This window comes from Streptomyces sp. PTL18 (assembly GCF_059510295.1).
Genome location: NZ_JCAJZO010000001.1, coordinates 618,720 through 676,390, shown reverse-complemented (window position 1 = coordinate 676,390; position 57,671 = coordinate 618,720). Strand labels below are relative to the sequence as shown.

General features: G+C 71.1%; 49 protein-coding genes and 2 pseudogenes (2 of these 51 cut by a window edge). 36 read left to right on the top strand and 15 right to left on the bottom strand.

Features of this window, described 5'->3' with window-relative positions:
- The 6 genes from AC5WS8_RS03180 to AC5WS8_RS03155 form a co-directional block, all read left to right on the top strand.
- Positions 1-294: the final stretch of an endonuclease V gene (locus tag AC5WS8_RS03180; protein ID WP_496101682.1), read on the top strand. Its footprint begins 405 nt before the window's first position; 294 of the gene's 699 nt are visible here — the last part of the coding sequence; its start codon lies beyond the left edge, outside the window; its stop codon occupies positions 292-294.
- A 62-nt stretch (positions 295-356) separates the two neighbouring features.
- On the top strand, positions 357-521 hold the full coding sequence (gene mmpA / locus AC5WS8_RS03175) for a morphogenic membrane protein MmpA (protein ID WP_496101681.1): 165 nt from the start codon (positions 357-359) through the stop codon (positions 519-521).
- Positions 522-716: 195 nt separating this feature from the next.
- Complete coding sequence (locus AC5WS8_RS03170; RefSeq protein ID WP_496101680.1) at positions 717-1,910, top strand: CaiB/BaiF CoA transferase family protein; 1,194 nt, start codon at positions 717-719, stop codon at positions 1,908-1,910.
- 3 nt (positions 1,911-1,913) lie between these two features.
- Complete coding sequence (locus AC5WS8_RS03165; protein ID WP_496101679.1) at positions 1,914-3,128, top strand: acetyl-CoA C-acetyltransferase; 1,215 nt, start codon at positions 1,914-1,916, stop codon at positions 3,126-3,128.
- 49 nt (positions 3,129-3,177) lie between these two features.
- Entirely contained in the window at positions 3,178-5,358 is a 2,181-nt protein-coding gene (locus AC5WS8_RS03160) for a 3-hydroxyacyl-CoA dehydrogenase NAD-binding domain-containing protein (protein ID WP_496101678.1), read from the top strand.
- Positions 5,359-5,628: 270 nt separating this feature from the next.
- Positions 5,629-7,095, top strand: a complete 1,467-nt coding sequence (locus AC5WS8_RS03155; RefSeq protein ID WP_496101677.1) for an amino acid permease — start codon at positions 5,629-5,631, stop codon at positions 7,093-7,095.
- 112 nt (positions 7,096-7,207) lie between these two features.
- On the opposite strand, the gene AC5WS8_RS03150 is transcribed toward AC5WS8_RS03155, so the two are convergent.
- The gene (locus AC5WS8_RS03150; RefSeq protein ID WP_496101676.1) at positions 7,208-8,692 is read right to left on the bottom strand and encodes a M1 family metallopeptidase; all 1,485 of its coding nucleotides are present in this window, start codon (positions 8,690-8,692) and stop codon (positions 7,208-7,210) included.
- Positions 8,693-8,905: 213 nt separating this feature from the next.
- Here AC5WS8_RS03150 and AC5WS8_RS03145 point away from each other — a divergent pair, with 213 nt between their 5' ends.
- The 3 genes from AC5WS8_RS03145 (at position 8,906) to AC5WS8_RS03135 (ending at position 13,697) form a co-directional block, all read left to right on the top strand.
- Positions 8,906-10,861: a Xaa-Pro dipeptidyl-peptidase gene (locus tag AC5WS8_RS03145; RefSeq protein WP_496101675.1), complete on the top strand. Its 1,956-nt coding sequence runs from the start codon at positions 8,906-8,908 to the stop codon at positions 10,859-10,861.
- Positions 10,862-10,985: 124 nt separating this feature from the next.
- On the top strand, positions 10,986-12,008 hold the full coding sequence (locus AC5WS8_RS03140) for an oxidoreductase (protein ID WP_496101674.1): 1,023 nt from the start codon (positions 10,986-10,988) through the stop codon (positions 12,006-12,008).
- 48 nt (positions 12,009-12,056) lie between these two features.
- Positions 12,057-13,697: an ABC-F family ATP-binding cassette domain-containing protein gene (locus tag AC5WS8_RS03135; protein WP_496101673.1), complete on the top strand. Its 1,641-nt coding sequence runs from the start codon at positions 12,057-12,059 to the stop codon at positions 13,695-13,697.
- 90 nt (positions 13,698-13,787) lie between these two features.
- On the opposite strand, the gene AC5WS8_RS03130 is transcribed toward AC5WS8_RS03135, so the two are convergent.
- From AC5WS8_RS03130 to AC5WS8_RS03120, 3 genes and pseudogenes are all read right to left on the bottom strand, one after another.
- Positions 13,788-16,142, bottom strand: coding sequence for a Tex family protein (locus tag AC5WS8_RS03130; RefSeq protein WP_496101672.1), 2,355 nt, complete (start codon positions 16,140-16,142; stop codon positions 13,788-13,790).
- Positions 16,143-16,272: 130 nt separating this feature from the next.
- Positions 16,273-16,401 (bottom strand): annotated as a pseudogene (locus tag AC5WS8_RS03125) (LPFR motif small protein); the annotation flags it as partial.
- 51 nt (positions 16,402-16,452) lie between these two features.
- Positions 16,453-17,319, bottom strand: coding sequence for an SCO6745 family protein (locus AC5WS8_RS03120; protein WP_496101671.1), 867 nt, complete (start codon positions 17,317-17,319; stop codon positions 16,453-16,455).
- A gap of 113 nt (positions 17,320-17,432) precedes the next feature.
- Between AC5WS8_RS03120 and AC5WS8_RS03115 the strand changes: the two genes are divergently transcribed.
- Both AC5WS8_RS03115 and AC5WS8_RS03110 read left to right on the top strand, forming a co-directional pair.
- Positions 17,433-18,386 carry a GlxA family transcriptional regulator gene (locus AC5WS8_RS03115; protein ID WP_496101670.1) on the top strand — a complete coding sequence of 318 codons (954 nt, stop codon included), beginning with the start codon at positions 17,433-17,435 and terminating at the stop codon, positions 18,384-18,386.
- 10 nt (positions 18,387-18,396) lie between these two features.
- The gene (locus AC5WS8_RS03110) at positions 18,397-19,032 is read left to right on the top strand and encodes a DJ-1/PfpI family protein (RefSeq protein WP_496101669.1); all 636 of its coding nucleotides are present in this window, start codon (positions 18,397-18,399) and stop codon (positions 19,030-19,032) included.
- On the opposite strand, the gene AC5WS8_RS03105 is transcribed toward AC5WS8_RS03110, so the two are convergent.
- Entirely contained in the window at positions 19,019-19,768 is a 750-nt protein-coding gene (locus tag AC5WS8_RS03105) for an enoyl-CoA hydratase/isomerase family protein (RefSeq protein ID WP_496101668.1), read from the bottom strand. The two genes, AC5WS8_RS03110 and AC5WS8_RS03105, sit on opposite strands and share 14 nt — an antisense overlap.
- A gap of 231 nt (positions 19,769-19,999) precedes the next feature.
- On the opposite strand from AC5WS8_RS03105, the gene AC5WS8_RS03100 reads away from it, so the two are divergent.
- On the top strand, positions 20,000-20,509 hold the full coding sequence (locus AC5WS8_RS03100) for an ATP-binding protein (protein WP_496101941.1): 510 nt from the start codon (positions 20,000-20,002) through the stop codon (positions 20,507-20,509).
- Positions 20,510-20,568: 59 nt separating this feature from the next.
- On the opposite strand, the gene idi is transcribed toward AC5WS8_RS03100, so the two are convergent.
- Together idi and AC5WS8_RS03090 are read right to left on the bottom strand one after the other, a co-directional pair.
- Complete coding sequence (idi, locus tag AC5WS8_RS03095; protein WP_496101667.1) at positions 20,569-21,162, bottom strand: isopentenyl-diphosphate Delta-isomerase; 594 nt, start codon at positions 21,160-21,162, stop codon at positions 20,569-20,571.
- Between the two features lie 412 nt (positions 21,163-21,574).
- A pseudogene (locus AC5WS8_RS03090) lies at positions 21,575-21,710 on the bottom strand (NAD-dependent epimerase/dehydratase family protein); the annotation flags it as partial.
- A gap of 292 nt (positions 21,711-22,002) precedes the next feature.
- Between AC5WS8_RS03090 and AC5WS8_RS03085 the strand changes: the two are divergent.
- The 20 genes from AC5WS8_RS03085 to AC5WS8_RS02990 all read left to right on the top strand — a co-directional run bounded on the left by AC5WS8_RS03085 (position 22,003) and on the right by AC5WS8_RS02990 (position 43,203).
- Complete coding sequence (locus tag AC5WS8_RS03085) at positions 22,003-23,811, top strand: DUF5941 domain-containing protein (protein ID WP_496101940.1); 1,809 nt, start codon at positions 22,003-22,005, stop codon at positions 23,809-23,811.
- Positions 23,808-24,560: a phosphocholine cytidylyltransferase family protein gene (locus AC5WS8_RS03080; protein ID WP_496101666.1), complete on the top strand. Its 753-nt coding sequence runs from the start codon at positions 23,808-23,810 to the stop codon at positions 24,558-24,560. The genes AC5WS8_RS03085 and AC5WS8_RS03080 overlap by 4 nt, the downstream gene beginning before the upstream one ends.
- A complete protein-coding gene (locus AC5WS8_RS03075; RefSeq protein WP_496101665.1) occupies positions 24,548-25,609 on the top strand; it encodes an iron-containing alcohol dehydrogenase family protein in 1,062 nt (353 codons plus the stop codon). Before AC5WS8_RS03080 ends, AC5WS8_RS03075 begins: the two co-directional genes overlap by 13 nt.
- Positions 25,587-26,366: a CDP-alcohol phosphatidyltransferase family protein gene (locus AC5WS8_RS03070; protein WP_496101664.1), complete on the top strand. Its 780-nt coding sequence runs from the start codon at positions 25,587-25,589 to the stop codon at positions 26,364-26,366. Before AC5WS8_RS03075 ends, AC5WS8_RS03070 begins: the two co-directional genes overlap by 23 nt.
- Positions 26,367-26,419: 53 nt before the next feature.
- Positions 26,420-27,292: a glycosyltransferase family 2 protein gene (locus tag AC5WS8_RS03065; protein ID WP_496101939.1), complete on the top strand. Its 873-nt coding sequence runs from the start codon at positions 26,420-26,422 to the stop codon at positions 27,290-27,292.
- A 96-nt stretch (positions 27,293-27,388) separates the two neighbouring features.
- A complete protein-coding gene (locus AC5WS8_RS03060) occupies positions 27,389-28,318 on the top strand; it encodes an ABC transporter permease (RefSeq protein ID WP_496101663.1) in 930 nt (309 codons plus the stop codon).
- Complete coding sequence (locus AC5WS8_RS03055; protein ID WP_496101662.1) at positions 28,311-29,099, top strand: ABC transporter ATP-binding protein; 789 nt, start codon at positions 28,311-28,313, stop codon at positions 29,097-29,099. The genes AC5WS8_RS03060 and AC5WS8_RS03055 overlap by 8 nt, the downstream gene beginning before the upstream one ends.
- A 360-nt stretch (positions 29,100-29,459) precedes the next feature.
- Positions 29,460-30,362 (top strand): squalene synthase HpnC, encoded by a 903-nt coding sequence (hpnC, locus tag AC5WS8_RS03050; protein ID WP_496101661.1) that lies wholly within the window; start codon positions 29,460-29,462, stop codon positions 30,360-30,362.
- Positions 30,359-31,309: a presqualene diphosphate synthase HpnD gene (hpnD, locus tag AC5WS8_RS03045; RefSeq protein WP_496101660.1), complete on the top strand. Its 951-nt coding sequence runs from the start codon at positions 30,359-30,361 to the stop codon at positions 31,307-31,309. Before hpnC ends, hpnD begins: the two co-directional genes overlap by 4 nt.
- Positions 31,306-31,449: a DUF6380 family protein gene (locus AC5WS8_RS03040; RefSeq protein ID WP_496101659.1), complete on the top strand. Its 144-nt coding sequence runs from the start codon at positions 31,306-31,308 to the stop codon at positions 31,447-31,449. Before hpnD ends, AC5WS8_RS03040 begins: the two co-directional genes overlap by 4 nt.
- A complete protein-coding gene (gene hpnE, locus AC5WS8_RS03035) occupies positions 31,446-32,891 on the top strand; it encodes a hydroxysqualene dehydroxylase HpnE (protein WP_496101658.1) in 1,446 nt (481 codons plus the stop codon). The genes AC5WS8_RS03040 and hpnE overlap by 4 nt, the downstream gene beginning before the upstream one ends.
- A complete protein-coding gene (locus AC5WS8_RS03030; protein WP_496101657.1) occupies positions 32,888-34,024 on the top strand; it encodes a polyprenyl synthetase family protein in 1,137 nt (378 codons plus the stop codon). The genes hpnE and AC5WS8_RS03030 overlap by 4 nt, the downstream gene beginning before the upstream one ends.
- A gap of 117 nt (positions 34,025-34,141) precedes the next feature.
- Positions 34,142-36,142: a squalene--hopene cyclase gene (gene shc / locus AC5WS8_RS03025; protein WP_496101656.1), complete on the top strand. Its 2,001-nt coding sequence runs from the start codon at positions 34,142-34,144 to the stop codon at positions 36,140-36,142.
- The gene (locus tag AC5WS8_RS03020) at positions 36,142-36,831 is read left to right on the top strand and encodes a phosphorylase family protein (protein ID WP_496101655.1); all 690 of its coding nucleotides are present in this window, start codon (positions 36,142-36,144) and stop codon (positions 36,829-36,831) included. Before shc ends, AC5WS8_RS03020 begins: the two co-directional genes overlap by 1 nt.
- Positions 36,832-36,836: 5 nt before the next feature.
- Positions 36,837-37,859, top strand: a complete 1,023-nt coding sequence (gene hpnH / locus AC5WS8_RS03015; protein WP_496101938.1) for an adenosyl-hopene transferase HpnH — start codon at positions 36,837-36,839, stop codon at positions 37,857-37,859.
- Positions 37,860-37,863: 4 nt separating this feature from the next.
- A complete protein-coding gene (ispG, locus tag AC5WS8_RS03010) occupies positions 37,864-39,021 on the top strand; it encodes a flavodoxin-dependent (E)-4-hydroxy-3-methylbut-2-enyl-diphosphate synthase (RefSeq protein WP_496101654.1) in 1,158 nt (385 codons plus the stop codon).
- Between the two features lie 27 nt (positions 39,022-39,048).
- Positions 39,049-40,980, top strand: a complete 1,932-nt coding sequence (gene dxs / locus AC5WS8_RS03005; RefSeq protein ID WP_496101653.1) for a 1-deoxy-D-xylulose-5-phosphate synthase — start codon at positions 39,049-39,051, stop codon at positions 40,978-40,980.
- On the top strand, positions 40,977-42,374 hold the full coding sequence (locus AC5WS8_RS03000; protein ID WP_496101652.1) for an aspartate aminotransferase family protein: 1,398 nt from the start codon (positions 40,977-40,979) through the stop codon (positions 42,372-42,374). Before dxs ends, AC5WS8_RS03000 begins: the two co-directional genes overlap by 4 nt.
- Before the next feature lie 77 nt (positions 42,375-42,451).
- A complete protein-coding gene (locus AC5WS8_RS02995) occupies positions 42,452-43,087 on the top strand; it encodes a helix-turn-helix domain-containing protein (RefSeq protein ID WP_496101651.1) in 636 nt (211 codons plus the stop codon).
- Entirely contained in the window at positions 43,084-43,203 is a 120-nt protein-coding gene (locus tag AC5WS8_RS02990; protein WP_496101650.1) for a DUF6126 family protein, read from the top strand. The genes AC5WS8_RS02995 and AC5WS8_RS02990 overlap by 4 nt, the downstream gene beginning before the upstream one ends.
- A 21-nt stretch (positions 43,204-43,224) precedes the next feature.
- Here AC5WS8_RS02990 and AC5WS8_RS02985 read toward each other — a convergent pair whose 3' ends face one another.
- Positions 43,225-44,022 carry a tyrosine-protein phosphatase gene (locus tag AC5WS8_RS02985; protein ID WP_496101649.1) on the bottom strand — a complete coding sequence of 266 codons (798 nt, stop codon included), beginning with the start codon at positions 44,020-44,022 and terminating at the stop codon, positions 43,225-43,227.
- Positions 44,023-44,221: 199 nt separating this feature from the next.
- Here AC5WS8_RS02985 and AC5WS8_RS02980 point away from each other — a divergent pair, with 199 nt between their 5' ends.
- Positions 44,222-46,300: an alpha-galactosidase gene (locus AC5WS8_RS02980; protein ID WP_496101648.1), complete on the top strand. Its 2,079-nt coding sequence runs from the start codon at positions 44,222-44,224 to the stop codon at positions 46,298-46,300.
- Positions 46,301-46,497: 197 nt separating this feature from the next.
- The gene (locus AC5WS8_RS02975) at positions 46,498-47,283 is read left to right on the top strand and encodes an SGNH/GDSL hydrolase family protein (protein ID WP_496101647.1); all 786 of its coding nucleotides are present in this window, start codon (positions 46,498-46,500) and stop codon (positions 47,281-47,283) included.
- Positions 47,284-47,437: 154 nt separating this feature from the next.
- On the opposite strand, the gene AC5WS8_RS02970 is transcribed toward AC5WS8_RS02975, so the two are convergent.
- Positions 47,438-48,013, bottom strand: a complete 576-nt coding sequence (locus AC5WS8_RS02970) for a carboxymuconolactone decarboxylase family protein (protein ID WP_496101646.1) — start codon at positions 48,011-48,013, stop codon at positions 47,438-47,440.
- A 208-nt stretch (positions 48,014-48,221) separates the two neighbouring features.
- Here AC5WS8_RS02970 and AC5WS8_RS02965 point away from each other — a divergent pair, with 208 nt between their 5' ends.
- Positions 48,222-49,406, top strand: a complete 1,185-nt coding sequence (locus AC5WS8_RS02965) for an MBL fold metallo-hydrolase (RefSeq protein ID WP_496101645.1) — start codon at positions 48,222-48,224, stop codon at positions 49,404-49,406.
- A 770-nt stretch (positions 49,407-50,176) separates the two neighbouring features.
- Positions 50,177-51,601, top strand: coding sequence for a non-reducing end alpha-L-arabinofuranosidase family hydrolase (locus AC5WS8_RS02960; protein ID WP_496101644.1), 1,425 nt, complete (start codon positions 50,177-50,179; stop codon positions 51,599-51,601).
- 302 nt (positions 51,602-51,903) lie between these two features.
- Here AC5WS8_RS02960 and AC5WS8_RS02955 read toward each other — a convergent pair whose 3' ends face one another.
- From AC5WS8_RS02955 to AC5WS8_RS02930, 6 genes are all read right to left on the bottom strand, one after another.
- Positions 51,904-52,893, bottom strand: a complete 990-nt coding sequence (locus AC5WS8_RS02955) for a zinc-dependent alcohol dehydrogenase family protein (protein ID WP_496101643.1) — start codon at positions 52,891-52,893, stop codon at positions 51,904-51,906.
- On the bottom strand, positions 52,890-53,774 hold the full coding sequence (locus AC5WS8_RS02950; RefSeq protein ID WP_496101642.1) for a carbohydrate ABC transporter permease: 885 nt from the start codon (positions 53,772-53,774) through the stop codon (positions 52,890-52,892). Before AC5WS8_RS02950 ends, AC5WS8_RS02955 begins: the two co-directional genes overlap by 4 nt.
- On the bottom strand, positions 53,771-54,730 hold the full coding sequence (locus AC5WS8_RS02945; protein WP_496101641.1) for a carbohydrate ABC transporter permease: 960 nt from the start codon (positions 54,728-54,730) through the stop codon (positions 53,771-53,773). Before AC5WS8_RS02945 ends, AC5WS8_RS02950 begins: the two co-directional genes overlap by 4 nt.
- Before the next feature lie 116 nt (positions 54,731-54,846).
- Positions 54,847-56,202, bottom strand: coding sequence for an ABC transporter substrate-binding protein (locus tag AC5WS8_RS02940; protein WP_496101640.1), 1,356 nt, complete (start codon positions 56,200-56,202; stop codon positions 54,847-54,849).
- An 83-nt stretch (positions 56,203-56,285) separates the two neighbouring features.
- Positions 56,286-57,047 (bottom strand): DeoR/GlpR family DNA-binding transcription regulator, encoded by a 762-nt coding sequence (locus AC5WS8_RS02935; RefSeq protein ID WP_496101639.1) that lies wholly within the window; start codon positions 57,045-57,047, stop codon positions 56,286-56,288.
- A gap of 438 nt (positions 57,048-57,485) precedes the next feature.
- Positions 57,486-57,671, bottom strand: partial view of an SDR family oxidoreductase gene (locus AC5WS8_RS02930; protein WP_496101638.1) — the 3' end only. It continues 726 nt past the right edge of the window; 186 of the gene's 912 nt are visible here — the last part of the coding sequence; the start codon falls outside the window, past its right edge — the gene reads right to left on this strand; its stop codon occupies positions 57,486-57,488.

The following is a 57,671-nucleotide window of genomic DNA, read 5'->3' as shown; positions in this document are numbered from 1 at the left end:
CTGCCCACGATCGGCGTCGCCAAGAACCCGTTCACCTTCACCTACGAGGAGCCGGCCACCGAGCGCGGCAGCAGGAGCCCGCTCCTCGCGGGCGCCGAAGAGGTCGGCAGCGCCCTGCGCACCCAAAGGGGCGTCAAGCCGGTGTTCGTCTCGGTGGGGCATCGCGTCGACCTCGCCACCGCCTGCGCGCACGCCCTCGCGCTCGCCCCGGCGTGCCGCATCCCCGAGTCCACGCGACGCGCCGACAGACTGTGCCGGCGCACCCTGGAGGAGGCCCGTCGGGCCTCCTCCTGAGTACGGCGCCCGAGGCAGCGGACGGATGTGTCCGCACGGCCCTGAACGGCGGGGTGGGCGACATGACGACGCACCGCGCACCCACGAGCGTGGGCTCCCCCGCCCAGCCCGTCGGGCGGACGGCGACGGCCGCTCCGCTGCCCGCCGGGCTCGCCGTCCTGGCCGTCCTCGCCGGGCTCGGCTGGATCGTCGGGACGGTCCTCGGGGTCCTGCAGTGGCGCTCCTGACGCCCGGCCGGTGGTCGTTCCCTCCCGCGCCGTTGTCCGTGGCCGGGTCTAGCGTGGGGTGAGAAGGTGCGCACGGAGAGTGTGGGGGTCGGGCCCGTACTTGACTAAGCGCTTGCTCGATCGGATAGTGCCCGTACTGGAACGCGTTCTCGACATCACGATGCCGCATCGGTGGGTCACGGAGCTGGGGGCCGGATGGCAGTGGCAAGGACGCCGGGGCAGGGCCCCCTGGCCGGCGTGCGCATCGTCGAGCTGGCCGGCATCGGGCCCGGCCCGTTCGCTGGCATGCTCCTCGCCGACCTCGGCGCCGACGTCGTCCGCGTGGACCGGCCGCACGGCTCCGGGCTCGCCGTCGACCCCGAGTACGACGTCACGAACCGCAACAAGCGCTCGGTGATCGTCGATCTGAAGGCCGAGGACGGCCCGGCCCGCGTCCTGGACCTGGCCGAGCGCGCCGACATCCTCATCGAGGGCTACCGCCCGGGCGTCGCGGAACGCCTCGGCGTCGGCCCGGAGACCTGCCAGGCCCGCAATCCCCGGCTCGTCTACGGCCGGATGACCGGCTGGGGCCAGGAGGGCCCGCTCGCCCCGCGCGCCGGACACGACATCGCCTACATCGCGCTCACCGGCACGCTCGGCATGATCGGTGCCCCGGACGCGCCGCCCGCGATCCCCGCGAACCTCGTCGGCGACTACGCGGGCGGCGCGCTCTACCTCGTCGTCGGCGTCCTCGCCGCCCTCCACCACGCCCGCGCGACCGGAACCGGCCAGGTGGTGGACGCGGCCATCGTCGACGGCGCCGCCCATCTGGCGTCGATGATCCACGGCATGCTCGCCGCCGGGGGCTGGCAGGACCGGCGCGGCGCCAATCTGCTCGACGGCGGCTGCCCGTTCTACGGCACGTACGAGACGGCCGACGGCCGGTACATGGCGGTGGGCGCCCTCGAGCAGCAGTTCTACGCGGAGTTCGTGCAGCTGCTGGGCATCGGGGACCAGGCCCCCGCCCGCAAGGACGCCACCTGTTGGGGTGAACTCCGGGAGATGGTCGCGGCCCGTTTCAAGACGCGCACGCGTGACGAGTGGACCGCCGTCTTCGAAGGCTCCGACGCCTGCGTGGCGCCCGTCCTGTCGCTCCGTGAGGCTCCGGCACACCCCCACCTCGCCGCCCGCGGCACCTTCACCGACCACGGCGGCATCACCCAGCCGGCGCCCGCCCCCCGCTTCTCGGTCACCCATACGGCGGTGCACAGCGGCCCCGCCCAGCCCGGTGCCGACACCGAGGACGTCGCCCGGGACTGGGACGTGCCCCGGCTCCTCGCAGCGGCGACCGATGAAGCGTTCGACCCTCCTGGACCACGCCTGCCCGGCCGACCCTCCTCGAAAGGCTGACAGTTGAGCACCGAAGCGTATGTCTACGACGCGATCCGCACCCCGCGTGGGCGCGGCAAGGCAGGCGGCGCCCTGCACGGCACCAAGCCCATCGACCTGGTGGTCGGGCTCATCCACGAGACGCGGCGGCGGTTCCCGGGCCTCGACCCGGCCGCGATCGACGACATCGTGCTCGGTGTGGTGAGCCCGGTCGGCGACCAGGGCTCCGACATCGCCCGGATCGCCGCGATCGCCGCCGGGCTGCCCGACACGGTGGCCGGCGTGCAGGAGAACCGCTTCTGTGCGTCCGGTCTCGAAGCGGTCAACCTGGCCGCCGCGAAGGTCCGCTCGGGCTGGGAGGACCTGGTGCTCGCGGGCGGCGTCGAGTCCATGTCCCGGGTCCCGATGGCCTCGGACGGCGGCGCCTGGTTCGCCGACCCGATGACCAACATGACCGTGGACTTCGTCCCGCAGGGCATCGGCGCCGACCTCATCGCCACCATCGAGGGCTTCACCCGGCGCGACGTCGACGAGTACGCGGCCCTGTCCCAGGAGCGGGCGGCGGCGGCCTGGAAGGACGGCCGCTTCGACCGCTCCGTGGTGCCGGTGAAGGACCGCAGCGGCCTCGTCGTCCTCGACCACGACGAGCACCCGCGGCCCGGCACGACCGCCGACTCGCTCGCCAAGCTGAAGCCGTCGTTCGCAGACATCGGCGAACTGGGCGGCTTCGACGCGGTGGCGCTGCAGAAGTACCACTGGATCGAGCGGATCGACCACGTCCACCACGCGGGCAACTCCTCCGGCATCGTCGACGGCGCGGCCCTGGTCGCCATCGGGTCGAAGGAGGCCGGCGAGCGGTACGGGATGCGGCCCCGGGCCCGGATCGTCTCCGCGGCGGTCTCCGGCTCCGAGCCCACGATCATGCTCACCGGGCCCGCGCCCGCCACCCGCAAGGCCCTCGCCAAGGCCGGGCTGACCATCGACGACATCGACCTGGTCGAGATCAACGAGGCGTTCGCCGCCGTCGTCCTGCGCTTCGCGAAGGACATGGGCCTGCCCCTGGACAAGGTCAACGTCAACGGTGGCGCCATCGCCCTGGGCCACCCGCTCGGCGCGACCGGCGCGATGATCCTCGGCACGCTGGTGGACGAGCTGGAACGGCAGGACAAGCGGTACGGGCTGGCCACGCTGTGCGTAGGCGGCGGCATGGGCATCGCGACGATCGTCGAGCGTGTCTGACCTTCCCCAACGGATCGAACGGATCGAACGGACCTTACGGAGCACCCCGATGAGCACAGAGTCCACCACCATCCGCTGGGAGCAGGACGACACCGGTGTCGTCATCCTCGTCCTCGACGACCCGAACCAGTCCGCGAACACCATGAACCTGGCGTTCAAGGAGTCGATCGCGGCGATCGCCGAGCGCGCCGAGGCCGAGAAGGACTCCATCCGCGGAATCATCTACACCTCCGCCAAGAAGACCTTCTTCGCCGGCGGCGACCTCAAGGACATGATCAAGGCCGGTCCCGAGGACGCCCAGCAGGTCTTCGACACCGGTGTGGCGATCAAGAACTCCCTGCGCCGGATCGAGACCCTCGGCAAGCCGGTCGTCGCCGCTCTCAACGGCGCGGCACTCGGCGGCGGCTACGAGATCGCCCTCGCCTCCCACCACCGCATCGCCCTCGACGCCCCCGGCTCGAAGATCGGCCTGCCCGAGGTCACCCTGGGGCTGCTCCCGGCGGGCGGCGGCGTCACCCGCACCGTGCGCCTGATGGGCATCGCCGACGCTCTGCTGAAGGTGCTGCTCCAGGGCACCCAGTACGCGCCCCGGCGGGCCCTGGAGAACGGCCTCGTCCACGAGGTGGCAGCCACTGCCGAGGAGATGATGGCCAAGGCCCGTGCCTTCATCGACGCCAACCTCGAGTCCCGGCAGCCGTGGGACAGGCCGGGCTACAAGATCCCGGGCGGTACGCCGTCGAACCCGAAGTTCGCCGCGAACCTGCCCGCCTTCCCCGCCAACCTGAGGAAGCAGCTGAACGGCGCCCCCTACCCGGCCCCGCGCAACATCCTCGCGGCGGCCGTCGAGGGCTCCCAGGTCGACTTCGAGACCGCCCTGACCATCGAGGCACGCTACTTCACCGAGCTGGTCACCGGTCAGACCGCGAAGAACATGATCCAGGCGTTCTTCTTCGACCTCCAGGCCGTCAACTCCGGTGCCAACCGCCCCAAGGGCGTCGAACCCCGCCGGGTCCGCAAGGTGGGCGTCCTCGGCGCAGGCATGATGGGTGCGGGCATCGCCTACGCGTGCGCCCGTGCCGGCATCGAGGTCGTCCTGAAGGACGTCTCCCTGGAGGCGGCCGTCAAGGGCCGGGGCTACTCCGAGAAGCTGTGCGCCAAGGCGGTCGCCAAGGGGCGCACGACCCAGGAGAAGGCGGACGCGCTGCTCGCCCGCATCACCCCCACCGCCGAGGCAGGCGACCTCGCAGGCTGCGACGCCGTCATCGAGGCCGTCTTCGAGGACCCGGCGCTCAAGCACAAGGTGTTCCAGGAGATCGAGAACGTCGTCGAGCCCGACGCGCTGCTGTGCTCCAACACCTCCACGCTGCCGATCACCGCGCTCGCCGAGGGTGTGGAGCGGCAGTCCGACTTCGTCGGGCTGCACTTCTTCTCACCGGTCGACAAGATGCCGCTCGTCGAGATCATCAGAGGGGAGCGGACCGGCGAGGAGGCGCTGGCGCGCGCCTTCGACCTCGTCCGGCAGATCAACAAGACGCCGATCGTGGTCAATGACTCGCGCGGTTTCTTCACCTCCCGGGTCATCGGCCATTTCATCAACGAGGGCGTGGCGATGGTCGGCGAGGGCATCGAGCCCGCGTCCGTGGAGCAGGCGGCGGCCCGGGCGGGCTACCCGGCGAAGGTGCTGTCCCTGATGGACGAGCTGACGCTGACCCTGCCGCGCAAGATCCGTAACGAGTCGAAGCGGGCCGTGGAGGAGGCGGGCGGCACCTGGACCGCGCACCCGGCGGAGGCCGTCATCGACCGTATGGTCGATGAGTTCGGCCGTACCGGGCGCAGCGGTGGTGGCGGCTTCTACGAGTACGGCGAGGACGGCAGGCGGGGGCGGTTGTGGCCGGGCCTGCGGGAGCACTTCACCAAGCCCGGGCACCGGATCCCTTTTCGCGACATGCAGGAACGCATGCTGTTCTCGGAGGCGCTGGACACCGTCCGGCTCCTTCAGGAGGGCGTGCTGACCTCCGTCGCCGACGCCAACATCGGCTCGATCTTCGGGATCGGCTTCCCGGGCTGGACCGGCGGCGTCCTGCAGTACATCAACGGCTACGAGGGAGGCCTGCCCGGCTTCGTGGCCCGTGCGCGGGAGCTCGCCGACCGCTATGGCGAGCGGTTCACGCCGCCCGCGCTGCTGGTGCAGAAGGCCGAGCAGGGGGAGCGGTTCGCCGACGCCCGCTGAGACCGCTTTGGGGGCCCGGCGCCAGGAGTCCGCGCCGGGTCCCCGGGGGCGAGCCGGTCCGCCCTACGGCGGCTTCATGACCAGCTTGGGGTGAATGAGTGACGAACATGTGAGAAGTCCCGCTCTGTGACGCGCGCCATCGCATGGGGATCGGCGTCTGGGAGAAGGTGGGCCCTTGGTCTGTGCCGCGTCAGGGGTGGCCGGGCCGGACCCCATCCGGAAGCCCGCGCACCACCCCAGCGCCGGGCGTACCAGAGAGTAGATCCACTCGTGAGCAAGGACGCCGTGAACACGGCCGCGGTCGCATCCGACACCGATGCGACCCGGGCGCCCGCGGACGCGGGCGACGCCGGTTACAGCAAGGACCTCAAGGCCCGCCACATCAACATGATCGCGATCGGCGGGGCGATCGGTACCGGTCTCTTCCTCGGTGCCGGAGGACGCCTGCACACCGCGGGTCCTGCCCTGGCGCTGGCGTACCTGGTCTGCGGCGTCTTCGCCTTCTTCGTCGTGCGCGCCCTCGGCGAGCTGGTCCTGTACCGGCCCTCGTCCGGGTCGTTCGTCTCGTACGCGCGCGAGTTCCTCGGCGAGAAGGGCGCGTACGTCGCGGGCTGGATGTACTTCCTGAACTGGTCGACGACCGGTATCGCCGACATCACCGCCATCGCGCTCTACACCCACTACTGGAGTCTCTTCACCTCCATCCCGCAGTGGGTGCTCGCCCTCATCGCCCTCACGGCCGTGCTGGCCGTGAACCTGATCTCGGTGAAGATCTTCGGCGAGATGGAGTTCTGGTTCGCGATCATCAAGGTCGCCACCCTGGTGGCCTTCATGTTCGTCGGCATCTTCCTGCTGGCCACGGGGCACGAGGTGGACGGCCGTACACCCGGCCTCGGTGTGGTCACCGACAATGGCGGGATCTTCCCGCACGGGCTCATGCCCGCGGTCCTGGTGATGCAGGGCGTGATCTTCGCGTACGCGGCCCTGGAACTGGTGGGCGTCGCCGCGGGCGAGACCGCGGAGCCCGAGAAGGTCGTGCCGCGCGCGGTGAACTCGATCATGTGGCGTGTGGGCCTGTTCTACGTCGGTTCGGTGGTACTGCTGGCGCTGCTGCTGCCGGGTTCGCTGTACTCCGGGGACGAGAGTCCCTTCGTCACCGTGCTGTCGAAGATCGGCGTCCACGGCGCGGGCGGTGTGATGAACCTGGTCGTCCTCACCGCCGCGATGTCCTCGCTGAACTCCGGCCTCTACTCCACCGGCCGCATCCTGCGCTCCATGGCCATGGCGGGCTCGGCGCCGAAGTTCACGGCGCGGATGAACAGCAGCCAGGTGCCCTACGGCGGCATCCTGCTGACCTGCGCGGTGTGTGTGATCGGCGTCGGCCTGAACTACTTCGTGCCGAGCCAGGCCTTTGAGATCGTGCTGAACGTGGCCTCCCTCGGGATCGTCAGCACCTGGGTGATCATCATGGTCTGCCACCTGGTCTTCGTCCGCCGGGCCCGGGCGGGCCGGGTCACCCGGCCGTCCTTCCGACTGCCCGGCAGCCCGGTCACGGAGATCGCGACGATCGCCTTCCTGCTGGTCTGCCTGGGCCTGATGTGGAACGATCCCGAGGTCGGCCGCAAGACCCTGCTGCTCATCCCCGTGATCGGGGCCCTGCTCGTCGGCGGCTGGTTCGCACTGCGCCGCCGCATCGAAGAGGCCGTGAACCGGGAGCTGACCGACCTCACGAAGTAGGCTCGGCGGCCCCCGCGCCGGGCGCTGTGGCCGGGGCCGGCTCCGCGTGCGTCTCCCGGAGCCGGCCCCGGACCCGGCGAGTGGGTCGGTGCCACCGGTGGAGCTCCGCCGATCAGCCGGAGTGCACGTCGTTCGTCGCCTCGATCTCCTTCCATGACTTCGGGGGCACCGGGGCGGCGGCGGTGCGCGCGACGGACGCGGCGCGTGCCGCCGGCTTCGACGGCTGGAACAGCCAGGTGTCGAAGAGCGCCCCCAGCGGCTTCCCGGACACCTTCTCCGCGTACGTCTCGAAGTCCGCGACCGAGGCGTTGCCGTACGCGTGCTCCTTCGGCCAGCCCTTCAGGACGGCGAAGAACGCGTCGTCCCCGATCGCGTTGCGCAGCGCCTGGATGGCCAGCGCACCGCGGTCGTAGACCGCGATGTCGAACTGGTTGTCCGGCCCCGGGTCACCCGGCTTCACCGTCCAGAACGGGTCGTCGGCCGGATGCGAGGCGTACACGTAGTCCGCCAGTTCCTGCGTCGTGCCCTCGCCCTCGTGCTCCGACCACAGCCACTGCGCGTACCGCGCGAAGCCCTCGTTGATCCAGATGTCCTTCCAGCCCTTCAGAGACACGTCGTCGCCGTACCACTGGTGCGCCAGTTCGTGCACCACGACGGAGGTGTTGGAGCCGTTGGCGAACTGCTTGGGGCTGTAGTACACCCGGGTCTGCGTCTCCAGGGCGTACCCGGTGGTCGTGTTCGGCACGTAACCACCCGCCGAGCCGAACGGATACGGCCCGAACCAGCCGCTGAGCCAGTCGACGATCTCCCCGGTGCGCTCCACGCTCGCCCGCGCGGCCCCGTCGTTGTCGCCGAGGTCCTTGCTGTAGGCGTTGACGACCGGTACGCCGCCGTCCGAGGTGCTCGTCGTGATGTCGAACCTTCCGATCGCGAGTGTGGCGAGATACGTCGCCTGCGGCTTGGTCTCCCGCCAGTTGTAGCGGGTCCAGCCCAGCTTGGAGCTCGTCGACTGCAGCGTGCCGTTGGATATCGCCTGGGTGCCGTCCGGCACGGCCACCGAGACGTCGTACGTCGCCTTGTCACTCGGGTGGTCGTTGCTCGGGAACCACCACCACGCCGCCTCGGGCTCGTCCGCGGCGACCGCGCCGTCCGGGGTGCGGTGCCAGGAGGTGAAGCCGTACGCGCTCTTGGCGGACGGCACGCCGCTGTAGCGGACCACCACGGTGATCGGCGTCCCCTTCGGCAGCGGGGTCCCGGGCGTCACCACCAGCTCGTGCCGGCCAGAGGTGGTGAAGGACGCCTTCGCGCCGTTCACCCGGACCTCACTCACATCCAGCAGGAAGTCCAGGTCGAAGCGCGACAGGTCCTGTGTCGTCCGCGCCAGGATCGTCGTCGTGCCCTGCAGCTCGTCGGTCTTCGGCTGGTACGTCAGCCGCAGGTCGTAGTGCGAGACGTCGTATCCGCCGTTGCCGTAGTACGGGTAGTAGGGGTCGCCGATACCCGGAGCACCGGGGCTGTAGTCGGCCGCCGACGCCGGGATCGCCAGCAACAGGGAGGCCGCCGCGAGTGCGCCCGGGGCGATGAGTCTGCGGTGCACGAGAACTCCAAGTCGTAGGGGCACGAGGTCTGTTGGGTCCGGAGCCCATTCAGACCCCGCATCCCGCAACATGTCCATGGCACCCCCTGTCACACGGTCGCCATCCGGCCGACATGAGCCGGCAGATCCACCGGTCCCCTCCAGTGCGCGGTACACGACTGCCCCTCAGATGCCCCCTTCTGCGCCCGAGTTGATCCCGGTACCGTCCCGCGCATGCGGATCACCACCCCCCTCAGAGCCGTCAGACCGCTCGCGGCGGCGGCCACTGCCGCCCTCCTGGCGGTCTTCCTCACCCCGTCGGCGGCCCACAGCACGTCCCGGGAGAGCCGGCCTGTCTACTCCTACGAGAACGCCATCCGTGAGTCCGTCTGGGTGGACACCGGTCTGGACGGCGACGGCGACGGGAAGACCGACCGTGTCGCCGCCGACATCGTCAGGCCCCGTGAACCCGCGGCCCGGGGCCGCAAGGTGCCCGTCATCATGGACGCCAGCCCCTACTACTCCTGCTGCGGGCGCGGCAACGAGAGCCAGAAGAAGACCTACGACGCGAGCGGCCACGTCGTCCGGATGCCGCTCTTCTACGACAACTACTTCGTGCCGCGCGGCTACGCCTTCGTCGGCGTCGACCTGGCCGGAACCAATCGCTCCGACGGCTGCGTGGATGTCGGCGGGCGCTCCGACGTCCACTCCGCCAAGGCCGTGATCGACTGGCTGAACGGCCGGGCCAGGGCCTACACCACCCGCACCGGCACCACGGCCGCCAAGGCCACCTGGACCAACGGTGCCACCGGCATGATCGGCAAGAGCTGGGACGGCACCATCGCCAACGGAGTCGCGGCCACCGGCGTCAAGGGCCTGAAGACCATCGTGCCCATCAGCGCCATCTCCTCCTGGTACGACTACTACTTCGCCAAGGGCGCACCCCTGTACGACTCCGGCCCCGACTGGCTGTCCGACTACGTCGAGAGCCCCGGTGCTCGCGCCACGTGCGCCGCGGTGCAGCAGAAACTCGTCGACGGCGCGCCACGCACCGGTGACTGGACACCGCTGTGGAGCGAACGCGACTACGTGAAGGACGCGGGCAAGGTCCGCGCGAGCGTCTTCCTGGTGCACGGCATGCAGGACCTCAACGTGCGCACCAAGCACCTCGGCCAGTGGTGGAACGCGCTCGCCGAGCACGGCGTCGAGCGCAAGATCTGGCTCTCGCAGACCGGGCACGTCGACCCCTTCGACTACCGGCGCGCCGCATGGGTGGACACCCTGCACCGCTGGTTCGACCACGAACTCCTCGGTTACGACAACGGCATCGACCGCGCCCCCATGGCCGACATCGAACGCCACCCCGACCAGTGGGTCACCTCCACCACCTGGCCGCCCCGCGGCACCGCCACGACCACGCTGCGCCCCGGCCGCGGTGACCGTGCGGGGGTCGGCACCCTGGGACTGCGCCCCGGCACCGGCACCGAGACCTTCACCGACGACCCGCGGCTCGGCGAGACCGACTGGGCCGCGCACATCGACCGGCCGACCCCGGCCCAGGCCGGGTTCGTCACGTCGTCCCTGACCAGGGACCTGCGCGTCTCCGGCTCCTCCACGGTGACCGTCACCGTCACGCCCACCACCTCCTCGGCCCACCTGTCCGCCGTGCTCGTCGACCTCGGCCCCGACACGATCCGGGACTACGCCGACTCCGCGGAGGGCATCACCACACTCACCGACCGCACCTGCTGGGGCGCGAGCACGGCCGGCGACAGCGCCTGCTTCAAGGCCACCCAGGCCAAGAAGACGGACGTCGCCGCCACGGTGTTCAGCCGCGGCTGGGCAGACCTCGGCCACTACGCCTCGAACACGAAGGGCGTCCCGCTGACCCCGGGCAGGCCCTGCACGATCACCCTCGACCTGGCCGCCACCGACCACGTCGTCCCCAAAGGCCACCGCCTGGCCCTGATCGTCGCCGGTACCGACAAGGACCTCATCGACCCTCCGTCCACCAGGCCTGCCCTGACCGTCGATCTGTCCCGCACAGCGGCCCGGGTACCGCTCGTCGGAGGGGCCGCGGCGTTCGCGGGCGCCACCTCGGGGCCGCCGACGGCCACTGCGGCGCCCACCACGCCGTACGGCATGGAAGACGGCCCGCACACGGTCCACCGCGTCCCTGACGGCACCTGACGGCGGCGCACGGCTGCCGACGGAGCCTCGGGCGGCGGGGTCGCACCGGCCCCGCCGCCGCAGTACGCCGCCCGAATCCGCCCTGCCGTGCTCACATCACGCACCGTGTGGGGATACTCACAGCATGTCTGCCGAATACGCGACCTTCGGCCTGGCGCCGGCGATGCGGGCCGGTGCCGTCCTCACCGGCGGTGACTACGAGGCGCACCGTGACTTCGTGGACTTCGCCGTCGACGGACGCCCGCTGCTGCACCGGCTCTCCGACCTGGACGCCGTGTCCCCGCTGGCCTCCGACATACCGCCCGCGATCTTCACCGCGCAGGTGCGCGGGCTGTTGCTGGAGACCGCGGCGCCGCTGCCGGGCGGCCGGTACGTCCTGTACGGCTGCCCCGAGTGCGAGGATCTGGCGTGCGGAGCGGTCACCGCCGTCATCGAGCGCGCCGGGGACGACTACATCTGGCGGGACTTCGCCTGGCAGACCGACGACACCGCCGATCTCCGGCTCAACGGCTACCACGGCATCGGACCCTTCCGTTTCGAGGGAGCCCAGTACCGTGCGGCGTTGGGAGCGCTGCTGGACGGCGGTCCCCCCGTGTCCCGACGCCGCGTGCTGCTGATCGGCGCCCGCGCCGCCGAGCTCGCCAAGCTCGCCGCCGCCCTGCGCACCATCGGCATCGGCGCCGACATCACCCGCGACGCGACCGGCGTCCCCGCCGAGGAACTGCGCCGGTACAGCACCGTCGCCTTCGGCCGGGCGGTCACCGCGGAGGAACGGGCCGCCGTACGCCGCTCCTTCGAGGACGCCGGCATCGAGGTCGCTCAGGTCGACGGACTCGCCCCGATCATCCCGCTGCTCGTCGCCCAGATCGAACAGGCGCTGGACCGCGCCCCGGTGGAACAGCGCCGCCTGACGGGACTGGCCGTCATCGACGGCGCGGCCGACGTCGAGGTGACCTCCCTCTGCCGCGTCCGTCTCACCGCCCACCGCCTCGGCCGTCTCCACCGCGCTCACACCAGCGAGGTCTTCGACGGCATCCTGGAGCCGGGCCGTCACCGTATCGCCCTTGACCCCGAGGCGGTGAAAGGCGAGGCCTTCCTGGTGGCGCGGACGTCGGGAAGTGTGCTGGTCGAGGCCGTGACGCGGTGAGAATCCGCGCGCGGGCCGCACCGGTCGGCCGTTAGGATCGGCGGTCTGATGACTGCCACCCTCGTCGCCAAGAACCTCGCCGCCGGCCACGGCGACCGCTCGCTGTTCACGGGGCTCGACCTCGTCGTCGCGCCCGGTGATGTGATCGGGCTCGTCGGTGCCAACGGCGCCGGCAAGTCCACCCTGCTGCGCCTGCTCGCCGGGCTGCTCACCCCCGAGCAGGGCGAGCTGCGGCTGTCCCCGCCGACCGCGACGGTCGGACATCTGCCACAGGAGCCGGAGCGCCGGCCGGGGGAGACGGTACGGGAGTTCCTGGGGCGCCGCACGGGTGTGGCCGAGGCCCAGCGCGCGATGGACGAGGCCACCCAAGGGCTCGTCGACGGGGCGCCCGGTGCCGACGACGCCTACGCGGCGAGCCTGGAGCGCTGGCTGGGACTCGGCGGCGCGGACCTCGACGAGCGCGCCGAGGAGACCGCCGACTCCCTGGGCCTGGGCGTCGGCCTGGACCAGTCGATGGCGTCCCTGTCCGGCGGTCAGGCGGCCCGCGCCGGCCTCGCCTCCCTGCTGCTCTCCCGCTACGACGTCTTCCTGCTCGACGAACCCACCAACGACCTCGACCTGGACGGCCTGGAGCGGCTGGAGCACTTCGTGAGCGGCTTGCGCGCGGGGACGGTGGTCGTCAGCCACGACCGGGAGTTCCTCACCCGCACGGTCACCAAGGTCCTCGAACTCGACCTCGCACAGCGGCAGATCAACCTGTACGGCGGCGGATACGAGGCCTACCTGGAGGAACGCGAGTGGGCCCGCCGGCACGCCCGCGAGGAGTACGACGAGTACGCGGACAAGAGGGCCGCCCTCCAGGAGCGGGCCCAGATGCAGCGCGCCTGGATGGACAAGGGCGTCAGGAACGCGCGCCGCAAGGCGAGCGACAACGACAAGATCGGCCGCAAGTTCCGCAGCGAGGCCAGCGAGAAGCAGGCCGCGAAGGCCCGGCAGACCCAGCGCATGATCGAGCGCCTGGAGGCCGTCGAGGAGCCGCGCAAGGAATGGGAGCTGCGCATGGAGATCGCGGCCGCTCCGCGCTCGGGCGCGGTCGTCGCGACGCTGCGGGACGCCGAGGTACGGCGCGGGGACTTCACCCTCGGTCCCGTGTCCCTCCAGGTCGACTGGGCGGACCGGGTGGCGGTGACGGGTGCGAACGGCGCCGGGAAGTCCACACTGCTCGGGGCGCTGCTCGGCCGTGTCCCGCTGGACGCGGGCCACGCCTCCCTCGGCTCGGGCGTCCTGGTCGGTGAGGTCGACCAGGCCCGCAAGCTGTTCCACGGCCCGGAATCCCTGCTGGACGCGTTCCGCGCGGCGGTCCCCGACACCGAGCCGGTGGACGTCCGTACCCTGCTCGCCAAGTTCGGCCTGAAGACGGACCACATCCTGCGCCCCGCGGCGACCCTCTCCCCGGGCGAACGTACCCGTGCCGCGCTCGCGTTGCTCCAGGGCCGTGGCGTCAACCTGCTGGTCCTGGACGAGCCGACGAACCACCTGGACCTGCCGGCGATCGAACAGCTGGAGGCGGCCCTGGACTCCTTCCAGGGCACCCTCCTCCTCGTCACGCACGACCGCCGGATGCTGGACGCGGTACGGGTGACACGTCGCCTGGAGGTGGCGGACGGCAAGGTGACCGAACACCGGTGACCGCGTCGGGTGATCGGCGTGTCGCCCGGACCGCCCGCGTTCTCCGGTGGACCCGGGCCCCCGGGACGAGCAGGGCCCGGGTCCGGCACCTCAGCGGCGACCGGGCTTCTGGTCGAGCAGTCCCGCGCGGCGCAGTGCGTCCGCCATCGCGCTGTTGGCCGGCGGGGGCGCCTGACGTGCGCCCTGGCCCTGACGGCCCTGGCGCTGCTGCGGAGGACGCCCGCCGCGCTGCCGGGCGCCACCGGAGGGCCGGCCCTGCGGGGCCGCCTCGTCGTCCAGCCGCAGTGTCAGCGAGATCCGCTTGCGCGGGATGTCGACGTCCAGCACCTTCACCTTGACGATGTCACCCGGCTTCACCACGTCCCGCGGGTCCTTGACGAACGTCTTCGACATCGCGGAGACGTGGACAAGACCGTCCTGGTGGACGCCGACGTCGACGAAGGCGCCGAACGCGGCGACGTTCGTGACCACGCCCTCCAGGACCATCCCCGCCGACAGGTCGGAGATCTTCTCCACACCCTCCTTGAAGCTGGCCGTCTTGAACGCGGGTCGCGGGTCGCGCCCCGGCTTCTCCAGCTCCTTGAGGATGTCGGTCACCGTCGGCAGACCGAACGTCTCGTCCACGAAGTCGGGCGCCTTCAGCGAGCGCAGCACCGCCGTGTTCCCGATCAGCGACGCCACCTCCTGGCCCGTCGTCTTCACCATGCGCCGGACGACCGGGTACGCCTCCGGGTGCACGCTGGACGCGTCCAGCGGATCGTCGCCGCCGCGGATCCGCAGGAAGCCGGCACACTGCTCGTACGCCTTGGGCCCGAGCCGCGCCACGTTCTTCAGCTGGGCACGGGACGTGAACGGGCCGTTGGCGTCGCGGTGCGCCACGATGTTCTCCGCGAGCCCGGAGGAGATGCCGGAGACCCGGGCGAGCAGCGGAGTCGACGCGGTGTTGACGTCCACCCCCACGCCGTTCACACAGTCCTCCACCACCGCGTCCAGCGAGCGGGACAGTTTCACCTCGGACAGGTCGTGCTGGTACTGGCCGACACCGATCGACTTCGGGTCGATCTTCACCAGTTCGGCGAGCGGGTCCTGCAGGCGGCGGGCGATGGAGACCGCGCCGCGCAGCGACACGTCCATGTCCGGCAGCTCCTGCGAGGCGAACGCGGAGGCGGAGTACACCGATGCGCCCGCCTCCGACACCATCACCTTCGTCAGCTTCAACTCGGGGTGCCTGGTGATGAGTTCACCGGCGAGCCTGTCGGTCTCGCGGGACGCCGTGCCGTTGCCGATCGCGATCAGCTCGACCGCGTGCTCCTCGGCCAGTCGTGCCAGCTTGGCGATCGCCTCGTCCCACCTGTTGGCCGGGACATGCGGGTGGATGACGTCGGTGGCGACCACCTTGCCGGTCGCGTCCACCACGGCCACCTTCACGCCCGTACGGAATCCGGGGTCCAGGCCCAGCGTCGCCCGCGTGCCGGCGGGGGCGGCGAGCAGCAGGTCGCGCAGGTTGGCCGCGAAGACCTTGACGGCCTCGTCCTCGGCCGCCGTGCGCAGCCGAAGCCGCAGGTCGATGCCGAGGTGCACCAGGATGCGGGTGCGCCAGGCCCAACGGACCGTGTCCAGCAGCCACTTGTCGGCGGGGCGACCGCGGTCGGCGATCCGGAAGCGGTGAGCCACGATCCCCTCGTACGACGACGGGCCCTCCGTCGGCTCCTCGGGTTCCAGGACGAGGTCGAGCACCTCCTCCTTCTCGCCGCGCAGCAGTGCGAGGACCCGGTGCGAGGGCAGCTCGGTGAACGGCTCGGCGAAGTCGAAGTAGTCGGCGAACTTCGCGCCCGCCTCCTCCTTGCCCTCGCGCACCCTGGAGGCCAGCCGCCCGCGCACCCACATGCGCTCGCGCAGCTCGCCGATCAGGTCGGCGTCCTCCGAGAACCGCTCGGTGAGGATCGCCCGCGCACCGTCCAGCGCGGCCTGTGGGTCCGGTACCGCCTTGTCGGCGTCGACGAACGCGGCGGCAGCGGCGAGCGGCTCGACCGTCGGGTCGGCGAGCAGGCCCTCGGCCAGCGGCTCGAGACCCGCCTCGCGCGCGATCTGCGCCTTGGTGCGCCGCTTCGGCTTGTAGGGGAGGTAGATGTCCTCCAGACGCGCCTTGGTCTGGGCGCCCCGGATCTGCGCCTCCAGCTCGTCGGTGAGCTTGCCCTGCTCACGCACCGACTCCAGGATCGCCGTGCGCCGCTCCTCGAGCTCCCGCAGATAGCGCAGCCGCTCCTCGATCACGCGCAGCTGCGCGTCGTCGAGCATCTCGGTCGCTTCCTTGCGGTAGCGGGCGATGAAGGGCACCGTCGAACCGCCGTCCAGCAGCTCGACCGCGGCCTTCACCTGCCGCTCCCGTACGCCGAGCTCCTCGGCGATCCTGCCTTCGATGGACCCTACGAGGGGTGTCGTCACGATCCCGTACCGCCTTCTCCACTGAGGTTGCGCGGCAATTGTGGCAGGTCGCACCGACAACGGAGGCTCAGGGCACGGACACGGGGCGGCGGAGCCGGGCTCCACCGCCCCGTGTCCGTGCCCTCGCACCCGCTCGGGCCCGGTGGGCGGAGCCCGCAGCCCCGCCGAACAGCCGGGCCAGTGCCCTGAACGGCATCGTCACGACGGTCGCGACGGCGTCGCCGATCCGGCGCAGTACGTCTGCGATCGCACGGAACACGGGCTTTCCTTTGCGTCGCCCGTGTGGATCAGCGGGTGGCGGCCGGGTACCTCAGGCCTTGCCGATCATGCCCTCCGGGAAGGCTCCGGACTTGAGAGCGCTGGTCAGGAACGCGCCCGCGAGTTCCGTCAGCCGTTCGACGCCCGCGGCACCGAGGTGTTCGTAAGGGGCCCGGTCGAGGCGGTCGGTCTCCGCCTCGATGTCCCCGCGCAGCGCGGTGCCCGCCTCGGTCAGCCCGTCGTCCGCGCCGAGCAGCCCACGCTCGCGCAGCCGCTCGCAGGCCGCGTCCCAGTCCTCGCGGCTCCAGCCGCGCGTGCCGAGCACCCACTTCGGGGACATGCCCCTGCCGGTCGCGGTGTGCGTGACCAGCGCCTCCACCGGGTCGAGGTCCGCGGCCAGCAGCACCGCGAGGTGGCCGTCACCGCGGTGCTCCCGCAGCAACGTGGCCGCGTGCCAGAACGCCAGGTGCGGCTCGTCCGGCACCGGCAGATCGGCGTGCGCGGCGTACAGCGGGCGCGCGTGCCGAGTGCACGCCTGAGTCGCGCGCAGCGCGAGCTCCGCCGCCTCGGCCATCTCCTTGGCGGCGACGGCCTCCTCACCCAGCAGCCGCCGCAGCGTCGCATCGACGGCACGCGCGCGTGCCGCGAGCACCACCTGGGGAGACGCCGTTTCCCACACGGCGGGCACGTGCCGTGCCACCAGGGCGGGGTGGAAGTTGAAGAACGCGGCCGTCACCACACCAGCGCCCACGGCGCCCATGGCGGCGGCCCGCACCGCGAAGTAGCCGGCCCTGGTGTCGGACACGCCCACGGCGGTCAGTTCCCGGTTCAGATCCGGTGAGAAATAGTGCGTCGAGTGCAGCGGATTGATCACATCGTGGCAGCGCCGCCCGGCGCGCTCCGGCAGGGAAGAGGTCATGAGGGGCAGGTTACCGACTGGTCGGTACGTCGAGAAGGGCAAGACCGGGCATGGCAGGAAAGGTGGGATCTCCGTCGTTGCGGTCATGCCGCCGCTCGCCAAGAATCGATGGCATGCGCACCCTCCTTGTCGTCCTCTTCGACGATGTGCAGAGCCTCGACGTCACCGGCCCGGTGGAGGTCTTCGCGGGCGCCGAGCAGCGTTGTCCCGGGTCCTACCGCCTCATCACCGCATCCCTCGACGGCGGCCCGGTCCGCACCTCCAGCGGTCTGACGCTGGTCCCCGACCACGCCCTCTCCGACGTGCCCACCCCGCACACCCTGATCGTCCCCGGCGGCCAGGGCACGCGGCGCCCCGACGGACGCCTGCTCGACTGGCTGCGTGAGCACGGTCCCCGCGCCGACCGCCTGGTCTCCGTGTGCACGGGCGCCATCCTGCTCGCCCGCGCGGGCCTCCTCGACGGGCGCCGAGCCACGACCCACTGGGCGTACTGCGACACGCTGGCCCGCCACCACCCCGAGATCGAGGTCGACCCCGACCCCATCTACGTGCGCGACGGACACGTCGCCACCTCGGCCGGCGTCACCTCCGGCATCGACCTCGCCCTGGCCCTCGTCGAGGAGGACCTCGACCGTGACACCGCCCTGGCCATCGCCCGCCACCTGGTCGTCTTCCTGCGCCGCCCCGGCAACCAGGCCCAGTTCAGCGCCCAGCTCGCCGCCCAGACCGCGCAGCGGGAGCCCCTGCGCGAGGTCCAGCGGTGGATCAGCGAGCACCCGGGTGACGACCTCACCGTGGAGTCCCTCGCCGCCCGCGCCCGGCTGTCGCCCCGGCACTTCGCCCGCGCCTTCCAGGCCGAGACCGGGATGACCCCGGGCCGCTACGTCGACCGGATCCGCCTCGAGCACGCCCGCCGCCTCCTGGAGGACACCGCCGACGGTGTCGAGGAGATCTCCCGCGCCGGCGGCTACGGGACCCCCGAGGCCATGCGCCGCGCCTTCGTCAAGGCGCTCGGCGCGTCCCCGGCGGAGTACCGCCGCCGTTTCCGTCCCATGCCCGTCCGATGAGAGGAACCCCATGCGGATCGCCATCGTCCTCTACGACCGCTTCACCGCCCTCGACGCCGTCGGCCCCTACGAGACCCTCGGCCGCCTCCCCGGCGCGCAGACCGTGTTCGTCGCCGAGCGGACCGGGCCCGTGCGCACCGACACCGGAGCCCTCGCGCTGACCGCCGACCGGACCCTCGCCGAGGTGCCGGACCCCGACATCGTGGTCGTCCCCGGCGGCCCCGGGGAGACCGGGCAGATGGAGAACCGGGTGCTCCTCGACTGGCTGCGCGCCGCCGACGCCACCAGTACCTGGACGACGTCCGTGTGCACCGGCTCCCTGCTGCTCGCCGCCGCCGGGCTGCTCAGGGGCCGCCGGGCCACCTCCCACTGGCTCGCTCTGGACGCCCTGAAGTCCTTCGGCGTCGAACCCACCGGCGAGCGCGTCGTGTTCGACGGCAAGTACGTCACCGCCGCCGGCGTCTCCTCCGGCATCGACATGGGCCTCACCCTGCTCGGCCGAATCGCGGGCGACGAACACGCCCGAGCCGTGCAACTGCTCACCGAGTACGACCCGCAGCCGCCCTACGACGCCGGCTCGCCGCAGAAGGCGCCCGCGCATCTCGTCGAGGAGTTCCGTTCCAAGAGCCGCTTCATCCTGACGTAGTCCAGGTGAAGCGCGGCTGCCTGCGCTCCAGGAAAGCGGCGACACCCTCCGCGGTGTCGCCGCTGCCGAGCGCCTGCCCCGCCCAGTACGCGTCCCGGTCCGTCCGCCCGTTCGCGAACTCCTTGGCCGCCGCCTGCGTCAGCCGAGAGCGTGAGGCCAGCACCCGCGTGAACTCCGCGACCCGCTTGTCGAGTGCCCCCGAGGGCAGTACCTCCTCGACCAGGCCGGTCCGCAGCGCCCGTTCCGCCTCCACCAACTCCCCGGAGAACAGCAGGTACTTGGCGGTTCCCGGCCCCACCAGCGACACCAGCCGCCGGGTCGAGGAGGACGGATAGACGATCCCCAGCCTGGCGGGCGTCACCCCGAACAGGGCGCCCTCCTCCGCGAACCGCAGATCGCAGGCCGCCGCGAGCTGAGCACCCCCGCCCACACAGTGCCCGCGCACCGCCGCAAGTGTCGGCTTGGGGAACGCGGCCAGCGCCTCCTCGGCCCGCACCGCGAGGGTCTGCGCCCGCTCCGGCGAACCCCTCAGGGTGGAGATGTCGGCGCCCGCGCAGAACGTTCCGCCCTCCCCGGTCAGCACCAGCGCCCGGACCGTGGGATCGGCGGCCAGGCCGTCGAGCAGCGGTGGCAACGCCTCCCACATGCCGGCGGTCATGGCGTTCCGTTTGGCCGGATGGTGGATGACGACGGTCGCGACCCCGTCGGCGACGCGGTGCAGCAACTGGGGTTCCATACGCCGGATGCTATCCGTGGCCGCTGGGGGTTCGACGAACACCTACAACCCGAAGAGTTCGCAAGGCGGCGCCGCAGGGGCCAGGAACGGTCACGCAACTGACCGTGTCATACGCAGGTGGTCAGATGTCGTCGATACCCGCTGACTTGTGTTCAGTCATTCTGGACGGGCAAGCGCATTCCCAACACTCGACGTGTGGTGACAATCGAGCGCAAGGGTGGCGACCGGACGATGGAGAACGAAGGGCGAGGGCACGGCCCGCGCCCTGAAGGCGGCGGGAGGGCGCCGGACGACGTGAGGCCGTCGGGACCGCTGCCGTACGAGGGGGTGTGGCGGTTCACCGCCGCCGCCGTGGACGCCTCGGTGCCGCAGGCGCGGCACGCCGTACGGGACCTGCTCGTCCGCCAGGGCGTGCCCGTCTCGGACGACACCCTGCAGGCGCTGTTGCTGATCGTCTCCGAGCTGGTCACCAACGCGGTCCGGCATGCGGCGCTGCTGTCGCCGATGCTGGCCGTGGAGGTCGCCGTCGGTCCCGAGTGGGTGCGGGTGGCGGTGGAGGACGACCACCCCTACCGCCCGAGCGCGCTGGAGGCCGATCACGGCCGTACCGGTGGCCGCGGACTGCTCCTGGTGCGTGAGGTGACGAGGGAGGCCGGCGGGGTGTGCGACGTCGAGCACACCGCCGGCGGCGGCAAGGTGATCTGGGCCGCGCTTCCGCTCAAGTCCGCCGGCATCCTCTGAGCCCGTCCCTCACCGGCGAACCGCGGGGTCCGTCCGGACGGACCGGACGGACCCCGGCTTCACCAGCCCGCGGACGGCCCGGTCAGCTCCCTGATCGCGGGCCGCGCCGCGTCCAGGACCGTCATGAACCACGACGAGAACGTGTCCTCGGCGTGCCGCTGCGCCAGCTCCTCCGCCGTCGCGAACGCCGTCGCCCCGACCTCCTCCGGGTCCGGGTGCGGGCGGGACTGCACCAGACCGACGAAGAGGTGGTTGTACTCCTGCTCCACCAGGCCGGAGTCCGGGTCCGGATGGTTGTAGCGGACCGTGCCCGCCTCGGCGAGCAGCGACGGGGAGACGCCCAGCTCCTCGTGCGTCCGCCGGGCCGCCGCCGCGAACGGGGCCTCACCGGGATAGGGATGGCCGCAGCACGTGTTGGACCAGACACCGGGGGAGTGGTACTTGCCCAGCGCCCGCTGCTGGAGGAGCAGCCGGCCCCGCTCGTCGAAGAGGAACACCGAGAACGCGCGGTGCAGCCGACCCGGCGGCTGGTGGGCGGAGAGCTTCTCAGCCGTGCCGATCGTGGTGCCGTTCTCGTCGACCAGCTCCAGCATGATGGCTTCCGCGGTGCCGTTCGGCGAACGGTGCGTCGCGGTGGCAGGTGTGATCGGCATACCCATCCTTCGCATCGGTTGTCCAGCCCCAAGTCTGCCGTACGAATCCGGCACTCCCGGCACTTCACTCCTTCCCGCATGTCCCGTTCCGGGCCTCGCGGAAGGGGCCCGGACCCGCACATTCAGTACGCCGGAAGCGGTCGGACAGCTGTCGGACATCTGATCGTGCCCGGCGTCGAGGACGCGGAACCGCGTGAGGGCGCGCCCCGGGCAGCCCGCGCCCGCGTATGCGTCGCGCACCCGTGGAGCACCCCGCGTACCCCGCCGGGGAGCTCTCATCCCGCTCAGCCGTGGCGAGCCTCCGGGTGGTGCAGCAGCCGGCCCTGCCAGGCCGACTCCGCCATGTCGCGCACCGCGCGCCGGGCGGCCCGGCCCAGCTCCCGCTCGGTCGGCGCGGAGGCCCGCGCCGGCGCGATGCCCTCCGGAAGGCGGGCGGCCACGCCGGCCGAGAGGTCGTCCAGGACGAGGACCCGCTCACCCTCGGCGGTCGTCGCCCGCGCCGCATGAGCTCCGGTGCGCCCGGCTCCACCGGTGATCAGCCATGTCATGGACCCTCACCCTATGCCCGTCCCGGCGCCCAGCGGTCGGCCCCGGTCACTCGCATGCCTGGAACGGGCGGTTCCGGACCCGCGGTTTGTGGCCTGCCCGTCCCATCCCCGATGATGATCGCGGCGGTGGCCGCGCGGACCGGGTTGATCAGCCCGTGAACGCCCGGTGAACACGGGCTTCCGGGCATCCGATAGCCTCTGCCGACATGCCGCCCCGGCCCTGCCCGGGCGCACCCGCACCGCACACATGACCGACGCCCGGACGCGTCGGGCCTTCAGGGAGTGAGTTCGTCTGTCGACCGCCATCCTCACCGGACAGCCGGTCCCCGGATCGTCGCTCGAGGGCGATCTGCGGTCCCTCGGCTTCGACGTGCGGGTCGCCACCGGCACCGGTGACGCCGAGACCCTCCTCGCCGCCGTACCGGCGGGCCAGCGGGTCGCGATCGTCGACGCCCGCTTCGTGGGGCATCTGCACGCGCTGCGCCTCGGCCTGACCGACCCCCGCTTCCCGGCCGCCGCCGTGCCCGGCGCCGTCACCGCACAGCCGGCCGCCCGCCAGGCCCTGACCCGCGCCCTCGCCCGCGAGAACTCCGCCGCGGCCGGCGGGGCGGCCGTGGTCACCGACAACCTCGCCGAGCGCATCACCGCCGCCCTCGACGCCGACGGCATCCCGGTCCACCACCCCGAACTCGGCACACTGGTCGCCGCCGTCCCCACCGACCCGCAGTCCCGCAACGAGGCCCGGCAGGCCGTAGCCGCCGTCGACGACGAGGCCGTACGGCTGCGCAGCGCCGTCAAGGCCCGCGACGGCTTCTTCACCACGCACTTCATCAGCCCCTACTCGCGCTACATCGCCCGCTGGTGCGCCCGCCGAGGCCTGACCCCCAACCAGGTCACCACCGCCTCGCTGCTCACCGCCCTGATCGCGGCGGGCAGTGCGGCCACGGGCACCCGCGGCGGGTTCGTCGCGGCGGGCGTCCTGCTGATCCTGTCCTTCGTCCTCGACTGCACCGACGGGCAACTCGCCCGCTACTCCCTGCAGTACTCGACGCTCGGCGCCTGGCTGGATGCCACCTTCGACCGGGTCAAGGAGTACGCCTACTACGCGGGCCTCGCCCTCGGCGCAGCCCGCGGCGGCGACGACGTGTGGGCGCTCGCCCTCGGCGCGATGATCCTGCAGACCTGCCGGCACGTGGTCGACTTCGCGTTCAACGAGGCCAACCACGACGCCACTGCCAACACCAGCCCCACCGCGGCCCTCTCGGACCGCCTGGACAGCGTCGGCTGGACGGTGTGGGTGCGTCGCATGATCGTCCTGCCGATCGGCGAGCGCTGGGCACTGATAGCCGTCCTGACGGCCGCCGCCACACCCCGTGTCACCTTCGTCGTCCTGCTCATCGGCTGCGCGTTCGCGGCCGCCTACACCACGGCGGGCCGGGTGCTGCGGTCGGTGACGCGCACGGCGCGCCGCACCGACCGGGCCGCGCGGGCGCTGGCGGACCTCGCGGACAGCGGCCCGCTCGCCGAGCTGCTGACGCGCGTCGCGCGCCGCGTGTCCCTGCGGGCACCGGCCTACACCGCCCTGGTCGGCGGCGCCGTGGTCGTGCTCGCGGCCTCGCTGGCCGGACACGGCAGCTGGTGGCCCGTCGTGGGCGCCGCCTTCTACGTGCTCCAGTCGCCCCTGGCCCTCACCCGGCCCCTCAAGGGCTCCCTCGACTGGCTCGTTCCCCCGCTCTTCCGGGCCGCCGAATACGGCACGGTACTCGTGCTCGCGGCGAAGTCCGGGATGAACGGAGTGCTGCCGGCGGCTTTCGGGCTGGTGGCGGCCGTCGCCTACCATCACTACGACACGGTGTACCGCATCCGCGGCGACGCCGGCGCACCGCCGCCCTGGCTGGTGCGCGCGATCGGGGGGCACGAGGGCCGGACGCTGCTCGTCACGGTCCTCGCCGCGGCTCTCACCGCGGCACAGTTCAAGGTCGCCCTCACGGCCCTCGCCGGGTACGTGGCCCTCGTGGTGCTCGTCGAGAGCATCCGCTTCTGGGTGGCCGCACACAAGGGCGGCGCGCCCGCCGTACACGATGAAGGAGAACCCGCATGATCGGCCTCGTGCTGGCGGCCGGCGCCGGACGGCGTCTGCGCCCCTACACCGACACCCTGCCGAAGGCTCTGGTGCCGGTGGGGCCCGAGGGCGCGGAGGACAGCCTCACGGTCCTGGACCTCACGCTCGGCAACTTCGCCGAGGTCGGGCTGACCGAGGTCGCGATCATCGTCGGCTACCGCAAGGAGGCCGTTTACGAGCGCAGGGCGGCCCTGGAGCAGAAGTACGGCCTGAAGCTCACCCTCATCGACAACGACAAGGCCGAGGAGTGGAACAACGCCTACTCCCTGTGGTGCGGCCGTGACGCCCTCAAGGACGGAGTGATCCTCGCCAACGGCGACACCGTCCACCCGGTCTCCGTCGAGAAGACACTGCTCGCCGCCCGCGGCGACGGCAAGAGGATCATCCTCGCCCTCGACACGGTGAAGAACCTCGCCGACGAGGAGATGAAGGTCGTCGTGGACCCCGAGAAGGGTGTCCAGAAGATCACCAAGCTGATGGACCCGGCCGAGGCGACCGGCGAGTACATCGGCGTCACCCTCATCGAGGGAGAGGCGGCCGAGGAACTGGCCGACGCCCTCAGGGCCACCTTCGAGCGCGACCCGCAGCTGTACTACGAGGACGGCTACCAGGAGCTGGTCAACCGCGGGTTCAAGATCGACGTGGCGCCGATCGGCGACGTGCCGTGGGTCGAGATCGACAACCACGACGACCTGGCCCGGGGGCGGGAGATCGCGTGCCGGTACTGACGAGGCTCATTCCGTCGCCGCTCGTCGTGGACATCCGTGCCGGTGCCCTCGACGACCTGGCGTCGGTACTCGCCGACGAGCGCGTCTCGCAGTCCGGCCGGCTCGCCATCGCCGTGAGCGGCGGTTCGGGCGCCCGGCTGCGCGAGCGGATCGCTCCCTCGCTGCCCGGCGCCACCTGGTTCGAGGTGGGCGGCGGCACCATCGACGACGCGGTCCGGCTGGCGAACGACATGAAGTCCGGCCACTACGACGCGGTCGTCGGCCTGGGCGGCGGGAAGATCATCGACTGCGCCAAGTTCGCCGCCGCGCGCGTCGGCCTGCCACTGGTCGCCGTCGCCACCAACCTCGCGCACGACGGCCTGTGCTCGCCGGTCGCGACGCTCGACAACGACGCGGGCCGCGGCTCGTACGGTGTGCCGAACCCGATCGCGGTCGTCATCGATCTGAACGTGATCCGTGAGGCCCCCCTCCGCTTCGTGCGCTCCGGCATCGGCGACGCCATCTCCAACATCTCCGCGGTCGCGGACTGGGAGCTGTCCAACCGCGTCAACGGAGAGAAGATCGACGGCCTGGCCGCCGCCATGGCCCGGCAGGCCGGCGAATCCGTGCTGCGGCACCCGGGCGGCGTCGGCGACGACGGCTTCCTGCAGGTCCTGGCCGAGGCGCTGGTCCTCACCGGCATCGCCATGTCCGTTTCGGGCGACTCCCGTCCGTCCTCCGGCGCCTGCCACGAGATCAACCACGCCTTCGACCTGCTGTTCCCCAAGCGCGCGGCCGCCCACGGCGAGCAGTGCGGCCTGGGCGCCGCCTTCGCGATGTACCTGCGCGGGGCGCACGAGGAGGCGGCGTTCATGGCCCAGGTGCTGCGCCGGCACGGCCTGCCCGTGCTGCCGCAGGAGATCGGCTTCACGGTGGACGAGTTCGTCCGGGTCGTGGAGTACGCCCCGCAGACCCGGCCCGGCCGCTACACGATCCTCGAACACCTCGACCTGAAGCCCGAACAGATCAAGGACGTCTACGCCGACTATGTCAAGGCCATCGGTAGCTGAACTCCGGCCCGTCGTCCACCCCGAAGGGGTGAAGGACCGGCGCAGCGGTGAGCACTGGATGGGACGCCTCTACATGCGAGAGGTGTCCCTGCGGGTCGACCGCTACCTGGTCAACACGAGGGTCACGCCCAACCAGCTCACGTACCTGATGACCGTCTTCGGCGTGCTCGCGGCCCCGGCACTGCTCGTGCCGGGGATTCCGGGCGCCGTGCTCGGCGTGGTGTGCGTCCAGATGTACCTGCTCCTGGACTGCGTCGACGGCGAGATCGCGCGCTGGAAGAAGCAGTACTCGCTGGGCGGCGTGTACCTGGACCGGGTCGGCGCCTACCTCACCGATGCCGCCGTGCTCGTCGGCTTCGGTCTGCGCTCCGCCGATCCGTGGGGCAGCGGCCGTAACGACTGGCTGTGGGCCTTCCTCGGGACGCTGGCCGCGCTCGGCGCAATCCTGATCAAAGCCGAGACGGACCTGGTCGGTGTGGCGCGGCACCAGGCCGGGCTGCCGCCGGTGAAGGAGGCCGCCTCGGAGATGCGCTCCTCCGGCATGGCCCTGGCCCGCAGGGCCGCCGCCGCGCTCAGGTTCCACCGGCTCATCCTGGGCATCGAGGCGTCCCTGCTGATCCTGGGCCTGGCGATCGTGGACACGGTACGGGGCGACCTGTTCTTCGAGCGGCTCGGCGTCGCCGTGCTGGCGGGCATCGCGCTTGTGCAGACGGTGCTCCACCTCGTGTCCGTCCTCGCCTCCAGCAGGCTGAAATGAGCGGCCCCGCACAGGCCGGTCCCGCACCGGCCGGCCCCGCACAGGGCGACGCCATGAAGGTCGGGGCCGTCATCATCACGATGGGCAACCGTCCGGCCGAGCTGCGCGCCCTGCTCGACTCGGTGGCCAAGCAGGACGGGGACGCCGTCGAGGTCGTGGTGGTCGGCAACGGCTCCCCGGTCCCGGACGTCCCGGACGGCGTCCGCACCATCGAGCTGCCCGAGAACCTGGGCATCCCCGGCGGCCGCAACGTCGGCATCGAGGCCTTCGGCCCCGGCGGCACCGATGTCGACGTGTTGCTCTTCCTGGACGACGACGGCCTGCTCGCCCGGACCGACACCGCCGCGCTGTGCCGTGAGGCCTTCGCCGCCGACCCGCGGCTCGGCATCATCAGCTTCCGCATCGCGGACCCGGACACCGGCGAGACCCAGCGCCGCCACGTGCCCCGGCTTCGTGCCTCCGACCCGATGCGCTCCTCGCGGGTGACCACTTTCCTCGGCGGCGCCAACGCCGTTCGCACGAAGGTGTTCGCCGAGGTCGGCGGGTTGCCGGACGAGTTCTTCTACGCCCACGAGGAGACCGACCTGGCCTGGCGGGCCCTGGACGCGGGCTGGATGATCGACTACCGGTCGGACATGGTCCTGTACCACCCCACGACCGCGCCCTCCCGGCACGCGGTCTACCACCGGATGGTCGCCCGCAACCGGGTGTGGCTCGCCCGCCGCAACCTGCCCGCCGTCCTCGTCCCGGTGTACCTGGGTGTATGGATGCTCCTGACGCTGTTGCGCCGCCCCTCGCGGGCCGCCCTGAGGGCCTGGTTCGGCGGCTTCCGTGAGGGCTGGACGAGCCCGTGCGGCCCCCGGCGGCCCATGCGGTGGCGTACGGTCTGGCGGCTCACCCGACTGGGACGGCCCCCGGTGATCTGACAAGCTCGGTACTCGGAAGCCGGCGGGCGGCACATCCCGGCTCCCACCCGCGCGCGGAACCACCGCGCGTCCCGAAAACGGAGAGTTTGCCAACCTGTGAGTGAGACAACGCATGACGGGCGCGTCGCAGTGACCGCCGGCTCGTCCGCCGACGGCGGGCTGAGCCCGGCCGAGCTGGCCGCCGAGTACGGGCTCTCGGTCAGCGGTGCCCGGCCCGGACTCGTCCGCTACGTCCGCCAGCTGTGGGGACGGCGTCACTTCATCCTCGCCTTCTCGCAGGCGAAACTCACCGCCCAGTACAGCCAGGCCAAGCTCGGCCAGTTGTGGCAGGTCGCCACCCCGCTGCTGAACGCGCTCGTGTACTACTTCATCTTCGGGCTGATCCTGAAGGCCAGCCGGGGCATGTCGCACGGCACGTACATCCCGTTCCTGGTGACCGGCGTGTTCGTGTTCACCTTCACCCAGAGCTCGATCATGGCGGGCGTCCGGGCGATCTCCGGCAACCTGGGTCTTGTGCGGGCCCTGCACTTCCCGCGCGCCTCGCTGCCCATCTCGTTCGCGCTGCAGCAGCTCCAGCAGCTGCTCTTCTCGATGGTCGTACTGTTCGCCGTCGCCATCGGGTCCGGCAGCTACCCGAGGCCGTCCTGGCTGCTGATCGTCCCGGTCCTGGTGCTGCAGTTCCTCTTCAACACCGGACTCTCCCTGATCGTGGCGCGGATGGGTGCCAAGACCCCGGACCTCGCACAGCTGATGCCCTTCGTCCTGCGCACCTGGATGTACGCCTCCGGTGTCATGTTCTCCATCCACCACATGCTCGCGGGCCGCCCGGAATGGGTCGTCCGCGCGCTGCAGGCGAACCCGGCCGCCGTCTACATGGACCTGATGCGCTTCGCGCTCATCAGGCACTACGGCGCCGCCAACCTGCCGCCGCACGTCTGGGCCATCGCGCTGTTCTGGGCCGTCGTCGTCTTCGCCGGCGGGTTCGTGTACTTCTGGAAGGCGGAGGAGCGGTACGGCCGTGGCTGAGCGGAACAGCGGGACCAAGGTGCCCACCGTCATCGCCGACGACCTGCACATCGTCTACCGCGTCAACGGTTCCAGGACGGGCAGGGGCAGCGCGACCGCCGCCCTGAGCCGCATCCTCAGGCGGGACTCCGACGACGCGGCGCGCGGTGTCCGCGCGGTGCACGCGGTCAGGGGAGTCTCGTTCGTCGCCCACCGCGGCGAGGCCATCGGTCTGATCGGCTCCAACGGCTCCGGCAAGTCGACGCTGCTGCGTGCCATCGCCGGACTGCTGCCCCCCGAGAAGGGCAGGGTCTACACCGACGGCCAGCCCTCGCTGCTCGGCGTCAACGCGGCCCTGATGAACGACCTGACGGGTGAGCGCAACGTGATCCTGGGCGGCCTGGCGATGGGCATGTCCCGGGAGGAGATCAAGGCCCGTTACCAGGAGGTCGTCGACTTCTCCGGCATCAACGACAAGGGCGACTTCATCACCCTGCCGATGCGCACCTATTCCTCCGGCATGGCCGCCCGGCTGCGCTTCTCCATCGCCGCCGCCAAGGACCACGACGTCCTCATGATCGACGAGGCCCTCGCCACCGGCGACCGCGCCTTCCAGAGACGCTCGGAGGACCGTATCCGGGAACTGCGCAAGGAGGCGGGCACGGTGTTTCTGGTCAGTCACAACAACAAATCCATCCGTGACACCTGCAACCGCGCCCTGTGGCTGGAGCGCGGTGAACTCCGGATGGACGGGCCCACGGAAGAGGTCCTCAAGGAGTACGAGAAGTTCACGGGCAAGTGATCCACGCCGCCACGGGCCCCGTCGCAACGTCTCGGCGGGGCCCTGCGTCTGCAAAGGAAACGTCAACTCGGGTTTGGCCTGGGAATCTTGGTGCCAATCGGTGTGTTGTTGTGATGCGCAGGACGCCCCGCCGGAGCTTGCTGCGTTGTACAACGTAAGCTGTAACGGTGCTGATTCGCGGCAAGTGGGGCGATAATGCCATACACCCCCACACCTGTCGTGCTGTGCGGGCAGCCGGGCGGCGTGTCCGAAAGAGGATGTATTGGGTCCGCGGTGTAGAACGGGAGATATGACGGCAATGGCTACGGAAAGTCTCCAGCTCCGCGGGACATGCGCCGTCTCCGCGCCGGGCGGCGAGCGGTGACGCAAGCCGGGACGGCGCGCACCGGCGCCCCGGAGCGCGGCACCCTCGACAAGGCTGCGGACGAGAACTTCCCCGTGGCGCCGTTCTTCCTGCCCAAGGCCTGGCGGCAGGACCTCATGGCCGTTTACGGCTTCGCCCGACTGGTCGACGACATCGGTGACGGCGACCTCGCCCCCGGCGGGTCCGACGCCCGCCTGCTCGGCGTGTCGCCCGAGGAGGCCGAGGACCGCCTGACCCTCCTGGACGCCTTCGAGGCCGACCTGCGCCGGGTCTTCGACGCGACACCCCGTCATCCCCTCCTGCGCCGGCTCCAGCCCACGGTCCGGCGCGCCGGCCTCGCCCCCGAGCCGTTCCTCGGCCTGATCGCGGCCAACCGCCAGGACCAGCTCGTCAAGCGCTACGAGACGTACGACGACCTTCTCGCCTACTGCGAACTGTCGGCCAATCCGGTCGGCCGCCTCGTCCTGGCCGTGACCGGCACCTCCACTCCCGAGCGGGTCCGCCGCTCCGACGCGATCTGCACGGCGCTGCAGATCGTCGAACACCTCCAGGACGTCGCCGAGGACCTCGGTCGCGACCGCATCTACCTGCCCGCCGCGGACATGAAGCGTTTCCACGTCCAGGAGGCGGACCTCGCCACGCCCACAGCGGGCGCATCGGTGCGCGCACTGGTCGCATACGAAGCAGAACGCGCCCGCGGTCTCCTGAATGAAGGCGCCCCCTTGGTGGGTAGCGTCCACGGCAGGCTGAAGCTGCTGCTCGCGGGCTTCGTGGCGGGAGGAAGGGCGGCCATCCACGCGATCGCCGCAGCCCACTACGACGTACTTCCCGGCCCGCCCAAGCCCGGCAAGCTCCGGTTGCTGCGCGAGGTGGGCGTGACTCTGCGAGGAGAGGGGTGATCCGGACCGTGGAGTCGGAAGAACAGGTGTCCCCACCGGTACTCGCCGCGTACCGCTACTGCGAGGCCGTGACCGGGCAGCAGGCCCGTAACTTCGCCTACGGCATCAGGCTCCTCCCGACGCCGAAGCGCCGCGCGATGTCGGCGCTGTACGCGTTCTCCCGGCGTGTGGACGACATCGGTGACGGGGCGCTGGCGGCCGACGTCAAGGCGGCACGGCTGGAGGAGACGCGCGCGCTGCTGGCCCGCGTCCGTGACGAGGAGGTGCCCGAGGACGACACCGACCCGGTCGCGGTCGCCCTCACCCACGCCGCCCGGCACTTCCCGATCCCGCTCGGCGGACTCGACGAGCTCATCGACGGCGTCCTCAGTGACGTGCGCGGCGAGACCTACGAGACCTGGGACGACCTGAAGGTCTACTGCCGCTGTGTGGCCGGGGCCATCGGACGGCTCTCACTCGGCGTGTTCGGCACGGAACCGGGGGCGCGCGGTACCGAGCGTGCGCCGGAGTATGCGGACACGCTGGGGCTCGCGCTCCAACTCACCAACATCCTCAGAGACATCCGCGAGGACGCCGAGGGCGGGCGCGTCTACCTGCCCGCCGACGACCTCGCCAAGTTCGGCTGCTCGGCGGGGCTCCGCGGACCCACTCCTCCCGAGGGCTCCGACTTCGCGGGCCTCGTGCACTTCGAAGTGCGTCGGGCCCGTGCCCTTTTCGCCGAGGGCTACCGGCTCCTGCCCATGCTCGACCGGCGCAGCGGCGCCTGTGTCGCCGCCATGGCCGGCATCTACCGCCGGCTCCTCGACCGCATCGAGCGCGACCCGGAGGCCGTGCTGCGCGGCCGGGTCTCGCTGCCCGGACGCGAGAAGGCGTACGTCGCGGTGCGCGGTCTGTCCGGACTCGACGCGCGGAACGTGTCCCGACGAACCGTCAGGAGGCGCGTGTGACGGACACCCCGGTCCCGTCCCTCACCCCCTCCGAAAAGCGGCAGGCAACCCCCCGGTGCGGCGCGGCGTCCCTGACTGCGTCGGCCCGCCGTGCATCGTTCAAGCACCACGGTGAACCGGCACGGGAGGAAGCACGATGAGCGACGGCACCCAGGTGGAGGACCCGGCCGCGGACACCTCGGGCCACCGCGGCGTGCCGTCCTCCCCCGGGACGTCCGCCGTGGTGGTCGGCGGCGGTCTCGCCGGGATCACGGCCGCGCTGGCGCTCGCCGACGCCGGGGTGCGGGTCACCCTGCTCGAGGGACGACCGCGGCTCGGCGGTCTGGCGTTCTCCTTCCACCGCGGCGACCTGACCGTCGACAACGGCCAGCACGTCTACCTGCGCTGCTGCACCGCCTACCGCTGGTTCCTCGACCGCATCGACGCCGGCACCCTCGCGCCCCTGCAGGATCGTCTCGACGTGCCCGTCCTCGACGCGAACGCCGCACCGGGCAGGCGGCTCGGCAGACTGCGGCGCGACGCGCTGCCCGTACCCCTGCATCTCGGACGCAGCCTGGCCACCTATCCGCACCTCTCGCTCGCCGAGCGCGCCAACGTGGGGCGTGCCGCACTGGCGCTCCGGGCACTGGACCTCGCGGACCCCGCGCTCGACGCGCAGGACTTCGGCAGCTGGCTGGCCGCGCACGGTCAGTCGGCGCGTGCCGTGGAGGCACTGTGGGACCTGGTCGGGGTCGCCACCCTCAACGCGGTGGCCGGCGACGCCTCGCTCGGGCTCGCCGCGATGGTGTTCAAGACGGGTCTGCTGTCCGACCCGGGCGCGGCCGACATCGGCTGGGCACGCGTCCCGCTGGGCGAACTGCACGACCGGCTGGCCCGCAGGGCGCTCGACTCCGCGGGCGTCCGTACCGAGGTCCGTACACGCGTCACCTCCATCTCCACTGACGAGAACGGGCTCTGGAGCGTTCAGGTTCCCGGCGAGCGCATCGAGACGGACGCCGTCGTCCTCGCCGTTCCGCAGCGCGAGGCCCACGACCTGCTGCCCCCGGGCGCCCTCGACGCACCCGGGCGGCTGCTGGACATCGGCACCGCCCCGATCCTCAACATCCATGTCGTCTACGACCGCAAGGTGCTCTGCCGCCCGTTCTTCGCGGCCCTCGGCTCCCCGGTGCAGTGGGTCTTCGACCGCACCGAAGCCTCGGGGCTGCGCGAGGGGCAGTACCTGGCGCTGTCGCAGTCAGCCGCCCAGGAGGAGATCGACGAGCCGGTCGCCGTGCTCCGCGAGCGCTATCTGCCGGAACTCCAGCGGCTGTTGCCGGCCACCCGCGATGCGCAGGTGAAGGACTTCTTCGTGACCCGGGAGCGCACGGCGACGTTCGCCCCCGGCCCCGGCGTCGGACGCCTCAGGCCCGGCGCCCGCACCAAGGCCCCCGGCCTGTACCTGGCCGGAGCGTGGACCGCCACCGGGTGGCCCGCGACCATGGAGAGTGCGGTCCGCAGCGGCATCGGTGCGGCGGGCGCCGCACTCGGCGCGCTGGGCCGGTCCGGCGCCCACCTCCCCGATCTCTTCGAGGAGGCGGCATGAGCGTCGAATCGCCGGCAGCAGCCCCCCGCACCCCCGGTATCGCAACAAGAGGAGAGACCGTGCCCACTGTGCCCCCGGCCGAGACGGCCGCCCCGAGGACCGCGGTGGACGTGTCCGCGCTCCTGGAGCGCGGCCGGACCCTGGCCACCCCGGTGCTGCGGGCGGCCGTCGACCGCCTGGCGCCGCCCATGGACACCGTCGCCGCCTACCACTTCGGCTGGATCGACGCCGCGGGCAACCCCGCCGACGGGGACGGCGGCAAGGCCGTGCGCCCCGCGCTCGCCCTGCTGTCCGCCGAGGCCGCCGGCCGGGCCCCCGAGGCGGGCGTGCCCGGCGCGGTCGCCGTCGAGCTGGTGCACAACTTCTCCCTGCTGCACGACGACCTGATGGACGGTGACGAACAGCGCCGCCACCGCGACACCGTGTGGAAGGTGCACGGCCCCGCCCAGGCCATCCTGGTCGGCGACGCCCTGTTCGCCCTGGCCAACGAGGTGCTGCTGGAACTCGGCACCGTCGAGGCCGGCCGCGCCACCCGTCGGCTGACCACCGCTACCCGCGCCCTGATCGACGGCCAGGCGCAGGACATCTCCTACGAGCACCGCGAGCGGGTCACCGTCGCCGAGTGCCTGGAGATGGAGGGCAACAAGACCGGCGCCCTGCTGGCCTGCGCCTCCTCCATCGGCGCGGTCCTCGGCGGTGCGGACGACCAGACCGCCGACGCGCTGGAGAAGTACGGCTACCACCTCGGTCTCGCCTTCCAGGCCGTCGACGACCTCCTCGGCATCTGGGGCGACCCGGAGGCCACCGGGAAGCAGACCTGGAGCGATCTGCGCCAGCGCAAGAAGTCCCTGCCGGTCGTGGCCGCGCTGGCGGCGGGCGGAGAAGCCTCCGAGCGGCTCGGCGAGCTCCTCGCCGAGGATGCCAAGAGCAGTGACTTCGCGAACTTCTCCGAGGAGGAGTTCGCCGCGCGCGCCGCGCTCATCGAGGAGGCCGGCGGCCGCGAGTGGACCGCTCAGGAGGCGCGCCGCCAGCACGCGATCGCCGTCGAGGCCCTGGATGCCGTCCGGATGCCCCAGGAGGTGCGCGACCGGTTCACCGCGCTCGCCGACTTCGTCGTCGTACGAAAGAGATGATCACTATCGGTCGAATACACCTCGCGTAGTCGCCGGCCGGTGCCCCGAGCACCCGTGCACCGGCCGACGGCTGACCCACAGCAGCACGATTTCGCACGACTGCACGAAGGGGAAGCCATGACAGCGACGACCGACGGAAGCCCCGGGGCCCTGCCGCCCCGTGCTGCCTCGGCCAGCGAAACCAGCGAACCGATCCCGGAGACGGCCGGGACCGGGGGCACTCGAGAGGCCGCCGAGCGCGCCATGCGGCGTGCGACGGACTTCCTGCTCGCTCAGCAGGACACCCAGGGCTGGTGGAAGGGCGACCTCGAGACCAACGTCACGATGGACGCCGAGGACCTGCTGCTCCGTCAGTTCCTCGGCATCCTCGACGAGAAGACCGCCCACGCCGCCGCACTGTTCATCCGGGGTGAGCAGCGCGACGACGGTACCTGGGCCACCTTCTACGGCGGACCCGGCGAGCTGTCCGCCACCGTCGAGGCGTACGTCGCCCTGCGCCTGGCCGGCGACGCGCCGGACGAACCCCATATGGCGAAGGCGTCCGCCTGGGTCCGCGAGCAGGGCGGCATCGCCGCCGCCCGCGTCTTCACCCGGATCTGGCTCGCCCTGTTCGGCTGGTGGAAGTGGGATGACCTGCCCGAACTTCCCCCGGAGCTCATCTGGTTCCCGAAGTGGATGCCGCTGAACATCTACGACTTCGGCTGCTGGGCACGGCAGACCATCGTGCCGCTCACCATCGTCTCCGCCAAGCGCCCGGTGCGTCCCGCGCCCTTCCCGCTGGACGAACTGCACACCGACGCGAGTAATCCCAACCCCGCCACAGACCTCGCCCCGGTCGCCAGCTGGGAGGGTGTCTTCCAGCGGCTCGACAAGGCGCTGCACCAGTTCCGCAAGGTCGCACCGCGCCGGCTGCGCAGAGCCGCCATCAACACCGCCGCCCGCTGGATCATCGAGCGGCAGGAGAACGACGGCTGCTGGGGCGGGATCCAGCCGCCCGCGGTGTACTCGGTCATCGCCCTGCACCTGCTCGGCTACGACCTCCAGCACCCGGTGATGCGTGAGGGCGTCGCGTCACTGGACCGTTTCGCCGTCTGGCGCGAGGACGGCGCCCGCATGATCGAGGCGTGCCAGTCCCCGGTGTGGGACACCTGTCTCGCCACCATCGCGCTCGCCGACGCGGGCCTGCCCGCCGACCACCCCCAGCTGGTCAAGGCGGCCGACTGGATGCTGGGCGAGCAGATCGTCCGGCCCGGCGACTGGTCGGTGCGCCGCCCCCAACTGCCGCCGGGGGGCTGGGCGTTCGAGTTCCACAACGACAACTATCCCGACATCGACGACACCGCCGAGGTCGTCCTCGCACTGCGCCGCGTCAAGCACCACGACCCGGACCGGCTGGAGAAGGCCATCGGGCGAGGGGTGCGCTGGAACCTCGGCATGCAGTCGAAGAACGGCGCGTGGGGCGCCTTCGACGTCGACAACACCAGCCCGTTCCCCAACCGGCTGCCATTCTGCGACTTCGGCGAGGTCATCGACCCGCCGTCCGCCGACGTGACCGCGCACGTGGTGGAGATGCTCGCGGTCGAGGGCCTGGCCCACGACCCGCGCACCCGCCGCGGCATCGAGTGGCTGCTGGCGGAACAGGAGCTCGACGGCTCGTGGTTCGGACGCTGGGGCGTCAACTACGTCTACGGCACCGGCTCGGTGGTGCCCGCCCTGGTCACTGCCGGAATCCCGGCTTCGCATCCGGCGATCCGCCGTGCCGTCGCCTGGCTGGAGAGCGTGCAGAACGACGACGGCGGCTGGGGCGAGGACCTGCGTTCCTACCGGGACGCCGGCCAGTGGAGCGGACGGGGCGCGTCCACCGCCTCACAGACGGCGTGGGCCCTGCTCGCGCTGCTGGCCGCGGGGGAGAGCGAGTCCAAGGCCGTCGAGCGCGGCATCGAGTTCCTCGCCCGGACCCAGAGGGAGGACGGCTCCTGGGACGAGCCGTACTTCACCGGCACCGGATTCCCCTGGGACTTCTCCATCAACTACCACCTCTACCGGCAGGTCTTCCCGCTCACCGCACTCGGCCGTTACGTCCATGGCGAGCCCTTCGCCAAGGCCGAGGGGAGCTGATGAGCGTGAAGCCGGCCCCGGCCCCGCTGCTGATCGCCTGCGCGCTCGGCATCGAGCACCTCGCCCTGCGCAGCGGCGGCCACAGCGTGAGGCGGACCGGCTTTCATCGCCCCGCATCCGAACCGAACAAGTGGGGTGCCGAAGGGCCCGTCACCGTGCTCCGTACGGGTATGGGGCCCCGGGCGGCCGAACGCTCGGTCACCCGGGTGCTCGGGGAGCCCGCGTTCGCCCATGCGGCCGTCCTGGCCACCGGCTTCTGCGCGGGACTCGCCCCCGGGATGCACCCCGGCGACCTGGTCGTCGCCGAGGAGACCCGGGACCCGCGGGGCGCCACCCCGTGCGAGGGCACCGACCTGCTCGTCAAGGAACTCGTGCGCGCCCTCCCCGGGCGCGCTGTCCACACCGGACCGCTCACCGGATCGGACCACGTCGTCCGCGGTCAGGAGCGGTCGGAACTGCGCGCGACCGGCGCGATCGCGGCCGACATGGAGTCCGCGGCCACGCTCCTGAGCGCGCTGCGGACCGGGCCGCGCCCGGTTGCGGCCGTCCGGGTGGTCGTGGACGCTCCAGAACATGAACTCGTCCGTATCGGCACCGTACGCGGTGGAATATCAGCTTTCCGTGTTCTTCGTGCCGTGCTGCCAGTTTTCTTTGAATGGCACCGATCTTTGCTGCTCCCCAGGAGGTGAGCCAGATGGCCATGCCGCTGCGCCAGTCCATCAAGGTGGCGACCTATCTCTTCGAACAGAAGCTGCGCAAGCGGGACAAGTTTCCGCTCATCGTGGAACTGGAACCGCTTTTCGCCTGCAACCTGAAGTGTGAGGGCTGCGGCAAGATCCAGCATCCGGCGGGAGTGCTCAAGCAGCGCATGCCGGTCGCGCAGGCCGTGGGAGCGGTCCTGGAGTCCGGTGCGCCGATGGTGTCGATCGCGGGCGGCGAGCCGCTGATGCACCCGCAGATCGACGAGATCGTACGGCAGCTGGTGGCGCGCAAGAAGTACGTCTTCCTGTGCACCAACGCCATGTTGCTGCGCAAGAAGATGGACAAGTTCACGCCGTCCCCGTACTTCGCGTTCGCCGTGCACATCGACGGCCTGCGCGAGCGGCACGACGAGTCCGTGGCGAAGGAGGGCGTGTTCGACGAGGCGGTGGAGGCCATCAAGGAGGCCAAGCGGCGCGGCTTCCGGGTCACCACCAACTCGACGTTCTTCAACACGGACACTCCCCAGACCGTCGTCGAGGTGCTCAACTACCTCAACGACGACCTGAAGGTGGACGAGATGATGATCTCACCCGCCTATGCCTACGAGAAGGCGCCGGACCAGGAGCACTTCCTCGGCGTGGAGCAGACCCGCGAGCTGTTCAAGAAGGCCTTCGCGGGCGGCAACCGCGGCCGCTGGCGGCTGAACCACTCGCCGCTGTTCCTCGACTTCCTCGAGGGCAAGGTCGACTTCCCGTGCACCGCGTGGGCGATCCCCAACTACTCGCTCTTCGGCTGGCAGCGGCCCTGCTACCTGATGAGCGACGGGTACGTGCCGACGTACCGCGAACTCATCGAGAAGACGGACTGGGACAAGTACGGCCGCGGCAAGGATCCGCGCTGCGCCAACTGCATGGCGCACTGCGGCTACGAGCCCACCGCCGTCCTCGCCACCATGGGCTCCCTGAAGGAGTCCCTGCGGGCCATGCGCGAGACCGTCCAGCAGAACAACGGGTGATGTGATGACCGCCGTTCCTCTGGGTGTCCCCGAGGTGCCGGCCCGGCCGGTCGCCGAGCGGCGTATGTCGCGGCAGGTCCGGGTCGGTCCGGTGGCGGTCGGGGGCGGGGCCCCGGTGTCGGTGCAGTCGATGACGACGACCCGCACGTCGGACATCGGCTCCACCCTGCAGCAGATCGCGGAACTCACCGCCTCGGGCTGCCAGATCGTCCGCGTCGCCTGCCCCACGCAGGACGACGCGGACGCCCTCGCCACCATCGCGCGCAAGTCGCAGATCCCGGTCGTCGCGGACATCCACTTCCAGCCGAAGTACGTGTTCGCCGCGATCGAGGCGGGCTGCGCGGCTGTTCGGGTGAACCCGGGCAACATCAAGCAGTTCGACGACAAGGTCGCGGAGATCGCCAAGGCCGCCAAGGACCACGGCACCCCGGTCCGCATCGGCGTCAACGCGGGGTCCCTGGACAAGCGGCTGCTGAAGAAGTACGGCAAGGCGACCCCCGAGGCGCTCGTGGAGTCCGCCCTGTGGGAGGCGTCCCTGTTCGAGGAGCACGACTTCCGGGACATCAAGATCTCCGTCAAGCACAACGACCCGGTCGTGATGATCGAGGCGTACCGGCAGCTGGCCGCCCAGTGCGACTACCCGCTGCACCTCGGTGTGACGGAGGCCGGTCCCGCCTTCCAGGGGACGATCAAGTCGGCCGTCGCGTTCGGCGCGCTGCTGTCCCAGGGCATCGGCGACACCATCCGCGTCTCCCTGTCCGCGCCTCCGGTCGAGGAGGTCAAGGTCGGCATCCAGATCCTGCAGTCGCTGGGCCTCAGGCAGCGGCGCCTGGAGATCGTCTCCTGCCCGTCGTGCGGGCGCGCCCAGGTCGACGTCTACAAGCTGGCGGACGAGGTCACCGCCGGCCTGGAGGGCATGGAGGTTCCGCTACGGGTCGCGGTGATGGGCTGTGTGGTCAACGGTCCCGGGGAGGCGCGCGAGGCGGACCTGGGGGTCGCCTCCGGCAACGGCAAGGGGCAGATCTTCGTCAAGGGCGAGGTCGTCAAGACGGTGCCCGAGTCGAAGATCGTGGAGACCCTCATCGAGGAGGCGATGAGGATCGCCGAGCGGATGGAGAAGGGCGGCGTCGGGCCGGGAGCGCCGGCCGTCACCGTGAGCTGAAGAGCACGGACCGAGAGGGGGCCCGGCGTGACCATTCTGGAGAACATCCGGGGACCACGCGACCTTAAGGCGCTGTCCGAGGCAGAGCTGAATCAACTGGCCGGGGAGATCAGGGAGTTCCTGATCCATGCGGTCGCCAGGACCGGTGGTCACCTGGGGCCCAACCTGGGGGTGGTGGAACTCTCCATCGCGCTCCACCGGGCCTTCGAGTCACCGGTCGACCGCATCCTGTGGGACACCGGCCACCAGAGCTACGTGCACAAGCTCCTGACAGGACGTCAGGACTTCTCGAAGCTCCGCGGCAAGGGCGGTCTGTCCGGCTACCCGTCGCGGGAGGAGTCCGAGCACGACATCATCGAGAACAGCCACGCGTCCACCGCGCTCGGCTGGGCGGACGGGCTCGCCAAGGCCCGCCAGGTGCAGGGGGAGAAGGGCCACATCGTCGCCGTCATCGGCGACGGCGCGCTCACCGGAGGCATGGCGTGGGAGGCGCTCAACAACATCGCCGCCGCCAAGGACCGCCCGCTGATCATCGTCGTCAACGACAACGAGCGCTCCTACGCGCCCACCATCGGCGGCCTCGCCAACCACCTCGCCACCCTGCGCACCACCGACGGCTACGAGCAGGTCCTGGCCTGGGGCAAGGACGTGCTGCAGCGCACACCCGTCATCGGCCCCACCGTCTACGAGGCCCTGCACGGCGCGAAGAAGGGTTTCAAGGACGCGTTCGCACCCCAGGGCCTCTTCGAGGACCTGGGCCTGAAGTACGTCGGTCCCATCGACGGACACGACATACGGGCCGTCGAGTCGGCGCTGCGCCGGGCCAAACGCTTCCACGGCCCGGTCCTCATCCACTGCCTCACCGAGAAGGGCCGCGGCTACGAGCCCGCCCTCGCCCACGAGGAGGACCACTTCCACACCGTCGGCGTGATGGACCCGCGCACCTGCGAGCCCCTCGTACCGCCCAAGGCGCCGTCGTGGACCTCGGTGTTCGGCGACGAGATCGTGCGGATCGGCGAGGAGCGCGAGGACGTCGTGGCGATCACGGCGGCCATGCTGCACCCGGTGGGTCTCGGCACGTTCGCCGAGCGGTTCCCCGACCGGGTGTGGGACGTGGGCATAGCCGAGCAGCACGCGGCGGTCTCCGCGGCCGGTCTCGCCACCGGCGGGCTGCACCCCGTCGTCGCCGTCTACGCCACGTTCCTCAACCGCGCCTTCGACCAGCTTCTGATGGACGTCGCCCTGCACCGCTGCGGCGTCACGTTCGTACTGGACCGGGCCGGGGTCACGGGCGTCGACGGGCCGTCGCACAACGGGATGTGGGACATGTCCGTCCTGCAGGTCGTGCCGGGTCTGAGGATCGCCGCGCCACGTGACGCGGGCCAGCTGCGGGCCCAGCTGCGGGAGGCGGTCGCGGTCGACGACGCGCCGACCCTGATCCGGTTCCCGAAGGAGTCGGTGGGCCCGGCGGTCCCGGCCGTGGGCCGGGTGGGCGGCCTGGACGTGCTGCACCGCGACGAGGAGCCCCAGGTGCTGCTCGTCGCCGTGGGCGTCATGGCGCCCGTCTGCCTCCAGGCCGCCGACCTGCTCACGGCCCGTGGTATCGGCTGCACGGTCGTCGACCCGCGCTGGGTCAAGCCCGTCGACCCCGTGCTGCCGGGCCTGGCCGCCGAGCACCGGCTCGTGGCGGTCGTCGAGGACAACAGCCGCTCCGCCGGCGTCGGCTCCGCGGTGGCCCTCGCGCTCGGCGACGCCGACGTCGACGTACCGCTGCGGCGGTTCGGGATCCCGGAGCAGTTCCTCGCGCACGCCAAGCGCAGCGAGGTGCTCGCCGACATCGGCCTCACGCCCGTGGAGATCGCCGGGCGGATCAGCGCCTGCCTGGCTGCCAGGGAAGAGCTGTCCCAGGACGTGCTCTCCCAGGACGTACCGCCCCAGGAGAAAGCGAACGCGGAATGACCATCCCCACCGGGCAACGGGAGTTCGACCTCGGCGCACTCCTGGCCGAGCGCGGGGCCGAGCGCTACGAGCTGCACGCGAAGTACCTCAACCACCAGCTGCCGCGCATGCTCCACACCATCGGCTTCGACAAGGTCTATGAGCGGGCCGAGGGCGCCCACTTCTGGGACGCGGACGGCAACGACTACCTGGACATGCTCGCCGGGTTCGGGGTGATGGGCCTCGGCCGCCACCACCCGGTGGTCCGCAAGGCGCTCCACGACGTGCTGGACGCCCAGCTCGCCGACCTCACCCGCTTCGACTGCCAGCCCCTGCCCGGACTGCTGGCGGAGCGGCTGCTCGCCCACAGCCCGCACCTGGACCGGGTGTTCTTCGGCAACAGCGGGACGGAGGCGGTCGAGACCGCGCTGAAGTTCGCCCGGTACGTCACCGGCCGGCCCAGGATCCTGTACTGCACCCACGCCTTTCACGGGCTGACCACCGGCTCCCTCTCCGTCAACGGCGAGTCCGGCTTCCGTGACGGCTTCGCCCCGCTGCTGCCCGACACCGCCGTTCCGCTCGGTGACCTCGACGCCCTCGCCAGGGAGCTGAAGAAGGGGGACGTGGCGGCCCTCATCGTCGAGCCGATCCAGGGCAAGGGCGTCCACGAGGCCCCGCCCGGCCATCTGCGCGCCGCCCAGGAGCTGCTGCACCGGCACAAGGCGCTGCTCATCGCGGACGAGGTGCAGACCGGCCTCGGCCGCACCGGTGACTTCTACGCCTACCGGCACGAGGAGGGCGTCGAACCCGATCTGGTGTGCGTGGCGAAGGCGCTCTCCGGCGGCTACGTACCCGTCGGCGCGACCCTCGGCAAGGAGTGGATCTTCAAGAAGGTCTACTCGTCCATGGACCGGGTGCTCGTGCACTCCGCGAGCTTCGGGTCCAACGCGCAGGCGATGGCCGCCGGGCTCGCCGTCCTGTCCGTGATGGAGAACGAGCAGGTCGTCGCGAACGCCCGGGCCGTCGGGGAGCAGCTGAAGTCCCGGCTCACCGAGCTCGTCGACAAGTACGAGATGCTCAGCGAGATCCGCGGCCGGGGCCTGATGATCGGCATCGAGTTCGGCCGGCCCAGCTCGCTGAAGCTGCGCAGCCGCTGGGCCATGCTCCAGGCGGCCCGTAAGGGCCTGTTCGCGCAGATGGTCGTCGTGCCGCTGCTGCAACGCCACCGGATTCTCACCCAGGTCTCCGGCGACCACCTGGAGGTGATCAAGCTGATCCCGCCGCTGATCATCGGCGAGGCGGACGTCGACCGGTTCGTGGACGCCTTCACCGCGGTGATGGACGACGCACACGGCGGCGGCCTGGTGTGGGACTTCGGCAAGACACTGGTCAAGCAGGCGGTGGCGAACCGCTGACCCTTACGCGAGCCGGAGCTTTTTGCCTGTGAGGCAAGGAATTTGCCGAGCAGGCAAAGCTCCGGCTCAATGGAGGCATGAGCTCTCCCGAGACCGACCCCGAGCCCGGGACCGAGAACGGGCCGGCCGAGGGTCTGCCCGCCGTCGCCCCGCAACTGCGTGCCCTGCGCCGCCGCGCCGGACTCACCCTGGAGGCCGCGGCCCGTGCCGCCTCGCTCTCGCCCGCGCACCTGTCCCGGCTGGAGACCGGCCGGCGCCAGCCGTCGCTGCCCATGCTGCTGGCGCTCGCCCGCATCTACGGTACGACCGTCTCCGAACTGCTGGGCGAGACCGTCGCCGACCGGGACGCCGTCGTGCGCGCCGCCGGCATGGAGCCCACCCGGGCGGGCGGCTGGACGTACTGGCAGGCGGGCGGGGCCGGACGCGGCATGCAGGCCCTGCGGGTCCACGTCTCCTACGGCACCCAGGGCGACATCGTGCGCGTCCACCCGGGCGAGGAGTGGCTGTACGTCCTCAAGGGGCGGCTGCGGTTGCGCCTCGGTGACACCGCGCACGTCCTCGCGCCGGGCGACAGCGCGCACTTCGACTCGCTGACCCCGCACCGCCTCGCGGCCGCCGACCCCGACGGCACGGAGCTGCTCTTCGTCCACACCCTGCTGCAGAGCCCGACCGCCGCGCTGTGCGTCGGTCCCACCCCCGGAGAGATGCCATGACCGACATGGAGGAGAAGTTCCCGCGCGGCCTGTGGGTGCGGCTGATCATCTACATCGCGGTCGGTCATCTGTTCGCCGCCTTCGTCTATCTGCTGTTCCAGGTGGGCGCGAAGTGAGCGCCCACCTCGGGCCGCGGCTCAGTCCAGCAGCCGGTCGCGCAGCCGCTCCCGCACCGCCGGTGTGATCCGCAGCCCCTTCTCCAGGTAGGCGTCCACACCGCCCCAGGTCTCCTCGACGGTCTCCATCGCCGCCGCCAGGTACTCGGTGCGCGCGTCGAAGAGGGGGCCGAGCAGCTCCATCACCTCGGGGGAGTACGCGTCGGGCGACGAGCCGTTGCGGTACACCCGGTAGCGGCGGTGCTTCGCGTTCGACTCCAGGTAGTCCGCGACGATCGCGTCACGCTCGACCCCGAGGGCGAGGAGCGTCACCGCGATCGACAGCCCCGCGCGGTCCTTGCCCGCGGCGCAGTGCATCAGCGCGGGCACGCTGTCCTCGGCCAGCGCGCGCAGCACCTGGGAGTGTTCGGCGGTGCGCTCCCGGACGATGGTGCGGTACGAGGTGATCATCCGGTTCTCGGCCTTGCCGTCGGCGAGGATCGCGCGGAGTTGCTCCAGGTCGCCGTCGCGGACCATCTTCCAGAACTCGGCGCCGTGCGCCGGGTCGGTCAGCGGCAGATTGACGTTCCGCACGCCCGGCAGCTCGACGTCCGGGCCCTCCAGCCTCTTGTCCGCCGCGTTGCGGAAGTCGAAGATCGTGTGCAGGCCCAGCGAGGCGAGGAAGGTTGTGTCCCGCTCCGTCGCGTGCGCGAGATGGCCGCTGCGGAAGAGTACTCCGCTGCGCACCCGCCGCCCGTCCACGGTCGGCAGGCCACCCACGTCACGAAAGTTGCGTACGCCGGTCAGCTCGGGCTCGGTAGACGGGACCTGCTGCGTCACGAGGGCTCCTCCCATCCGTCCGCCGGCGCTGCTCGCCGGCGGGCCGCGCCTCGACGATACGGCACCGTGTACTGAGGCAACCGTCAGGTAACCGTCCATGCCAGGCGCCCCGCGGTACGGCGAGACATTGCAAAAAGCACCCCACGCCCTGATGATGTTCGGACCTGATCGTACTTGTTCGAATCTGTAGGGGTATGGAATGCTGGAGATCGCCGCGGACGGCCGCGCCTGGCTGCTGTCAGGGCCCACGAGCAGCTACGCTCTGCGGCTCGCCGAGGACGACGCACTGCTGCACCTGCACTGGGGCCCGCGGATCGCCCTCGCCGACGCCGAGGCGCTCGCGGCCCTGCCGGCACCGCCGTACCGGCCCTTCGAGTCCCCGCTCGACGGCCTCGAGGAGTACCCGGTCGAGGGTGGCCCCCGCTTCGTACGCCCCGCCCTGTCCGTGCGCAGCGAGGAGCGTCGCGGCACCGAGTGGGCGTTCGAGACCCACGAGGCCGACGGCGACGAACTGCGACTGCGGTTCACCGACGGCGGGCTCCGGATCACCCTCCACCACCGGATGCGCGGCGACGTCGTCGAGCGCTGGGTGACCCTCGCCAACGACGGCCCCGCCCCCGCCGAGCTCCTCCGCGCCGACTCCGCCACCTGGACCCTGCCCCGGCGTGACGGCTGGCGGCTCTCCCACCTGCACGGCCGCTGGGCGGCCGAGTCCCGGCTCGTGCGGTCCGGCCTCACCTACGGCGAGAAGGTCATCGGCAGCCGCCGCGGCCACACCGGCCACCAGCACCTGCCGTGGGTCGCGCTCGACACCGACGCGACCGAGGAGAGCGGCGAGGTCTACGGCTGCGCGCTCGCCTGGTCGGGCACCTGGCGGATCGCCGTGGCCCAGCTCCCGGACGCCCGGGTGCAGATCACCGGTGGCGCCGGGTACGACGACTCGGGCCTGCTGCTCCTGGCACCGGGGGAGACGTACTCCACCCCCGTCTTCGCGGGACTGTGGAGCGACGGCGGCCACGGCGGCGCCAGCCGCGCCTGGCACGCCTACCAGCGGACGTACGTCATCCCGGACGCGGACCGGGACCGGCCCGTGCTCTACAACTCCTGGGAGGCGACCGAGTTCGACATCTCCGAGGAGCAGCAGGGGGCGCTGGCGCGGCGGGCGGCGGCCATAGGGGTGGAGCTGTTCGTGGTCGACGACGGCTGGTTCGGTGCCCGTACCAACGACCGCGCCGGGCTCGGCGACTGGCGTCCCAACCCCGACCGCTTCCCCTCCGGTCTCAAGCCGCTCTCCGACTACGTGCACGCACTCGGGATGCAGTTCGGTATCTGGGTCGAGCCCGAAATGGTCAACCCGGACAGCGACCTCTACCGCGCACACCCGGACTGGGTGCAGTACCAGCCGGGGCGGAAGCGGACGGAGTTCCGCAACCAGCTCGTCCTCAACCTCGCCCGCGAGGACGTCCAGGAGTACCTGTGGGAGCAGCTCGACGCCCTGCTCTCCAGTGCCCCGATCGACTACGTGAAATGGGACTTCAACCGCTGCTTCACCGACGCCGGCTGGCCCGGGGAGGCCTACCCGCAGCGGCTGTGGGTCGACCATGTGCGCGCCTTCCACGCCCTGCTGGACCGGCTGCGGGCCGCCCACCCCGATGTCGCCTTCGAGTCCTGCTCGGGCGGTGGCGGACGTGTCGACCTGGGCGTCATGAGCCGCACGGACCAGGTGTGGACCTCCGACAACACCGACCCGCTGGACCGTCTCGCCATCCAGCACGGCTTCAGCCAGATCCACCCGGCCCGGGTGATGGCCGCCTGGGTCACCGACAGTCCGAACGCGATGCTCAACGGGCGGGTCAGCTCGCTGCGCTTCCGGTTCGTCAGCGCCATGGCCGGGGTGCTCGGTGTCGGCGGCGACCTCGCGCAGTGGACCGAGGAGGAGCTCGCCGAGGCCAAGGAGTGGGTCGGTCTCTACAAGGAGATCCGGCCCGTGGTCCAGCGCGGCGACCTCTACCGGCTGCGGCCGCCGACGGGCGGGCTGAGCGCGGTGCAGTACGTCCTCGGTGACGAAACCGTGGTCCTCGCCTGGCTCCAGGCCCAGCACTACGGCGAGCCGGTCGCCCCGCTGCGGCTGCGCGGTCTCGATCCGACGGCGGCGTACGCATGCCCGGAGACAGGCGAACTGCACCGGGGGGCGGTGCTTCTGCATCACGGGCTGCGGCTCGCGCTGCGGGGCGACTTCGACGCGACGGTCGTCCGCCTGCGCCGCATCCGACCGTGACGAAGGAGCCGTACCGCAGGACGACCACCCGGTGACCCGCCCGACACCGCTGATCAGCGACCTATTCCTGATCGGCGCAGATACGGCGAGTGGTTTATCTCACCGCCCGTCAAGCCCTGCCTACGGTCGCGTAGCTCACATCCCAAGGTGAATCATGGACCGATGTGGCAGACGATTCGAAGAATGACAACAGATCAGTGATCGGGTCGTACGTGGCGGTGGGGGACAGCTTCACCGAGGGTGTCGGCGACCCAGGGCCCGACGGGCAGTTCGTCGGCTGGGCCGACCGGTTCGCGGTCCTCCTCGCCGACCGGCGGCCGGAGGGCGACTTCCGGTACACGAACCTGGCCGTGCGCGGCAAACTGCTCGACCAGATCGTGGCGGACCAGGTCCCGAGGGCCGTCGAACTCTCCCCGGACCTGGTCTCGTTCTGCGCGGGCGGCAACGACATCATCCGGCCGGGCACCGACCCCGACGACGTCGCCGAGCGGTTCGAGCGCGCCGTCGCCACCCTGACGTCGGCCGTCGGCACGGTGATGGTGACCACCGGGTTCGACACACGGGGCGTGCCGGTGCTCAAGCATCTGCGCGGCAAGATCGCCACCTACAACGGTCATGTGCGGGCGATCGCCGACCGGTACGGCTGCCCGGTGCTCGACCTGTGGTCGCTCAAGTCCGTGCAGGACCGGCGCGCCTGGGACGACGACCGTCTCCATCTCTCACCCGAGGGACACACCCGCGTCGCCCTGCGGGCGGGCCAGGTTCTGGGCATCGAGGTACCGGCCGACCCGGACCAGCCCTGGCCGCCCCTGCCGCCGCGCGGCACGTTCGAGGTGCGTCGCGACGACATCCACTGGGCGCGCGAGTACCTGGTGCCGTGGATCGGACGGCGGCTGCGCGGAGAGTCCTCGGGGGACCGGGTGGTGGCCAAGGGGACGCTGTCGCCGGAGGACATCAGGGTGCGGATCACGCAGGCGGTGTGAGGCTCGGTCCTCCTCCCCTCCCACGCCGGAGGGGCCGATGGGTGCACCGGTCGGCTCCCTTCGGCCCCGCCGGCGATTCGGGGCGGCCCTCCCCGTCCGGGCCGAACGGGGAGGGGCGCGAGGCCGGCTGCATCCGCACGCCCCGGCGTGACCGTTACGGCGCGGAAGTCGTCCGCCCTTGCAGGGACGGCACGTCGCAGGAGTCCTTGAAGCCCTGACTCGTCAGTCCCAGCGCGGCGTTGATGCGCGAGCGCAGGTTCTCCACCGCGACCATCGCCGTCAGCTCCACGAACGCGGGCTCACCGAGCCGGCCCAGGAGCCGGGCCGCGAGGGCGTCGTCGACGACGGGCGGAGTGGCCGTCATCGCCTCGGCGTACTCCAGGACATCACGCTCCAGTTCCGTGTACACGTCGCTGTCGCGCCAGCGCGGCACGTCGACCAGCTTCTCGCGGGCCGTACCGCGCTCCCGGCTCACCCAGTAGCCGAAGTCCATGCACCAGGCGCAGCCGATCGCCGCGGCCGAAGCCATCTCGGCCAGCGCCTTCAGGTCCGGGTCGAGCTTGTTCCACTTCGCCACCGACTGCTCGAACCGCAGATCGCTCCACAGCAGCCGCGGGTGGTGGGCGAGCGCCCTGCCGGGATCCAGCACCTTGCCGTACGTCCGCTTCGAATACCACTCCACGGCACGGAAGAAGAGCGTGCGGCGCGGGGTCAGGGAGATACGGGCCATGAAGCACCTCCGAGTGCGTCGTTCCCGGGCGCTCGGCGGTGAGCGCCCACCCGGATACGACGGACCGGCGCGCACGGATGTGACATCGCGGCCCGCGCGAACGCGCCGTGTTCCGGGGAGGCCGGGGGCATGGCTTGTGACAGGGCCGGACCCGGACCGCCGGACGGGCCGACCATAATGAGGGCCTCACCACTGCACTGGAGGTGCCGTGACCGGTTTCGGTCCCCTTGGCTCCGGGCTCCGCGCGCTGCGGCCCCCCGCCTTCGGCGCGGATCCCAGCGGGGAGCGCCTGGCGCGCATCCGCAGATCGCCGCACTTCGCGGACGGCGCCTTCGTGAACCGGGAGGGCACCCGGACCCGTCCCTCGGGCGGGTCCACGCTGGAACTGGCGAAGACGTACTTCCGCAAGGAGGACCGCGCCCGACGTGCCCCGGCCGCCCCGATCCCCGTGCACCCGACGACCCGGGCGGACCTGGCCGGGCCCCCGGCGAGCGGGCTGCGGCTGACCTGGATGGGCCACTCCAGCGTGCTCGCGGAGATCGACGGGCACCGGGTGCTGTTCGACCCGGTCTGGGGGCAGCGCTGCTCGCCGTTCGACTTCGCCGGGCCCCGGAGGCTGCACCCGGTGCCGCTGCCGCTGGCCGCGCTCGGCCCGGTCGACGTCGTCGTCATCTCCCACGACCACTACGACCATCTCGACCTGCCCACCATCAAGGCCCTGGCGGACACGGACACCGCGTTCGCGATACCGCTGGGCGTCGGCGCCCACCTGGAGCGCTGGGGTGTGCCGGCGGACCGGCTGCGTGAGCTGGACTGGCACGAGTCGACGCGGATCGGCGGCCTCACGCTGACCGCCACCCCCGCCCGCCACTTCTGCGGCCGCGGCCTGCGCAACGCGCAGCACACGCTGTGGGCGTCATGGTCGGTGGCGGGCGACGAGCACCGCGTCTACCACAGCGGTGACACCGGGTACTTCGACGGCTTCAAGGACATCGGTGCGGCACACGGCCCGTTCGATGCCACAATGATCCAGATCGGGGCGTACTCCGAGTTCTGGCCGGACATCCACATGACGCCCGAGGAGGGCACCCGCGCCCACCTCGACCTTCAGGGCGGCGAGCCGCGCGGTGTGCTGCTCCCCATCCACTGGGGGACCTTCAACCTCGCTCCCCACCCGTGGGCGGAACCGGGGGAGTGGACGCTGGCCGCGGCCGGCGCGGTCGGACAGGCGGTCGCCGTCCCCGTTCCGGGCCAGTCCTTCGAGCCGGCCGGTGACCTCCCCACCCGCCCGTGGTGGCGGGACGTCTCCCTGCCGCTGAACCGCGAGTGGCCCGTTCCGGAGATCACCCCGAAGGCGTCTCGTGACGATCTCGACCTTGTGGGCGAGGGCTGACCGCCGACGATCCGAGGCGCGTGACGGCTGTCCACCTCAGCGGCGGGGTGGGCGCCGGCTGCCCGGCGCGGCCGTGGCGGTGGAGCGGGAGGAGGCCGTCACGGCCGCGGTGACCGTCAGCGCGGCGGTCGGCACAGTCCGCGAAAGCGGCCCCGCTTCCGGCACCTCCGGGCTGCCCATCCGCACCGCCCGGCCATCCGCACGGTCCAGCCATTCGATCAGCTGACCTGCGGCGCTCCTTCATGGAGCCCCAGCGAATGTTTCGAACCTGCTCGCGAATCATGCGAGAGGTATTGACGCCGTTCACCGGTTCCCTATCATCCAGTTTGCTCGATGGGTCGACGCTCGTTCGGTGTACCGAACGTCGTGGGATCGAGGCCGCTTCACTCGCACAGCAGGGCACCTCCGGGTCACGCGCACCGGCCGAGCCGCAGGGAGCATGTCGCACGATGCGTATGTCATGGCTTCATCAAGGCTTGCCCGGTCGTCGGCCGCCGGCAGCCGCCACCGGTCTCGCCGCCGAGGCGGTTCTCCCGCCGGCGGGCGCCTCCCGCGCCCGCCTCTTCGACGGCCGACGACCGGCGGTTCTTCACGGGCTACCGATTCGCCCTCTTCAACCACGCCGCCCAGGCGCTCGGTGGTTCGGTCCGCGTCACGCGGTTCGAACTGTCCACGCCCCGAAACAAGCCGTTCCCGGCACCGCACCGACAGTCCGGACAGCCTCCGACGGGGCCGACCGGAACCGCTTACTCAAGGATGACGAGGTCCCCATGCGCAGACGAAGTCCCAGCCGCAGGCACCTGTCCGCGGTGCTCGCCGCTGCGGTTGCGGCCCTGATCACGTTGGCGGCGACGCTCGTCGCCGGCCCGGCTCAGGCGGCCACCAGCGGCGCCCTGCGCGGCGCTGGTTCCGGCCGATGTCTCGATGTGCCGAACGCCGGCCAGGCCGACGGCACGTACCTGCAGATCTGGGACTGCTCGGGCGGGACCAACCAGCAGTGGACGTTGACGGACGGCAACCAGCTGACCGTGTACGGCACCAAGTGCCTGGATGTTCCGGGCCACGCCACCGCGGCCGGTACCCGGGTGCAGATCTGGACCTGCAACGGCGGTGCGAACCAGCAGTGGCGGCTGAACTCCGACGGCACGGTTGTCGGCGTGGAGTCCGGGCTGTGCCTGGACGTCACGGGCTCCGGGACGGCCAACGGCACGGCGGTGGAGATCTGGACGTGCAACGGCGGCAGCAACCAGAAGTGGACCGGCCTGTCCGGGACGTCGACCCCGCCGGGGGGCGGCACCTGTTCCCTTCCGTCGACGTACCGGTGGACGTCGACCGGTCCGCTGGCGCAGCCGGCGAACGGGTGGGTCTCGCTGAAGGACTTCACGAACGTGGTGTACAACGGCAAGCACCTGGTCTACGCGTCGAACGTGTCGGGATCGGGGTACGGCTCGATGATGTTCGGTCCCTTCACGAACTGGTCGGACATGGCGTCGGCCGGCCAGACCGGGATGAGCCAGTCCGCGGTGGCGCCCACGCTGTTCTACTTCGCGCCCAGGAACATCTGGGTGCTGGCGTCCCAGTGGGGTGCGTCGCCCTTCATCTACCGCACGTCGAGCGACCCCACCAAGCCCAACGGCTGGTCCGCTCCGCAGCCGCTGTTCACCGGCAGCATCCCGGGCTCCGCCCCGATCGACCAGACCCTGATCGGTGACGGCCAGAACATGTACCTGTTCTTCGCCGGTGACAACGGCAGGATCTACCGGGCGAGCATGCCGATCGGGAACTTCCCGGGCAACTTCGGCTCGTCGTACACGACGGTCATGAGCGACACGACGGCCAACCTGTTCGAAGCGGTGCAGGTCTACAAGGTTCAGGGTCAGAACCAGTACCTCATGATCGTTGAGGCGATGGGTGCGAACGGGCGCTACTTCCGCTCGTTCACGGCCTCCAGCCTGAGCGGTGCGTGGACCCCGCAGGCCGCCGGCGAGAGCAACCCCTTCGCGGGCAAGGCCAACAGCGGTGCCACCTGGACCAACGACATCAGCCACGGTGACCTGGTCCGCAACAATCCCGACCAGACCATGACCATCGACCCCTGCAACCTGCAGTTCCTCTACCAGGGCAAGTCGCCTACCGCGAGCGGCCCCTACGACCAGCTGCCGTGGCGGCCGGGTGTCCTCACCCTGCAGCGCTGACCTGCCTGGTCCACGGTGATCGCGACGTGGTGCGGTCCGCCGGCGCGTGGCCGAGCGGCTCACGGCGTGGGCGACTCCGTCCGCTGACCGATACGCACCACCTCGAGGAACCCCAGCCCCGTGTCGGCCGGGGTTCCTCTCCTGTGTGGACTTTCGTCGTGGAAGGAGGGCACTGCCCGCGCCCACCTCGACCTTCAGGGCGGTGAGCCGCGCGGGCCGTGAGGAACGACCAGCCGGTCAGGGGTCCGCCTCGGACCTGACCGGCGTCGCCCGGGGAGCGTCGGCGGGTGCCCGTGGCCGTGTCAGGGCAACACGACGATCTTGCGTCCCCGACCGGCGGCGAACCGCTCCAGCGCCTGCGGGTACTGCGTCAACGGCAGCCTGTCGCTGATGAACACCTGTGGATCGAGCACCCCGGTGGCGAACAGTTCCGCCGCGCGCTCGTAGCTGTGCAGCACGGCCATGGAGCCGGTGATGGTGATCTCCTGGTTGTAGACCCGGTACGGCGAAATGGTGGCCGTCGTCGCGTAGTCGGAGACCCCGAACTGCAGAAACGTTCCCGCCTTGGCGACCCGCTCCAGGCCGTCCTGGATGGCCGCGGCGTTGCCGGTCGCGTCGACCACCACGTCCCACCCGTTCGGCCGCCCGAACTCGTCGGCCGAGAGCGCCGCCTGTGAACAGCCCAGCTTCTCAGCCGTCGCCAGCCGTTCCGGATTGACGTCGACGACGTCCACCGAGGAGGCACCGGTGCGCTTGGCCAGCTCCAGCATCATCAGGCCCATCGTCCCGCTGCCGTAGATCAGCACATGCGAACCGATCCTGCTGCGGAGCACGTCGAAGCCGCGTACGGCGCAGGACAGCGGCTCGATCAACGCCGCGTCCTGGACGTCCACGTGGTCCGGCAGCCGTACGCAGTTGGCGACGGGCGCCACGGCGTACTCGGCGGCGCCACCGGCCACGGTCACTCCGATCGCCGCCCACCGGTCGCACAGGTTGTTGCGCCCGGCTCGGCAGTAGCGGCACTCGTTGCAGTACAGCGAGGGGTCCACGGCGACCCGGTCGCCGATCGCGAGTTCGGTGACCTCGCTGCCGACGTCCACGACCTCCCCGGCGAACTCGTGGCCCGGCACGACCGGCAGGGTCGGTGCGAACTCTCCCTGCAGGATGTGCAGGTCGGTCCCGCACAGCCCGCAGGCCGCCACGTCGACCACGACCTCGCGCGGCCCGGGAGCGGGGTCGGGCACCGTGGTGACGGTGACCTTGCCGGGAGCTTCGATGACAGCGGCTTTCACTTGACTGCTCCTAGGGACAGGCCGCGGACCAGTTTGTCCTGGGCGGCGAAACCGGCGATGAGGACCGGCAGGGAGACCAACGTGGCGGCGGCGCACAGCCGGGCGAGGAACAGGCCCTCGCTGGTGATGAAGCCGACGAGGAAGACCGGTGCGGTCGACGCGTTGGTCGCGGTGAGGTTGACGGCGAACATGAACTCGTTCCAGCTGAAGATGAAGCAGATCAGCGAGGTGGCCGCGAGTCCCGGCATGGCGACCGGTGCGACGATCCGCCACAGCACGGTGAGCAGGTTGGCGCCGTCGACCTCGGCGGCCTCCAGGATCTCCTTGGGTACCTCGGCGAGGAACGAGCGCATCATCCACACCGCGATCGGCAGGTTCATGGCGGTGTAGAGGACGATCAGCGTCCACACGTTGTCCAGCATCCCGGCGTCCTTGACGATCAGGTACACGGGCAGCAGGGCGGCGATGGCCGGCAGGAACTTGGTGGACAGGAAGAAGAACATCACGTCGGTCCACTTCTGGACCGGCTTGATGGACAGCGCGTAGGCCGCCGGTACCGCCAGGGCGAGCACCAGCAGCGTCGACAGCACACTGGCCATCGCCGAGTTGAGGAGGAACGGGGTGATGTCCCGGCTGAACAGCAGTCTGTACTGGTCGAAGGTGAGGGAGGCGAAGGGGTTGGGCGGGTTGGTCGCCGCGTCCGCCTCCTGATGGAAGGAGGTGAGCACCATCCACGCCACGGGCGCGAAGAACGCCAGCGTGGCGAGCCAGGCGACGAAGGTCCACAGGGGTGGCAGCCGGGATGCACCCCCGTGGTCGTCGCGGCGGCGGATGAGCTTCCTGAGTCCTGTGCCGGGCGCGGCGACGGCTGTGTGGGTCATCGGGACACCTCCTCGCGGAACAGCGACGCGATGGTGCGCAGCGCGAAGGTCGCGATCACGATCGAGCCGAGCACGACGACGACTCCGGCGGCGGCCGCCTGGCCGTACTCGTACTTGCGGAACATGGTCAGGTAGATCTCGTAGGGCAGGTTGGTGGTCTGGGAGCCGGGGCCGCCCTGGGTGATGGTGTAGACCGCGTCGAAGGTCTGCACGACGTAGATCGTGCCGAGCAGGATGCCCAGTTCGATGTACTGGCGCAGGTGCGGCAGGGTGATGTGGCGGAAGGTCGCCGAGGCCGACGCCCCGTCGACGCGGGCGGCCTCCAGGACGTCACCGGGCTGCGCCTGCAGACCGGCCAGGAGGATCAGCATCATGAAGGGCGTCCACTGCCACACCAGCGAGACCACGACGGCGGGCATCGGGTAGGACGACACCCAGTCGACCGTGGGTCCGTTGGCGGCTCCGAAGAGCCGGTAGACGGCGTTGAGGGTCCCGTTGAGCAGGCCGTAGTCGGGGTTGTAGAGGGCGTGTTTCCACAGCAGCGCGGCGGCCACCGGCATGACGAGGAACGGCGCGATGAGCATCGTCCGCGCCAGGCCGCGGCCGGCGAACCGGCGGTCGAGCAGCATGGCCAGGCCGAGGCCGAGGACCACGCTGACGAGCACCACCGACGCGGTGAGCACGACGGTGTTGAGGACCGCCGTGCGCAGCCGCTCGTCGGTGAAGACGAACTCGAAGTTGGACAGGCCGACGAAGTGCCGGTCGCCCGGCTTGAGGATGTTCCACTGGAGGGTGGAGATCACGATCGTGGCCACGAAGGGAAGTTGCGTGACGGCGATGGTGAAGACCAGCGCCGGCAGCAGCGGGATGCGGCGCTTCCACTTGCCGACGCTCGAGGACTTCCGGGGTGGGGCGGGTGGTGGTGCTGTCCGGGACGGAGCGGTGAGCGTGGTCATGGACTTTCCTCTGCCGGATGGGGGAACCTCCCAGGCCCTCGGGGCCCTGGGGGAGGCCGGGGCGGGGGGAGTGGTCCCGGCCGGCGGGAGAGCGCCGGCCGGGCGGTTCGTGCGGGTCACCGGTAGTTCTTGGCGACGTCCTCGGCGAGCTTCTGGCCGTCGTCCAGCGCCTTGTCCACGCTGGTCCTGCCGGCGATGGCGGCGGAGATCTCCTGGGTGACCTTGGTTCCCAGGTCCTGGAACTCGGGGATGGCCACGTATTGGATGCCCACCGTCGGCCTGGGCTGGACGCCGGGGTCGGCCGGGTCGGCTGCCTCGATGGACTTCAGGGTGATGTCACCGAACGACGCGGCGGCCTTCCGGTACTGGGGGATCTCGTACGTGCTGGCCCGCTTGCCGGCCGGGACACGCGCCCAGCCCAGCTTCTCACCGACCAGCTTCTCGTACTTCTTGCTGGACGCCCACAGCATGAACTTCGAGGCGGCGTCGGCCTTCCTGGTGGTCTTGGGCATGGCCCACGCCCAACTCCACAGCCAGCCGCTGCTCTTGGTCTCGACGGTCGGTGCGTAGGCGTAGCCGACATGGCCGGCGATCCTGCTGGAGCTCGGGTCCTCCAGCGACCCGGCCGCGCTGGTCGCGTCGTACCACATGGCGACCTTCTTCTGGCTCATGGCGTTCAGGCACTCGGTGAAGCCGGACTGCGCCGCTCCCGCCTCTCCGTGCTTCCTGACGAGGTCGACGTAGAAGTTCGTCGCCTTCTTGAACGCGGGGCTGTTGACCTGGGCCTTCCAGTCCTTGGTGAACCAGGTGCCGCCGAAGGTGTTGACCACGGTCGTCAGTGACGCTCCCAGTTCGCCCCAGCCGGCCAGACCGCGCAGGCAGATGCCCCGCATGCCGGGCTCGGCCCCGTCGACCCTGGCCGCGATGTCGGCGATCTGCTGCCAGGTCGGGTGGTCGGGCACCGTGATGCCCTTGGCCTTCATGACGTCCTCGTTGTACATCAGGAAGGACGACTCGCCGTAGAACGGCAGGGCGTAGAGCTTGCCGTCGGAGCCGGACAGCGACGTGACCATCGGCTTGAGCAGGTCGGCCTTGTCGAAGCCCGCGTCCTTGTCGGCGTAGGAGCCGAGTTCGTGCAGCCAGCCGTTCTTCTGCCAGATGGGTACCTCGTAGGCGCCGATGGTGGCGACGTCGTACTGACCGGCCTGGGTGGCGATGTCCTGGGTGACCTTGTCGCGCAGTTCGTTCTCGGGAAGGATCGTGAAGTTCACCTTGATGCCGGTGTCCTTCGTGAAGGTGTCCTTCGTGAGCTTCGCGATGTCCTCCATCTGCGGGTTGCCGACCATCAGCACGTTGATGCTCTTGCCGCCGTCGCCGGAGCTGGCGGAGCCGCCGGCCCCGCTGCAGGCGGCCAGGAGCGAGCCCGTGGCCGTGGCCGTGACGAGGACACGGGTCATTCTTCGTGTGCGCATGACTGACTCCAGAGGATGTCGTGAGGGCGTGGGGAACCAGGCCCCCGGACTTGCGGGGGTGGGACGGGGGAGTGAACCGACGCTCAGGCCCGGATGACCTCGGGGCCCAGCAGTGAGTAGCGGTGTGCTTCGGAGGCGGGCAGCCCGGCGTCGGTGACGATCGCCTCGAATTCCGTGACGTCCGCGAAGCGGCAGAAGCTCACGGCACCGAACTTGGTGTGGACCCCGGAGAAGACCCGGCGCCTGGCGGCCCTGAGGACCTGGGCCTTGACCTCACCGACGGCGGGGTCGGGCGTGGTGAGTCCGTACTCGCGGGAGATGCCGTTCGCGCCGACGTACGCCAGGTCGATGACGAAGCCGGACAGCATGCGGGTCGCCCAGTGGTCGACCGTGGCGAGCGTCCCGCCACGTACCCGGCCGCCGAGCAACAGCGCGGTGATGTTGGCGGCGGAGGCCAGGTGACCTGCGGTGGCCAGCGAGGAGGTGACCACGGTCAGTGGCCGGTCGCGGGGGAGGGCGGCGGCGATGAGCTGCGGGGTGTAGCCCTCGTCGATGAAGACGGTCTCGGCGTCCCCGAGCAGCGCGGCCGCGGCGGCAGCGATCCTGGACTTCTCGGGGACGTGCATGGTGGTGCGGAAGGCGAGCGTGGTCTCGAAGCCGGCGCTCTCCACGGGGTGGGCGCCGCCATGGGTGCGCCGAACCAACCCATGCCGCTCCAGGGCGTTCAGATCGCGCCTCACGGTCTCCTTGGACACCCCGAGGCCGGCGGCGAGCTCTCCGACGTCCACGGACCCGGAACGGCGTGCCGTTTCCAGAATTCCGCGTCTTCGTTCCTCGGCGTCCACGGCGACACCCCCTTTCACGGCTCCGCGCGGTGTGCCCGCGACGGCTGTTTCCCGGAGCCCGGCCCGTTCGGGCTTCGGTGGCCAAATTTCTACAAGGTGAGCGCTGCGACTGACCAGGTTCGTCGTAGAGCAGTTCGTGACCGAATGTGCCCGATTTCGGAATGCGGAGCCCCTGAACGATGCGGTGGAGGACTCCGTGGCACGCGCGGCCGCCGCCCGCTCGCCGACCATGGTGTGCCCGTTCACCGCCCGTTTTCCCGGACGGACCCGAACATCCCGCCGGGATCCGGCGCGGGAATCCGGCCACCTGGTCTCGGCGCCTGCCCACGAAGCACCGACCACCGGGTGCCCGGCCGCCTCCCGGCCCGCCGGGCAGGTGGGCCCCGGCCGCGCGATCGGGCCCCGGGCAGCCGCGTGATCAAGGGCCCGCCCGTCGACCTACTGCGCCCCGTACACCGGCAGCGGCGGCTGCGCCTGCGCCAGCAGCCCCAGAGCCGTCTCGCCCGCCTCCGCCGGGGTCCAGCGAGCGCCTTTGTCGGCCGTGGGACCCGGCCGCCAGCCCTCCATGACGGTGATGCGGCCCCCCTCGGCCTCGAAGACCCGCCCGCTCACTCCCGCGGAGGC

Coding starts and splice junctions, on each gene's coding strand:
- mmpA (WP_496101681.1), top strand. CDS start 357: ATGACGACGCACCGCGCACCCACGAGCGTGGGCTCCCCCGCCCAGCCC.
- AC5WS8_RS03170 (WP_496101680.1), top strand. CDS start 717: ATGGCAGTGGCAAGGACGCCGGGGCAGGGCCCCCTGGCCGGCGTGCGC.
- AC5WS8_RS03160 (WP_496101678.1), top strand. CDS start 3,178: ATGAGCACAGAGTCCACCACCATCCGCTGGGAGCAGGACGACACCGGT.
- AC5WS8_RS03145 (WP_496101675.1), top strand. CDS start 8,906: ATGCGGATCACCACCCCCCTCAGAGCCGTCAGACCGCTCGCGGCGGCG.
- AC5WS8_RS03140 (WP_496101674.1), top strand. CDS start 10,986: ATGTCTGCCGAATACGCGACCTTCGGCCTGGCGCCGGCGATGCGGGCC.
- AC5WS8_RS03135 (WP_496101673.1), top strand. CDS start 12,057: ATGACTGCCACCCTCGTCGCCAAGAACCTCGCCGCCGGCCACGGCGAC.
- AC5WS8_RS03120 (WP_496101671.1), bottom strand. CDS start 17,319: ATGACCTCTTCCCTGCCGGAGCGCGCCGGGCGGCGCTGCCACGATGTG.
- AC5WS8_RS03115 (WP_496101670.1), top strand. CDS start 17,433: ATGCGCACCCTCCTTGTCGTCCTCTTCGACGATGTGCAGAGCCTCGAC.
- AC5WS8_RS03110 (WP_496101669.1), top strand. CDS start 18,397: ATGCGGATCGCCATCGTCCTCTACGACCGCTTCACCGCCCTCGACGCC.
- AC5WS8_RS03105 (WP_496101668.1), bottom strand. CDS start 19,768: ATGGAACCCCAGTTGCTGCACCGCGTCGCCGACGGGGTCGCGACCGTC.
- AC5WS8_RS03100 (WP_496101941.1), top strand. CDS start 20,000: ATGGAGAACGAAGGGCGAGGGCACGGCCCGCGCCCTGAAGGCGGCGGG.
- idi (WP_496101667.1), bottom strand. CDS start 21,162: ATGCCGATCACACCTGCCACCGCGACGCACCGTTCGCCGAACGGCACC.
- AC5WS8_RS03080 (WP_496101666.1), top strand. CDS start 23,808: ATGATCGGCCTCGTGCTGGCGGCCGGCGCCGGACGGCGTCTGCGCCCC.
- AC5WS8_RS03070 (WP_496101664.1), top strand. CDS start 25,587: ATGTCAAGGCCATCGGTAGCTGAACTCCGGCCCGTCGTCCACCCCGAA.
- AC5WS8_RS03065 (WP_496101939.1), top strand. CDS start 26,420: ATGAAGGTCGGGGCCGTCATCATCACGATGGGCAACCGTCCGGCCGAG.
- hpnE (WP_496101658.1), top strand. CDS start 31,446: ATGAGCGACGGCACCCAGGTGGAGGACCCGGCCGCGGACACCTCGGGC.
- AC5WS8_RS03030 (WP_496101657.1), top strand. CDS start 32,888: ATGAGCGTCGAATCGCCGGCAGCAGCCCCCCGCACCCCCGGTATCGCA.
- shc (WP_496101656.1), top strand. CDS start 34,142: ATGACAGCGACGACCGACGGAAGCCCCGGGGCCCTGCCGCCCCGTGCT.
- AC5WS8_RS03020 (WP_496101655.1), top strand. CDS start 36,142: ATGAGCGTGAAGCCGGCCCCGGCCCCGCTGCTGATCGCCTGCGCGCTC.
- hpnH (WP_496101938.1), top strand. CDS start 36,837: ATGGCCATGCCGCTGCGCCAGTCCATCAAGGTGGCGACCTATCTCTTC.
- ispG (WP_496101654.1), top strand. CDS start 37,864: ATGACCGCCGTTCCTCTGGGTGTCCCCGAGGTGCCGGCCCGGCCGGTC.
- AC5WS8_RS03000 (WP_496101652.1), top strand. CDS start 40,977: ATGACCATCCCCACCGGGCAACGGGAGTTCGACCTCGGCGCACTCCTG.
- AC5WS8_RS02995 (WP_496101651.1), top strand. CDS start 42,452: ATGAGCTCTCCCGAGACCGACCCCGAGCCCGGGACCGAGAACGGGCCG.
- AC5WS8_RS02990 (WP_496101650.1), top strand. CDS start 43,084: ATGACCGACATGGAGGAGAAGTTCCCGCGCGGCCTGTGGGTGCGGCTG.
- AC5WS8_RS02980 (WP_496101648.1), top strand. CDS start 44,222: ATGCTGGAGATCGCCGCGGACGGCCGCGCCTGGCTGCTGTCAGGGCCC.
- AC5WS8_RS02970 (WP_496101646.1), bottom strand. CDS start 48,013: ATGGCCCGTATCTCCCTGACCCCGCGCCGCACGCTCTTCTTCCGTGCC.
- AC5WS8_RS02960 (WP_496101644.1), top strand. CDS start 50,177: ATGCGCAGACGAAGTCCCAGCCGCAGGCACCTGTCCGCGGTGCTCGCC.
- AC5WS8_RS02950 (WP_496101642.1), bottom strand. CDS start 53,774: ATGACCCACACAGCCGTCGCCGCGCCCGGCACAGGACTCAGGAAGCTC.
- AC5WS8_RS02945 (WP_496101641.1), bottom strand. CDS start 54,730: ATGACCACGCTCACCGCTCCGTCCCGGACAGCACCACCACCCGCCCCA.
- AC5WS8_RS02940 (WP_496101640.1), bottom strand. CDS start 56,202: ATGCGCACACGAAGAATGACCCGTGTCCTCGTCACGGCCACGGCCACG.